The organism is Pseudomonas sp. BW16M2 (genome assembly GCF_014268865.1).
Classification (GTDB): Bacteria; Pseudomonadota; Gammaproteobacteria; order Pseudomonadales; family Pseudomonadaceae; genus Aquipseudomonas; species Aquipseudomonas peradeniyensis.
In genome coordinates this window covers 1-47,919 of the sequence record NZ_JABWRI010000040.1, presented here as the reverse complement: position 1 = coordinate 47,919, position 47,919 = coordinate 1, and the positions used below count along the sequence as shown (strand labels likewise).

At 64.4% G+C, this 47,919-nt stretch carries 43 protein-coding genes and 1 pseudogene; 10 read left to right on the top strand and 34 right to left on the bottom strand.

What is annotated here, in order from left to right:
• Positions 1 to 57: 57 nt before the first annotated feature.
• The 12 genes from HU735_RS24815 to HU735_RS24760 form a co-directional block, all read right to left on the bottom strand.
• The gene (locus HU735_RS24815; RefSeq protein WP_186716048.1) at positions 58 to 1,026 is read right to left on the bottom strand and encodes a type II secretion system F family protein; all 969 of its coding nucleotides are present in this window, start codon (positions 1,024 to 1,026) and stop codon (positions 58 to 60) included.
• 27 nt (positions 1,027 to 1,053) lie between these two features.
• The gene (locus HU735_RS24810) at positions 1,054 to 2,040 is read right to left on the bottom strand and encodes a type II secretion system F family protein (RefSeq protein WP_186716047.1); all 987 of its coding nucleotides are present in this window, start codon (positions 2,038 to 2,040) and stop codon (positions 1,054 to 1,056) included.
• Between the two features lie 2 nt (positions 2,041 to 2,042).
• Positions 2,043 to 3,476: a CpaF family protein gene (locus tag HU735_RS24805; protein WP_186716042.1), complete on the bottom strand. Its 1,434-nt coding sequence runs from the start codon at positions 3,474 to 3,476 to the stop codon at positions 2,043 to 2,045.
• A 3-nt stretch (positions 3,477 to 3,479) separates the two neighbouring features.
• Positions 3,480 to 4,697 carry an AAA family ATPase gene (locus HU735_RS24800; RefSeq protein ID WP_186716040.1) on the bottom strand — a complete coding sequence of 406 codons (1,218 nt, stop codon included), beginning with the start codon at positions 4,695 to 4,697 and terminating at the stop codon, positions 3,480 to 3,482.
• Complete coding sequence (locus HU735_RS24795) at positions 4,691 to 5,194, bottom strand: TadE/TadG family type IV pilus assembly protein (RefSeq protein ID WP_186716038.1); 504 nt, start codon at positions 5,192 to 5,194, stop codon at positions 4,691 to 4,693. The genes HU735_RS24800 and HU735_RS24795 overlap by 7 nt, the downstream gene beginning before the upstream one ends.
• On the bottom strand, positions 5,194 to 5,664 hold the full coding sequence (locus tag HU735_RS24790; protein ID WP_186716036.1) for a TadE family protein: 471 nt from the start codon (positions 5,662 to 5,664) through the stop codon (positions 5,194 to 5,196). Before HU735_RS24790 ends, HU735_RS24795 begins: the two co-directional genes overlap by 1 nt.
• Before the next feature lie 8 nt (positions 5,665 to 5,672).
• Complete coding sequence (locus HU735_RS24785) at positions 5,673 to 7,013, bottom strand: TadE/TadG family type IV pilus assembly protein (RefSeq protein ID WP_186716034.1); 1,341 nt, start codon at positions 7,011 to 7,013, stop codon at positions 5,673 to 5,675.
• A gap of 92 nt (positions 7,014 to 7,105) precedes the next feature.
• On the bottom strand, positions 7,106 to 7,921 hold the full coding sequence (cpaB, locus tag HU735_RS24780) for a Flp pilus assembly protein CpaB (RefSeq protein ID WP_186716032.1): 816 nt from the start codon (positions 7,919 to 7,921) through the stop codon (positions 7,106 to 7,108).
• Between the two features lie 16 nt (positions 7,922 to 7,937).
• Positions 7,938 to 9,260, bottom strand: a complete 1,323-nt coding sequence (locus tag HU735_RS24775; protein ID WP_186716031.1) for an AAA family ATPase — start codon at positions 9,258 to 9,260, stop codon at positions 7,938 to 7,940.
• Positions 9,261 to 9,274: 14 nt separating this feature from the next.
• Positions 9,275 to 9,793: a prepilin peptidase gene (locus HU735_RS24770; protein WP_186716030.1), complete on the bottom strand. Its 519-nt coding sequence runs from the start codon at positions 9,791 to 9,793 to the stop codon at positions 9,275 to 9,277.
• 29 nt (positions 9,794 to 9,822) lie between these two features.
• Positions 9,823 to 10,014, bottom strand: a complete 192-nt coding sequence (locus HU735_RS24765) for a Flp family type IVb pilin (RefSeq protein WP_186716029.1) — start codon at positions 10,012 to 10,014, stop codon at positions 9,823 to 9,825.
• A 607-nt stretch (positions 10,015 to 10,621) separates the two neighbouring features.
• A complete protein-coding gene (locus HU735_RS24760; RefSeq protein ID WP_186716028.1) occupies positions 10,622 to 10,813 on the bottom strand; it encodes a Flp family type IVb pilin in 192 nt (63 codons plus the stop codon).
• A 333-nt stretch (positions 10,814 to 11,146) separates the two neighbouring features.
• Between HU735_RS24760 and HU735_RS24755 the strand changes: the two genes are divergently transcribed.
• Positions 11,147 to 12,025, top strand: coding sequence for a response regulator transcription factor (locus HU735_RS24755; protein WP_186716027.1), 879 nt, complete (start codon positions 11,147 to 11,149; stop codon positions 12,023 to 12,025).
• Between the two features lie 65 nt (positions 12,026 to 12,090).
• Here the strand turns inward: HU735_RS24755 and HU735_RS24750 are convergent, their stop codons facing one another.
• The 4 genes from HU735_RS24750 to trxA all read right to left on the bottom strand — a co-directional run bounded on the left by HU735_RS24750 (position 12,091) and on the right by trxA (position 16,618).
• Positions 12,091 to 13,059: a CDP-6-deoxy-delta-3,4-glucoseen reductase gene (locus HU735_RS24750; RefSeq protein ID WP_050707468.1), complete on the bottom strand. Its 969-nt coding sequence runs from the start codon at positions 13,057 to 13,059 to the stop codon at positions 12,091 to 12,093.
• Positions 13,059 to 14,525, bottom strand: coding sequence for a 4-hydroxy-3-polyprenylbenzoate decarboxylase (gene ubiD / locus HU735_RS24745; RefSeq protein WP_186660587.1), 1,467 nt, complete (start codon positions 14,523 to 14,525; stop codon positions 13,059 to 13,061). The genes HU735_RS24750 and ubiD overlap by 1 nt, the downstream gene beginning before the upstream one ends.
• Before the next feature lie 194 nt (positions 14,526 to 14,719).
• Positions 14,720 to 15,979, bottom strand: coding sequence for a transcription termination factor Rho (rho, locus tag HU735_RS24740; RefSeq protein ID WP_011536308.1), 1,260 nt, complete (start codon positions 15,977 to 15,979; stop codon positions 14,720 to 14,722).
• Between the two features lie 309 nt (positions 15,980 to 16,288).
• On the bottom strand, positions 16,289 to 16,618 hold the full coding sequence (gene trxA / locus HU735_RS24735) for a thioredoxin TrxA (RefSeq protein ID WP_062575557.1): 330 nt from the start codon (positions 16,616 to 16,618) through the stop codon (positions 16,289 to 16,291).
• Positions 16,619 to 16,862: 244 nt separating this feature from the next.
• Between trxA and ppx the strand changes: the two genes are divergently transcribed.
• Positions 16,863 to 18,365 carry an exopolyphosphatase gene (ppx, locus tag HU735_RS24730; protein ID WP_186716026.1) on the top strand — a complete coding sequence of 501 codons (1,503 nt, stop codon included), beginning with the start codon at positions 16,863 to 16,865 and terminating at the stop codon, positions 18,363 to 18,365.
• A 108-nt stretch (positions 18,366 to 18,473) separates the two neighbouring features.
• On the opposite strand, the gene ppk1 is transcribed toward ppx, so the two are convergent.
• On the bottom strand, positions 18,474 to 20,654 hold the full coding sequence (gene ppk1 / locus HU735_RS24725; RefSeq protein WP_186716049.1) for a polyphosphate kinase 1: 2,181 nt from the start codon (positions 20,652 to 20,654) through the stop codon (positions 18,474 to 18,476).
• Between the two features lie 79 nt (positions 20,655 to 20,733).
• Positions 20,734 to 21,744 carry a porphobilinogen synthase gene (gene hemB / locus HU735_RS24720; protein ID WP_186716025.1) on the bottom strand — a complete coding sequence of 337 codons (1,011 nt, stop codon included), beginning with the start codon at positions 21,742 to 21,744 and terminating at the stop codon, positions 20,734 to 20,736.
• 207 nt (positions 21,745 to 21,951) lie between these two features.
• On the opposite strand from hemB, the gene HU735_RS24715 reads away from it, so the two are divergent.
• Positions 21,952 to 22,596: a DedA family protein gene (locus HU735_RS24715; protein ID WP_082337832.1), complete on the top strand. Its 645-nt coding sequence runs from the start codon at positions 21,952 to 21,954 to the stop codon at positions 22,594 to 22,596.
• 501 nt (positions 22,597 to 23,097) lie between these two features.
• Here HU735_RS24715 and HU735_RS27200 read toward each other — a convergent pair.
• Positions 23,098 to 23,724 (bottom strand): annotated as a pseudogene (locus HU735_RS27200) (sterol desaturase family protein); the annotation flags it as partial.
• 113 nt (positions 23,725 to 23,837) lie between these two features.
• On the opposite strand from HU735_RS27200, the gene elbB reads away from it, so the two are divergent.
• A complete protein-coding gene (elbB, locus tag HU735_RS24705; RefSeq protein WP_186716023.1) occupies positions 23,838 to 24,506 on the top strand; it encodes an isoprenoid biosynthesis glyoxalase ElbB in 669 nt (222 codons plus the stop codon).
• 116 nt (positions 24,507 to 24,622) lie between these two features.
• On the opposite strand, the gene HU735_RS24700 is transcribed toward elbB, so the two are convergent.
• Positions 24,623 to 25,075, bottom strand: a complete 453-nt coding sequence (locus HU735_RS24700) for a YaiI/YqxD family protein (RefSeq protein WP_186716021.1) — start codon at positions 25,073 to 25,075, stop codon at positions 24,623 to 24,625.
• 133 nt (positions 25,076 to 25,208) lie between these two features.
• Positions 25,209 to 27,152 (bottom strand): cytochrome c/FTR1 family iron permease, encoded by a 1,944-nt coding sequence (locus tag HU735_RS24695; RefSeq protein ID WP_186716019.1) that lies wholly within the window; start codon positions 27,150 to 27,152, stop codon positions 25,209 to 25,211.
• A 288-nt stretch (positions 27,153 to 27,440) separates the two neighbouring features.
• Here HU735_RS24695 and HU735_RS24690 point away from each other — a divergent pair, with 288 nt between their 5' ends.
• Genes HU735_RS24690 through HU735_RS24675 form a run of 4 tightly spaced genes read left to right on the top strand, consistent with a single transcriptional unit; the run spans position 27,441 to position 30,571 of the window.
• Positions 27,441 to 28,832, top strand: a complete 1,392-nt coding sequence (locus HU735_RS24690) for a hypothetical protein (RefSeq protein ID WP_186716017.1) — start codon at positions 27,441 to 27,443, stop codon at positions 28,830 to 28,832.
• 14 nt (positions 28,833 to 28,846) lie between these two features.
• The gene (locus tag HU735_RS24685) at positions 28,847 to 29,215 is read left to right on the top strand and encodes a YcfL family protein (protein WP_186716015.1); all 369 of its coding nucleotides are present in this window, start codon (positions 28,847 to 28,849) and stop codon (positions 29,213 to 29,215) included.
• Positions 29,216 to 29,236: 21 nt separating this feature from the next.
• A complete protein-coding gene (lpoB, locus tag HU735_RS24680) occupies positions 29,237 to 29,824 on the top strand; it encodes a penicillin-binding protein activator LpoB (RefSeq protein WP_186716013.1) in 588 nt (195 codons plus the stop codon).
• A 3-nt stretch (positions 29,825 to 29,827) separates the two neighbouring features.
• Positions 29,828 to 30,571 carry a hypothetical protein gene (locus HU735_RS24675; protein ID WP_050707480.1) on the top strand — a complete coding sequence of 248 codons (744 nt, stop codon included), beginning with the start codon at positions 29,828 to 29,830 and terminating at the stop codon, positions 30,569 to 30,571.
• A gap of 147 nt (positions 30,572 to 30,718) precedes the next feature.
• Here HU735_RS24675 and HU735_RS24670 read toward each other — a convergent pair whose 3' ends face one another.
• The 6 genes from HU735_RS24670 to HU735_RS24645 all read right to left on the bottom strand — a co-directional run bounded on the left by HU735_RS24670 (position 30,719) and on the right by HU735_RS24645 (position 36,824).
• Positions 30,719 to 32,137 carry a TolC family protein gene (locus HU735_RS24670; RefSeq protein WP_186716012.1) on the bottom strand — a complete coding sequence of 473 codons (1,419 nt, stop codon included), beginning with the start codon at positions 32,135 to 32,137 and terminating at the stop codon, positions 30,719 to 30,721.
• Positions 32,134 to 33,009 (bottom strand): HlyD family secretion protein, encoded by an 876-nt coding sequence (locus HU735_RS24665; RefSeq protein WP_028689246.1) that lies wholly within the window; start codon positions 33,007 to 33,009, stop codon positions 32,134 to 32,136. The genes HU735_RS24670 and HU735_RS24665 overlap by 4 nt, the downstream gene beginning before the upstream one ends.
• On the bottom strand, positions 33,006 to 33,218 hold the full coding sequence (locus tag HU735_RS24660; RefSeq protein ID WP_016392395.1) for a DUF1656 domain-containing protein: 213 nt from the start codon (positions 33,216 to 33,218) through the stop codon (positions 33,006 to 33,008). Before HU735_RS24660 ends, HU735_RS24665 begins: the two co-directional genes overlap by 4 nt.
• A complete protein-coding gene (locus tag HU735_RS24655; protein WP_050707483.1) occupies positions 33,215 to 35,302 on the bottom strand; it encodes an FUSC family protein in 2,088 nt (695 codons plus the stop codon). Before HU735_RS24655 ends, HU735_RS24660 begins: the two co-directional genes overlap by 4 nt.
• The gene (locus HU735_RS24650) at positions 35,299 to 35,736 is read right to left on the bottom strand and encodes a MarR family transcriptional regulator (RefSeq protein WP_028689248.1); all 438 of its coding nucleotides are present in this window, start codon (positions 35,734 to 35,736) and stop codon (positions 35,299 to 35,301) included. Before HU735_RS24650 ends, HU735_RS24655 begins: the two co-directional genes overlap by 4 nt.
• A gap of 275 nt (positions 35,737 to 36,011) precedes the next feature.
• Positions 36,012 to 36,824 carry a tetratricopeptide repeat protein gene (locus HU735_RS24645; RefSeq protein ID WP_186716011.1) on the bottom strand — a complete coding sequence of 271 codons (813 nt, stop codon included), beginning with the start codon at positions 36,822 to 36,824 and terminating at the stop codon, positions 36,012 to 36,014.
• 206 nt (positions 36,825 to 37,030) lie between these two features.
• Here HU735_RS24645 and HU735_RS24640 point away from each other — a divergent pair, with 206 nt between their 5' ends.
• The gene (locus HU735_RS24640; RefSeq protein ID WP_186716010.1) at positions 37,031 to 37,588 is read left to right on the top strand and encodes a WYL domain-containing protein; all 558 of its coding nucleotides are present in this window, start codon (positions 37,031 to 37,033) and stop codon (positions 37,586 to 37,588) included.
• 91 nt (positions 37,589 to 37,679) lie between these two features.
• Here HU735_RS24640 and HU735_RS24635 read toward each other — a convergent pair whose 3' ends face one another.
• From HU735_RS24635 to HU735_RS24605, 7 genes are all read right to left on the bottom strand, one after another.
• The gene (locus HU735_RS24635; protein ID WP_186716009.1) at positions 37,680 to 38,543 is read right to left on the bottom strand and encodes an ABC transporter permease; all 864 of its coding nucleotides are present in this window, start codon (positions 38,541 to 38,543) and stop codon (positions 37,680 to 37,682) included.
• Between the two features lie 13 nt (positions 38,544 to 38,556).
• Positions 38,557 to 39,420: an ABC transporter ATP-binding protein gene (locus tag HU735_RS24630; RefSeq protein ID WP_186716008.1), complete on the bottom strand. Its 864-nt coding sequence runs from the start codon at positions 39,418 to 39,420 to the stop codon at positions 38,557 to 38,559.
• A 6-nt stretch (positions 39,421 to 39,426) separates the two neighbouring features.
• Entirely contained in the window at positions 39,427 to 40,446 is a 1,020-nt protein-coding gene (locus HU735_RS24625) for an ABC transporter substrate-binding protein (RefSeq protein WP_186716007.1), read from the bottom strand.
• An 18-nt stretch (positions 40,447 to 40,464) separates the two neighbouring features.
• Positions 40,465 to 41,364, bottom strand: coding sequence for a TauD/TfdA family dioxygenase (locus HU735_RS24620; protein WP_186716006.1), 900 nt, complete (start codon positions 41,362 to 41,364; stop codon positions 40,465 to 40,467).
• 321 nt (positions 41,365 to 41,685) lie between these two features.
• Entirely contained in the window at positions 41,686 to 43,062 is a 1,377-nt protein-coding gene (locus HU735_RS24615; RefSeq protein ID WP_028689255.1) for an HlyD family type I secretion periplasmic adaptor subunit, read from the bottom strand.
• Positions 43,052 to 45,208 carry a type I secretion system permease/ATPase gene (locus HU735_RS24610; protein ID WP_186716004.1) on the bottom strand — a complete coding sequence of 719 codons (2,157 nt, stop codon included), beginning with the start codon at positions 45,206 to 45,208 and terminating at the stop codon, positions 43,052 to 43,054. The genes HU735_RS24615 and HU735_RS24610 overlap by 11 nt, the downstream gene beginning before the upstream one ends.
• A 45-nt stretch (positions 45,209 to 45,253) precedes the next feature.
• A complete protein-coding gene (locus tag HU735_RS24605; protein WP_110735609.1) occupies positions 45,254 to 46,591 on the bottom strand; it encodes a TolC family outer membrane protein in 1,338 nt (445 codons plus the stop codon).
• A 349-nt stretch (positions 46,592 to 46,940) separates the two neighbouring features.
• On the opposite strand from HU735_RS24605, the gene HU735_RS24600 reads away from it, so the two are divergent.
• On the top strand, positions 46,941 to 47,919 hold a 979-nt coding region (locus HU735_RS24600; protein WP_186716003.1), incomplete at its 3' end, for a retention module-containing protein.

Below are 47,919 nucleotides of genomic sequence, written 5' to 3'. Positions count from 1 at the left end.
GGCCTCCAGCGTTTTCTTGCGCTGGAGGCCCGGGCCCGGTTTGCATGCGGCGTTTGCTCAGAGCTTGCCGAACACCTTGAACACACCGACGATCGCAGGCCCGATGGCCACCAGGAAGAAGCTTGGCCACAGGCAGAAGATCAGCGGGAACACCAGTTTGGTACCGATCTTTGCCGCCCTCTCCTCGGCCATTTGCGTGCGCCGGTCACGAAACTCCTCGGCATAGATGCGCAAGGTGGCACCGACGCTGGTGCCAAAACGGATGCTCTGTGCGAGCAGGCTGACCAATCCGCGAATGTCCTCCAACCCCGTCCGATCAGCCAAGTGCTTGAGCGCCTCGGTGCTGGGAATCCCCGCGCGAATCTCGGCGTTGACCAGCGCCAGCTCAATGGCCAGGTCCGGTTGGCTGACCGCCATTTCCTCGGACACCCGCTCGATCGCCTGGGGCAATGCCAGGCCCGATTCCACACATACAACCATCAGGTCCAGGGCATCGGGAAAGGCCACCATCAGCCGGGTCATCCGCGCCTGTTTACGCGCATTGACATAAACCGCCGGTGCCAACCATCCCACGCCCAGCGCCGTGACCAGGATGACAATACCCAATGGCAGCGAAAGTGTCGGAACCAACGGCAGGGCCAGCAACGCCAGGCCCACCGTCAGCAACGGCGACAACAGGCGAGTCGCCCAGTACATCTGTACCGCCGCCTGCGAGCGATAGCCAGCATGGGTCAGCAGCGTGTGGGTCGCCGAACTGGCTGCCGGCTCCGTCGGCGAGAAGCGCTGGCCGACCTGTTCCAGCAGCAGTTGCAGGCTGCTGGTGGTGTGTTGCTCGTAACCGGCCCCAGCATGACCGCGCTTGAGCAACAGCAGGCGCCGCTGTACCGGATCTTGCAACCCTTGCACCAGCAACACCAACGTGACCACCGCCAGTACCACGCTCAAGCCGATGGCCGCGGCGAACAGCAGGCGAGCCAACTCCTCGTCCCCCACCGCGCTGTTGATCAGACTCAGCAGATAGTTCATGACCCCCTCCTTGACACCTGGCGGTGTTCAAACCTGAATCCGGATGATTTTGCGTATCCAGAAAATCCCGATCAGCATCGCCACGAACGCCCCGATCACCAGCTTCTGGCCCAGGGGCTCACTGAGCAGCATGGGCAGATAACTCGGGCTCGACAGCACAATCGCCGCCGCCAACACGAAAGGTACGGCAACCAGTATCCAGCCCGACATGCGCCCCTCGGCCGACAGCGTCTTGACCTTGCGCTGGAAGCGGAAGCGCCCACGAATCAGGCTGCTCAGGCGCTCCAGCACCTCGGTCAGGTTGCCCCCGGTCTCACGGTGGATCAGCACCGTGGTCACCAGCATCATCACGGTCATGCTCGGCATGCGCTCGAGCAGGCCGAGCATGGCCCGGCGTACATCGTTGCCATAGTTGATGTCGGCGAAGGTCAGGCCGAACTCGTGAGCGACTGGACCTTTATGCTCCTCGGCGACCAACTGCAGGGTCTCGTTGAATGGATGGCCGGCGCGCAGCGCGCGGCATACCGCATCCAGCGCATCGGGCAGGCCTTCTTCGAACTGGGCGAAACGCTTGCTGCGGTCACGGGAGATCTTCAGCACCGGCAGCCAGAACGTGGCCAGGCCACCGGCAAGGGCCAGCCACCACAGCTGAGTGAACAGCCACAGCACCACCGCAGCGGTCACGGCCAGGATCAGGCCGAGCAGCAGCACCCGGTAGGCACGGTACTCATGCCCGGCTTGCTCGATCATCTGCGCCAGACCCTCCATGCCCGGCAACTGCTCCAGGCGCGCCTCCAGCGGCGACAGTCGGCGCAGGTATTTCTGCCGCAGTACCGACTGCATGTTCGCCAGGTTACTGCTGCTCTCCAGCACGTTCAGACGGCTACGGATACGCCTGCGGACCTTCTTGGCCTCACCGAACACCGGGATTGCCAAGCCTTGACTGAGCAGGAACATGGCGGTGAACACCATGCCGAGGAACGCCAGAATATATTCACTGGGAATCTGGCTCATGTTCATCCCTCCATCCAATCGGGCCGGAACAGGCTCAGTGGCAGTTCGATGCCGCGCTTGGCCAGGACCTCGCGGAACGCGGGAACCATGCCCGTGGGGCGGAACTCGCCGAGGACTTCACCACGCTCACCGATACCGTTACGCACAAATGAAAAAATCTCGGTCATGGTGATGATCTCGCCTTCCATGCCATTGATTTCCTGAACGCTGACCAAGCGCCGCGTGCCATCCTCCTGGCGCTCCAACTGGATGACCACACTCAGGGCAGAAGCGATCTGTTGGCGCAGGGCCTTGATCGGGAAGGTCGCACCGGTCATCGAGACCATGTTCTCGATCCGCCCCAGGGCATCGCGCGCGGTGTTGGCGTGGATGGTGGTGAGCGAGCCGTCGTGGCCGGTGTTCATCGCCGTCAGCATGTCCAGCGCCTCGGCGCCACGCACCTCGCCGATGACGATACGGTCGGGGCGCATGCGCAAACTGTTGCGCACCAGGTCGCGCTGGCTGACCTCGCCCTTGCCCTCGATGTTCGACGGACGGGTTTCGAGGCGTACCACATGAGGTTGTTGCAGTTGCAGTTCGGCCGAGTCCTCGATCGTGACGATCCGCTCATTGTGGGGGATGAAGCTCGACAACACGTTGAGCATGGTGGTCTTGCCGCTACCGGTCCCGCCGGAGATCAGCACGTTCATGCGCCCGCGCACGATAGCCTTGAGCATCAGGGCGATCGACGGCGTAAGGGTGCCCATCTTCACCAGGCTTTCGGTGTTGAGCAGGTCCACGGCAAAGCGCCGGATCGACATGCTCGGCCCGTCGATGGCCAAGGGCGGAATGATGGCGTTGACCCGCGAGCCATCCTTGAGCCGTGCGTCCACCAGTGGTGACGACTCATCGATGCGCCGACCCAGACTGGAAACAATACGGTCGATGATGTTCAACAGGTGGTGATTGTCGCGAAAATGCACATCGGTTCGTTGCAGCTTGCCAAAGCGCTCGACGTACACCGAGTCGGCACCGTTGACCAGAATGTCCGATACACTGTGATCGGCCAGCAACGGCTCCAGTGGGCCGAGACCGAGCACTTCGTCGGTGATCTGCTTGATGATCAACTGCCGGCTGCTGGCGCTGACCGGCGCCGAGTGCTCGTCGAGCAGGCGCTGGCAGATGTCGCGGATCTGCCGCGAGGCGTCGCCCGGTTCCAGGGAGTCGAGCAACGACAGGTCCATGACCTTGAGCAGCAACTGATAGATCTTCTCCCGCCACTCGGTCTCCACCTGGTTGAGCTTGGTCCGGGTCTCGTAAGGCACATCCGGTATGGCGGCCTCCCAGGCCATGAGTACGCTGTCGCAGCTGGCACTGTCCGGCTGCGCCCCCTGCCCGTCTGCCGGGGCGCTATTGCCGGCCTGCTGGCGCAGACGATTACGAAAGTCGCTGAGCATGGTTCACCCTCCGAACAAACGGCCAAAGGTACGTTTAAACAGGCCCCGCTCGCTGGCCACGACCCCGATCAGGTCCTGGCTCAACTCATGCAGGCTGACAGTCAGCGCAGCACGTGGCGCATGCACCTCCAGGGGCACGCCGGTGTTCTGGCTTTCGTTGACAGCCGAATAGTCATTGGGCAGCTTGTGCACATTGCTGCAGCGCATGGCATCGCTGATGTCCTTGAGACTGACGGGAGAGGCTTTGTTGTAGCGGTTGACCACCACCTTCAGGCGATTGCCTTGCACGCCTAGGTCGTTGCGCAGGATGTGGGTCAGCCGCGTGCCGTCCTTGAGGTGGCTGAGGCTTTGTTGCACCACGATGTAGATCCGATCGGCCTGCTCCAGCGTGACCCCTGTGAGGTGGTCGATCTGCCGCGGCAGGTCAACCACCACCCAGTCATAGGTGCTGCGCGCCAGGCGCAGCAGGCTTTCCAGCTGCTCCAGGCGAACGTCCTGGGCCAGGCACAGCTCGCCCGCGCGGCCACTGAGCACATGCAGGGTCGGGCTGAAGTGACTGCAAAAGCCGCGCAAGGCTATGCTGTCCAGCTCTTCGATCTGCTTGAGCACCTCCATGTGGCAGTGCTGCGGCAACACATCCAGGCTGTGGGCCACCGTCCCGAACTGCAGATCCAGGTCCAGCAGCAACGTACGCCCGCCTCGCACGCTGAGTTGATGCGCCAGGTTGCAGGCCAGCATGGTCGCGCCGGAGCCACCCTTGGCGTTCATCACGGCGACCAGCTTGCCCCCGGTGCCTTGCTCGGCATGGGCTTCCATCACCATACGGTTGATCGCCGCCGTCAGTTCGTCGGCGGCCACCGGCTCGGTCAGAAAATCCCGGGCTCCAGCCTGCATTGCCAGGCGCATACCCTCGCGCTCGTCCAAGGGGCCGCACACCAGCAACGGTGGGCGCTCCTTGAGCGGGTGCTGCAGCAATGCGGCCAGTTCCTCGCGCCACAGGTGGCTGACACGCAGCAACAGCAGGTCAGGCATCTGCTCCAGCCCGAACAAGGGGTCGGTGTGGCCATTGCTAACCAAGCGGGTGGTGACATTCAGGTTGGGCAGGCACTGGCTCAGCGCTTTGAGCTGGTTCAACGCGGCCCCGTCACGGCCACTGATCAACAGGTGCATGCCGGGATTCTCAGTCACACTGGTGGTGGGTGCTTCTTTGGTCGTTAGCATGGCGTAATCTCCGGGGTGACGCCCGCCTCGGGTTGCCGACCGAGGCTTTCACGCGGCACGGTCGACCTGTACACCGGCAGGGTGAAACCCCCACCGAACCCTGGAATCAGCAGGTTGAAAGTGAAGTTGCTCAGTTGCAGCTGGATGTAGCGAATAGCGCGAAAGCCGCTGGCGCTGCCGAGGTCGTCCGGGTTGGCGACCACCGCGCCATTGGCGTCCAGATACACCAGACTGAGGTTGGCGGTGGCCAGGTTGCCGATCAGGCTGCTTTTGCCGCTGTTGTCGGCAGCATTGAAAATCGCCCGGCGCAAGATCACCGGATCACGGATATCGCACACCGCCGCCAGGCGCGCACCACGACGTACGCTCTCGTTGAGCGCGTTGACGGTGAAATACAACCGGCCCACCTCCAACACGCCGAACAGCAGCGTGAACAGCACCAGGCCGGTAATGGCGAATTCAACGACATACATCCCGCGCATACGCTGCTTATTCATCACAAGGCCCTCATCACCACAGTCGAGGTCAAGGTCAGGCCGAGCGGCACGCTCTGGCCGTACAACGCTGGTATTGCGCTACCGATTACCGGCACGAAGGTGTAGCTGATGCTGACCTGGACATGGTCGGTACCCACGGCCTGCACCGTGACCTTGTCGGTGGTCAGTCCCGGGACCACCGGCGGGTAGCCGCTCGGGTTGGCCGGCACGCCGTAGACCGCGACGCTTCGCGTCTTGGACACGAGGTCGGCACTCAGCGAGAGCTTGCCCAGGGTCGGGTTCCAGGCTTGACCGGAGACGAAGCGTCCGGCATCGCGGCTCGCCTGCATCAGGCTGTTGTACTGGAACAACATGCGACCGAACTCGCCGAAGGCGAACAACAACAGCAACAGCAGCGGCAGCGTGATCACCATTTCCACCATCGCCAGCCCTCGCTGGGCCTGCGCGGGCCTGCATCCACGGTGTCCCATGAGACCTCCTAGGAGTCGGTGCTCGGCGTCTGGTTGTTATCGATGTAGGTCTTGTACAGCTGGATGATCTGCGGACCGGTGTCGCTGGCTGGATGAGGGCCGGGCACATTGTCGCCATCACACTGCTTGACGAACTGGCCGAAGATTTGCGCCGAGCCGCCCTGCTGCGACTCCGGTTGCAGCACGAAGTAACAGCCAAAGCCCATTACCGGGATCGAACTGGCCCCATCGTTCTTGCCGGAGCAATCACCGACCACCACCTTGAGAATCCGCCGCTCGAATGCGCCATTGCCCTGGCAACCACCCGCCGAGCCGGACGCACAATCGGCGGAGGCCTGCGCCCAGTCGTTGTAGTCGTACAACGCACCACTGGCGGTGGCGAGGTTGCCGTTGGTCGAGGTCACCGACTGGTTGTTGTACTGGATCTGCGCTGGTGAACCGTTGTAGGTGAACGACTTGCTGTTGACCGTAATCACCAGGTCTGGCGGATAGTCGGCCGAGCTGAGGTTGCCGGTATACTGGTTGAAGCGAGTATTGAGGCCTTGGGCCGAAGGGCCGACGGTGTTACCCGGTTTGGTCTGCACGTTGTCGCCAACACGGTTGCACTGCTTGATCCCCCCCGCCAGTCCGTCCCGGACCGTGTTGCCCCCGGAACCGAAGTCAAGCAACTGAAAATTACCCGGGCCAATGCTCGAACTGTTGTTCGCCGCCGTTTTCAACACCTGCAGGTCACCGAAGCGAAACCCCCAGAACAGCCCATTGCCGGGGTCGTTCTTGGTTGGGTCGCCACACACCAGCAGCGGGGTCAAGTCGCAGGGACTGGCGGGGCTGGGACCGGCAGTGGCCACGGCCGCCACGGCCTTGGACGGGGCAGCGCCATTACCGACCGCCTGCAACATGCCCCAGAAGAACCCGCTGAGCGGGTAATTGGGCACCGACACCCGCACATACCGTGCATTGGCCGGGCCAGGGAAAGAGAACGGTCCGTAGACACTGGCAGACAGCTCCACCGTGGCGAAACCGCTCATGTCGTTGCCAATGGCCTTGGCCAGTTCCTGGTTGCCATCGGCGTTGGCATTGCGCGCCAGCGTGTCCCTGGCAGCGGCTTGGGTAGTGCTGGCGGAGCCGGAAGCACCGTACACCTCGCTCAGCTTCTTGGCCCCGCTCAGGGCAGCGGCATCGACGGCATTCTGCAGCCGGGCCTTGTTCACCAGCATGTGACTGCCGTCCAGCGCCAGGGCCCCCATCAACAGGATGGCGGCCAGGGCGATCACCACCAGCACGAGAGCCGTGCCCCGCTGATGCCGCGGGCATCTGTGCAGCGGCTGTCGAATATGCGCGTTCATCATTCAGACCCTCCAGTGCTACCGACCTTGACCTGCAGGGTGCCGGTACACGACGCCGGTAACTCGGCGTGGCTGTCAGCGACTGCGTCCGGCGGCTACATCTGGGTGTTGACGACATTCACCTCGATACCGCGAATCACCGTGATACCGCTGGGGCCAGACGCACTCTTGCGACGGACGATGGGCTTGACCATCGGCACCGGCGCCACTGGCTCAGCCTGGGCCAGCGCCACCGGCTCGGCGGGAACCGGCACCTTGTTGTTGTCGAGCGGGTTACGCAGGGCCAGTTGCAGTTTGCCGTCGGTCATGCCCTTGACCAGCAGTTCCGCCTGGGCAGGGGTCATTTCCAAGGTCACCGCACGCACCACCACTGGCTGGGTTTTGTCGGTGCTGGCCGTCTGGTCCACGGCCAGGACGCGCAGATCCTCCAGAATGGTGCGCGACTCAGCATTACCGGTACCGCCGACCTGCCTGGTCGCCAGGACATCGACCCGGTTGCCCGGCAAGAGGAACCCACCGACGCCGACCACGTCGTCAACCCGCACCGAGATCGCCCGTTTACTCGGTTCGATCAGCGAGGACAGCGTGCTGCCGCCCAAGTGCTCGGCCAGGCGCGCACCACGCAGGATGTCGCCGCCGAGCATGGCGAAGGTGGCGATCTTGCCCACGACCTTTTCGGTGGCATCGAAGGCGTCATCCGGTATCGCGTCCTTGGGCATGCGTACCAGCGTCACCTGCTGCGCCTCGACCATCTGCCCGAACGGAATCTCTACCGTGGCGACCACCACATTGCGCTGACTGTCATCGGCGCTGGCGTTGAGCCGGGCACTGAGCCAGGTGTTGGCCATCCACGCAGCGCCCAATCCCAGGATCAAGGACAAGGCAATCAAGATGAAAGTACGAGAGCTCATGCCGGTATCTCCTCATCTATCCAAGAAAGTCGAACTGTACGAAGTAGTTGGTCCAGGCCCACTTCACCTCATGCGCCGACAGCGGCCCGGAGCCCCCCTGATAGCGTTGGCGGTCAAGGGCCATGCTCAGCAAGTCACGGGGATGGCACGGCACCAGTGGCATGTTCTCGGCGCCGTACAACGCCTCCAGCGCGAAATGCAGCAGTCGCGGATCGAAGGCCAGACTCAGCCGCTCGCACTCCTGGCGCCAGATACGCTCGTATTCCTCGGGTTTCAGGTAGCCGAACTGCAGCTTGTAGCCAATGCGCCGCAAAAACGCTTCATCGGCCAACTCCAGCGGATTGAGGTTGGTCGAGAACACCAGGACCAAGTCGAACGGCAGCTCGCAGTGCCGCCCGCCGCCGAGGTTGAGAAAGTCGCGCTTCTCTTCCATCGGCACGATCCAGCGGTTGAGCAGCTCGGCCGGCGACATGCGCTGCCGGCCCATGTCGTCGATGATGAACAAGCCATTGCTGGCCTTGAGCTGCAACGGCGCCTGGTACTGACGGGTGAATGGGTCGTAGCGCACATCCAACTGCTCCATGCTCAGCTCACCGCCGGTGATCACCAGCGGGCGCATGCAGCGAAGCAGTCGCCGGTCGATCCCTTCGTCAAGCAGCAGGGTGTTCTGCTGATCATCCTGATCATCCAGGCAGCGATGTACCTGAGGGTCGTAGATTTCGATCACCGACTCGTTGACCGCAATGGCATACGGAACCCAGATCGCTTCATCGAACAGGCGCGCCAGACGGCTGCTGACATAGGTCTTGCCCGTGCCCGCAGGCCCGTAAATCATGATGGCACGACCAGAATTGAGCGCCACGCCCAGTTGATCGAGCATGCCTTGCGCCAGAACCACCCCCTTGAAAGCCTGCTGCATGTCCTGTGCATTGATCTGGCCGTGATGGATGGTCTGCACCTTGAGCAGCGCCCGGTACTGACTGACCGGAAACGGCGCCGCACCGATATAGCCGCTGCGTGCCAAGGCGTCGCGGGCGGCGCTGCGACCGCGCTCGGTCAACCCATAGCGCAATGCCTGGCCACCGTTGTGCCCGAGTATTTCGATGCGACCGTCCTTGCGCAGCGAGGTCAAGACCTCTTCAAGCACCGCCCCCGTCAGTGCCAGACGTTCCACCAGTCGGGGCATGTCCAGCACGCCTGCATCGTGCAAATGCTTGCAGACCAGGTCACCGAGCAGGTTTTCCGCCAACCCGGTTTCGCGCACGGTACGCGGCTGCGGGGCCAAGCGCTGCACAAGTTCGCGCTCGTCGTGAATGGTGTCATTGTCGGCGGCGTCCATGGTGTTCTCCTGACTTACTGGCCGAAGGGCAGCCAGAAGACGCTGGTCAAGGTGCCAAGCAAGACCGCAACTGAGTAAGGAAAGGGCTTGCCTGCCACCTCATCGACTGCTGGCGCCATATAGGCCCTGGCTCTGAACATCAACCAGTAGCGCCCCACGGTCTGCTGCACCTGCCCCCGCGCAAGGACGATCAAGAGTCCGCAAAGCGCACCGGCAATCAGGCTGAAAAGCGCGGCCCAGAGGGCGTCGTGCGGGGTGAGAAAGGCGCCGACCATGGCCATGAGCTTGACGTCACCGGCGGCCATCCCGCCAAAGGCATACATCGGCAGGAATACGGCAAAGCCGATTGTCATGCCCAAGGCCCAGTGGCCCAAGCCAAGGGCGCCCAGAATGGAGACCTGGCTGGTCAAGCCCAGGGCAAGGCCAAGCAGTACCAAAAAGTTAGGGATACGGTGCCAGCGCAGATCGCTCAGCACCGCAGTACCCAGCAGCCCCAGCAACGTTGCAATGACGATCGACTGCTCGATGCCCATGACTGCGACCCTCGTTGGATGCTATGGCCTCAGCAAGTCTTGCCCTGGACAGCGCAGCCCAGGCTGGTGATGGCGGTTTTCACGTTGCCGCCCAGGGTGATGAACGCCGCAACGGCACCCAGCGTGATCAGCCCACCGGCGACGGCATACTCCACGATGGTCAGACCATCTTCGTCTTTGATGAACTTCGCAACAGAAGTTTTAATTGATTGCAGTTTCATTTCGCTCACCTCACACAATGTTTGTTATCGGGCAACACTTGCCGTGTTGTTGAGTTGAACAGTAGTCAGAAGTGCACCCTTGGGGTTAGGAGTTTTTTGCTGATCGCTAGGAGTTTTTTGCCCCTGTCATCACACGCTACGAACGATGCGACTTGCGGCCTGGACACTTGCAGCGCGTTCGTCAATGACTCATCCCCGTTACCCTGCCCCCACCCAGCGGATGAAAACACCACGCCAAGCCATCCTGTCGAGCAATAGGCCGCGAAATGGCCAGAATGGTCATGTGTCTATCGTGATTCGATCTATTGGGAAGTGGTACAGCGACGATACTGGTCAGCGAGAAGAAACCATTCAGGAGCGCAATCGCGACAGTGCAGTCCGACTTGCCAGGAGGTGGGGTTATTTGAATGCTCGGCACGCGCATGCCTCTGGCCTGCAGAGACACACTGTTGCGTTGTCCGAACCGGATCGTGGTTGGAAAATCAGGCAGAGTCTATCCATGATGCGCTTTTGTCCCCACGACGCATCCCTCGGGTGCCCCGTGGTTCCTCCTCATCAGGCCCCGCTGCGAATGCTCACGACGGGGCCGAAAACACACGTGTACTGGCTAGCACGTGGTGCCTTTAACGGCACAACCGAGACTGGTGATGGCGGTACTCACATTGCCGCCCAGTGTGATGAAAGCCGCGACGGCACCCAGGGTGATCAGACCACCCGCTACCGCATACTCCACAATCGTCAGGCCTTCTTCGTCCTTGATGAATTTCAGCACCGACAGTTTCATCGATTGAATATTCATTCTGTGCACCTCATATAACGGCTATCTACCGAGGCGGTTAGTTAGTGTGCCGCCTGAGTGAATCCTAGTCAGCTAGAATCACGGAGGGTTAGGAGTTTTTTGTCGATGGGTAGGACTATTTTGCAGCATGCCCTGAACACGCCAAGCAACTCACTACCAGAAATAGTTCTTTGACATTATTTAGTTAGTAGTAACAAACGCTCTGCCAGCCCTTCACCTGCGAGGACTGTAATGGATGAACGGCATCGTCAAAATGGCAACTCGCAATGAGCAAGCACACGGAGTGCGACGCGCGTCGTACGAGGACGCAGGGAACGCTACAGGAATACCAGGATGAAGTCCGCATCGGCCAGCCCGCCCCACCTGCTGTGGTTTGATCTCACCCGAGACCGATCGGCCGAGCTGTTGGTTGCGCAGTTCCGTCCAACCTGCGACTGCCGTATCGCCAAGGTCGCCGCGTTGTCCGAACTTGATGTCGATGGCACGCGTCAACCGAACATGATCTGCATCCACTATGATCGCCCCGACATGCCCGGGCTCAACCTGCTGCTGGAGATCAAGCGCAAGGCGTCGTCCATACCAATCGCCATGTTCACCGTGCAGCACTCCGAGGAGCTTGCCGTGTGGGCCATGCGCTCCCGGGTCTGGGAGTACATCGTGCTGCCACTGTCCAACAAAGAGAAGCAACGTTTTCTACATGCGCTGGAACAGCTCTGCGAGCTGCGCCGCAGCATACAGCCCAGCGGCAACAAGACGCAGGTCGAGCATGGTCCCGCGCTGCCGGACAGCATCCGCCTGACGAACGAGCACCACAAACACCAGGCGCTCAATGACGTACTGCTCTACATCGACCAGCACTTTCGCAGCGAAATCGACCAAAAAGCACTGGCAAAACGTTGCGGCATGACCGCCTTCCGCTTCAGCCGGCTATTCAAGGAAGTCAACGGACTGGGCTTCATGGAATACCTGCTGAGCAAACGCATGGACTGCGCCAAGGAGCTGCTCATCAACAGTCAGATGCCTATCACCAGCATCGGCTACGGCGTCGGGTTCAAGGACCCGTCATACTTCGCCCGCGCCTTCAAGCAATTAGTCGGTTGTACCCCTAGCGAATACCGCCAGGCGCAACACGCCGACGCTGCGACGGCATCACCATTTACCGAAGACTTGTCAGAGGTCGTCGAAAGCCTTCAGCAGCTTGCCAATCGCTGAATGAACCGCTCGCCGAAACGACGGCGTGCAAGCCCCGCGCTGATTTGCTCAAAGATAAGTGGCCATCACCCCCGCGGCGCGTAGGCAAACACGTCGGCACGCATGCGGTGGGCATCCATGCCGGCCTCGACCAACGCATCGAGGGTGGCATAGACCATGTTCGGCGAGCCGCTGGCATAGACGTGGACCTGGTTCAGGTCGCCGATGTCCTCGCACACCGCCTCGTGCAACAGGCCGCAGCGCCCCTCCCAGCCGCACAGGTCGCTGACCACCTTGTGCAGGAACAGGTTGGGCAGGCGCTGCCACTCGTCCCAGTGCTCGATCTCGTAGAAGTCCTCGGGCCGGCGCACGCCCCAGTACAAATGCACCGGATGCTTGAAGCCCTGGGCGCGGCAGTGCTCGACCAGGCTATGCATCTGGCCCATGCCGGTACCGGCGGCGATCAGCACCAGCGGGCCGTCGGGCAGCTCCGCCAGGTGGGCATCACCGAACGGCAGTTCGATACGCGCCAGGCCACTGCGCCGCAGCTGCTCGATCAACTGCACGGCGCTGCTTTCCCGGGCCAGCACATGCAGCTCCAGGTCACGGCCACCGTGGGGCGCCGAGGCGAGGGAGAAGGCCGCCTTGTCCATACCCTCGCGCTCGATCATCAGGTACTGCCCCGCGTGATAGCGCGGCGGCTTGCCGGCTGGCGCGCGCAGGCGCACGCGCCAGACGTCGCCACCGACCTCGACGCATTCGCTCACGGTACAGGCCAGCTTGCGCACCGGCAGCTCGCCCAGGGCCAGCACACCATCCCACAGCAACACGCAGTCCTCCAGCGGCTCGGCGATGCAGGTGAACAGTTCACCGTGATCGCGGACTTGGCCTTCCTGGCGAACACTGCCTTCCACCAGCAGCGCGGCACATACATGGCAGTTGCCATTACGGCAGCTGCTTGGGCAGTCATAGCCCAGGCGCCGCGCGGCATCCAGAATCCTTTCACCCGGTTCGACCGCCAGTACCGCCCCGGAAGGCTGCAAGGTTACCTGCATCAATCTATTCCCAACTGGTCCCACAGCTCATCGATACGGCGGGTGACGGCCTCGTCCTTGACGATGACCCGGCCCCATTCGCGTGTAGTCTCGCCCGGCCATTTGTGCGTGGCGTCCAGGCCCATCTTCGACCCCAGCCCCGACACCGGCGACGCGAAGTCGAGGTAGTCGATCGGGGTGTTGTCGATCATCACCGTATCACGCTTGGGGTCCATGCGCGTGGTGATGGCCCAGATCACATCGTTCCAGTCGCGGGCGTTGATATCGTCGTCGGTGACAATAACGAACTTGGTGTACATGAACTGTCGCAGGAACGACCACACACCCAGCATGACGCGCTTGGCGTGGCCTGGATACTGCTTCTTCATGGTCACCACCGCCATGCGGTACGAGCAGCCTTCCGGCGGCAGGTAGAAGTCGGTGATCTCGGGGAACTGCTTCTGCAGGATCGGCACGAACACTTCGTTCAGCGCCACGCCGAGGATCGCCGGCTCATCCGGCGGTCGGCCGGTGTAGGTGCTGTGGTAGATCGGTTTCTGCCGGTGGGTGATGCGCTCGACGGTGAACACCGGGAAACTGTCCACCTCGTTGTAGTAGCCGGTGTGGTCGCCATACGGGCCTTCCGGGGCCATCTCGCCGGGGTGGATCACGCCTTCGAGGATGATCTCGGCGGTGGCCGGCACCTGCAGGTCGTTGCCACGGCACTTGACCAGTTCGGTACGGTTGCCGCGCAACAGACCGGCGAAGGCGTATTCGGAAAGGGTGTCCGGAACCGGCGTCACGGCGCCGAGGATGGTCGCCGGGTCCGCGCCCAGGGCCACGGCCACCGGGAACGGCTGACCCGGATGCTTCTCGCACCATTCACGGTAGTCCAGCGCTCCGCCGCGGTGGCTCAGCCAGCGCATGATCACCTTGTTGCGGCCAATCACCTGCTGGCGATAGATACCGAGGTTCTGGCGGTCCTTGTTCGGCCCGCGGGTGACAGTCAGGCCCCAGGTGATCAGCGGCGCCACGTCGCCCGGCCAGCAGTGCTGGATCGGCAACTGGCCCAGGTCGACGTCGTCGCCTTCGACCACGATTTCCTGGCATACCGCGTCCTTGACCACCTTCGGCGCCATGGACACGACCTTCTTGAAGATCGGCAGTTTCGACCAGGCGTCCTTCAGGCCCTTCGGCGGCTCGGGCTCCTTGAGGAATGCCAGCAGCTTGCCAATCTCGCGCAGTTCCTCGGTCGATTCGGCGCCCATGCCCATGGCCACCCGCTCGGGGGTGCCGAACAGGTTGCCCAGCACCGGGATGTCGAAGCCGGTGGGCTTTTCGAACAGCAACGCCGGGCCCTTGGCGCGCAGGGTGCGGTCGCAGACTTCGGTCATTTCCAGTACAGGGGAGATGGGAACCTGGATGCGCTTGAGTTCACCGCGCTGTTCCAGGCCACGGATGAAGTCGCGCAGATCGCGATACTGCATGCAAGGGCCTCGTGTTGGGCGTATCGGTCGGGGGGCAGAGTGTAGCGTTGTTCACGCCTTGTTTGGGGGCAAAAATGAAAAGGGGCCGCTTCGCGACCCATCGCGGGGCAAGCCCGCTCCCAAGGAATCAGTGGGAGCGGGCTTGCCCCGCGATGGGCTGCAAGGCAGCCCCAATCAATGCCGGTCTGAAACGCTTACTTGCGCTTCATCGACAGGAAGAACTCATCGTTGGTCTTGGTCTGCTTGAGCTTGTCGACCAGGAACTCGATGGCGGCGATCTCGTCCATCGGGTGCAGCAGCTTGCGCAGGATCCACATGCGCTGCAGTTCGTCGTCGGCGGTCAGCAGCTCTTCGCGACGGGTACCGGACTTGTTGATGTTGATGGCCGGGAACACGCGCTTCTCGGCAATACGACGGTCCAGGGGCAGTTCCATGTTGCCGGTACCCTTGAACTCTTCGTAGATCACTTCGTCCATCTTCGAGCCGGTCTCGACCAGCGCGGTGGCGATGATGGTCAGCGAACCGCCTTCCTCGATGTTACGCGCGGCACCGAAGAAGCGCTTCGGCTTCTCCAGGGCGTGGGCGTCGACACCACCGGTCAGCACCTTGCCGGAGCTCGGGATCACGGTGTTGTAGGCACGGGCCAGACGGGTGATCGAGTCGAGCAGGATGACCACGTCCTTCTTGTGCTCGACCAGGCGCTTGGCCTTCTCGATGACCATCTCGGCGACCTGCACGTGGCGGGTCGGCGGCTCGTCGAAGGTCGAGGCGACCACTTCGCCGCGCACGGTGCGCTGCATTTCGGTCACTTCTTCCGGGCGCTCGTCGATCAGCAGGACGATCAGGTGGCACTCGGGGTTGTTACGGGTGATGTTGGCCGCGATGTTCTGCAGCATGATGGTCTTGCCCGCTTTCGGCGGGGCGACGATCAGGCCGCGCTGGCCTTTGCCGATCGGGGCGCACAGGTCGATGACGCGACCGGTGAGGTCTTCGGTGGAACCGTTGCCGGCTTCCATCTTCAGGCGCTTGTTGGGGAACAGCGGCGTCAGGTTTTCGAAGAGAATCTTGTTCTTCGCGTTTTCCGGACGGTCGAAGTTGATGGTGTCGACCTTCAGCAGCGCGAAGTAACGCTCGCCTTCCTTCGGTGGACGGATCTTGCCGACGATGGTGTCGCCGGTGCGCAGGTTGAAGCGACGGATCTGGCTGGGCGAAACGTAGATGTCGTCAGGGCCGGCCAGGTAAGAGGCATCCGCCGAACGCAGGAAACCGAAACCATCCTGGAGAATCTCCAGCACGCCGTCACCGGAGATCTCTTCGCCGCTTTTCGCATGCTTTTTCAGCAGGGCGAAAATCACGTCCTGTTTGCGCGAACGGGCCATGTTTTCGATGCCCATCTGTTCGGCCATTTCCAAAAGATCGGTAATCGGCTTTTGCTTGAGTTCTGTCAGGTTCATAAGGGGAGTGACGTAATCATGTAAGGAAGGGAGAAATTAAGCGTTGGCTTAATGAGGCCGCGCCGCTAGATGGCGACAGGATCGCGTACTGATTCGAATTAGGGATGCTTCGGCGACGGCGTGCAGAGGGCACTGGAGAAGCAGTGCGAGGCCGAATGTAACACTTGCTTTTTTCGACGTCTAGTGGTTTTGGCCACCGTTTTCCGGGGCTATCCGTCTGGATGGCCACGATAGCGGGGCTCGCCGGCCCTCACGGAAATTGCCTACAACAGATAAAGAAAAGCCCCGCATTTGCGGGGCTTCATCACATCACAGGCTGGCGTCGAGGAACGCCTTGAGCTGCGATTTGGACAGCGCGCCGACCTTGGTGGCCTCGACGTTGCCGTTCTTGAACAGCATCAGCGTCGGGATGCCACGCACGCCGTGCTTGGCCGGGGTCTCGGCGTTTTCGTCGATGTTCAGCTTGGCGATGGTCACCTTGCCCTGGTATTCAGCGGCGATGTCGTCCAGTACCGGAGCGATCATCTTGCATGGGCCGCACCATTCAGCCCAGTAGTCGACCAGCACCGCGCCTTCAGCCTTGAGTACGTCGGCTTCGAAGCTGGCGTCGGTGACATGTTTGATAAGATCGCTGCTCATGGATATCTCCAGGTCGTAAGCATAAAAAAACGTTGCCCATCATAGCCGCACCCTGGCGCGACAGGAAGCCACAGCTGATTGAGTGTAACTATAGTTGTGCAAGACGCCACGAATCGAAACCGTCATGTCACGGTCATAACATTGCTATGACATTGCCATGCATCAAGCCTTGCCGTGCCGCTCGTTGGCGTATGCCCGCGATCGTGGCACGATTGCCGGGTTAACGACCGAGAACCCCCAGACCATGCCGCACACCACCGCGAAGAACCTGTCTCTGATCGCCGCCATCGACCTGGGCTCCAACAGCTTCCACATGGTCGTGGCCAAGGCCCATCACACGGAAATCCGCATCCTCGAAAGGCTTGGAGAAAAGGTTCAGCTCGCCGCCGGCATCGACGATGAGCGCAAGCTCAGCGAAGAAGCCATGCAACGCGGCCTGGAATGCCTCAAGCGCTTCGCCCAGCTGATCAACGGCATGCCCCAGGGCTCGGTGCGCATCGTCGGCACCAACGCCCTGCGCGAAGCGCGCAACCGCAACGAATTCATCCTGCGCGCCGAAGCCATCCTCGGCCACCCGGTCGAGGTCATCTCCGGCCGCGAAGAAGCGCGCCTAATCTACCTGGGCGTGTCCCACACCCTGGCCGACACCCCCGGCAAACGCCTGGTCGCCGACATCGGCGGCGGCAGCACCGAGTTCATCATCGGCCAGCGTTTCGAGCCGCTGCTGCGCGAAAGCCTGCAGATGGGCTGCGTGAGCTTCACCCAGCGCTACTTCCGCGACGGCAAGATCACTCCGGCGCGCTACGCCCAGGCCTACACCGCCGCGCGTCTGGAACTGATGAGCATCGAGAATGCCCTGCACCGCCTGACCTGGGATGAAGCCATCGGCTCGTCCGGGACCATCCGCGCCATCGCCGCGGCGATCAAGGCCATCGGCCAAGGCAGCGGCGAGGTCAACGCCGAGGGGCTGGCGGCGGTCAAGCGCAAGCTGTTCAAACTCGGCGAGACCGACAAGATCGACTTCGAAGGGGTCAAGCCGGATCGGCGGACCATCTTCCCGGCGGGCCTGGCCATCCTCGAGGCGATCTTCGACGCCCTGGAGCTGCAGCGCATGGACCACTGCGACGGCGCCCTGCGCGAAGGCGTGCTGTTCGACCTGCTGGGCCGCCATCACCACGAGGACGTGCGCGAACGCACCCTGAACTCGCTGATGGAGCGCTACCACGTCGACCAGGGCCAGGCCGCGCGCGTGGAACGCAAGGCGCTGCATGCCTTCGACCAGGTGGCCGCAGCGTGGGATCTGGAGGAGGGAAACTGGCGCGATCTGCTGGGTTGGGCGGCGAAAATCCATGAAATAGGACTGGATATTGCCCACTACCACTACCACAAGCACGGCGCCTACCTGATCGAGCACTCCGACCTGTCCGGTTTCTCTCGCGAAGACCAGCAGATGATGGCCCTGCTGGTGCGTGGCCACCGTCGCAACATTCCCAAGGACAAGTTTGCCGAGTTCGGCGACGAAGGCGTCAAGCTGATCCGCCTGTGCGTGCTGCTGCGCTTCGCCATCCTGTTCCACCATATCCGCGGCACCCAGCAGATGCCCAAGGTGGAGCTGCAGGCCGGCGACAACAGCCTGGAGGTGGTCTTCCCGAGCGGCTGGCTGGAGCAGAACCAGCTGACCCAGGCCGACTTCGCCAACGAGGCGGAATGGCTGGCGCGGGTTGGGTTTGTGCTCAGCGTGCGGTAGTAACACCCAGCCCTCTCGGGCAGAGAACAACGTGGGAGCGGGCTTGCCCCGCGATATGGCACCGGCGATGCCGGTGATCGCGGGGCAAGCCCGCTCCCACGTGTTGAGTTACCGGACGTTGAGCACCGGATTGCTCAGCCGCTCCAGTAGCGTCGCCTGGGCACTGCGCGGGTTCTGGTTGCCGGTCGGCGTGCTGCGCACGTAGCGCCCGTCCGGCTGCAGGGTCCAGGCCTGGGTGTTGTCGGTCAGGTACCCCTCCAGCTCCTTTTTCACCCGCAGCAGCAGCTTCTTGCCCTCCACCGGGAAGCAGGTCTCGACGCGCTTGTCGAGGTTGCGCTCCATCCAGTCGGCGCTGGACAGGTAGATCTGCTCCTCGCCGCCGTTGAGGAAGTAGAACACCCGGGTGTGCTCGAGGAAGCGGCCGATGATCGAGCGCACGTGGATGTTGTGCGACACCCCCGGAATGCCCGGACGCAGGCAGCACATGCCGCGCACTACCAGGTCGATGCGCACGCCCGACTGGCTGGCCTTGTACAGCGCCTTGATGATCTTCGCGTCGGTCAACGAGTTGAACTTGGCGATGATGTGCGCCGGCTTGCCTTCCAGGGCGAACTGGGTCTCCCGGGCGATCATGTCGAGCATGCCCTTCTTCAGGGTGAAGGGCGCGTGCAGCAGCTTCTTCATGCGCAGGGTCTTGCCCATGCCGATCAGCTGGCTGAACAGCTTGCCGACGTCCTCGGTAAGGGCGTCGTCGGAAGTCAGCAAACTGTAGTCGGTGTACAGGCGGGCGTTGCCGGCGTGGTAGTTGCCGGTGCCCAGGTGCGCGTAACGGACGATCTCGCCCTGCTCGCGGCGCAGGATCAGCATCATCTTGGCGTGGGTCTTGAAACCGACCACGCCGTAGATCACCACCGCGCCTGCGGCCTGCAAGCGGCTGGCCATCTGCAGGTTGGACTCTTCGTCGAAGCGCGCGCGCAGCTCGATCACCGCGGTGACCTCCTTGCCGTTACGCGCCGCGTCCACCAGGGCGTCGACGATCTCCGAGTTGGCGCCCGAGCGGTACAGGGTCTGGCGCACGGCGAGTACGTGCGGGTCCTTGGCGGCCTGGCGCAGCAGGTCGATCACCGGGGTGAACGACTCGAACGGGTGCATCAGCAGCACGTCCTGCTTGCCGATCACGCTGAAGATGTTGTCGGCGTTCTGCAGCAGCTTGGGGATCGCCGGGGTGAACGGCGTGTACTGCAGCTCCGGGTGGCTGTCGAGGCCGGTGATGCTGAACAGGCGAGTCAGGTTGACCGGGCCGTTGACCTGGTACAGCTCGCTCTCGCTCAGGCTGAACTGCTTGAGCAGATAGTCGGAGAGGTGTTTCGGGCAGGTGTCGGCCACCTCGAGGCGCACGGCATCGCCGTAGCGGCGCGAGAACAGCTCGCCGCGCAGGGCGCGGGCCAGGTCGTCGACCTCCTCGGAGTCCAGTGCCAGGTCGGCGTTGCGGGTCAGGCGGAACTGGTAGCAGCCCTTGACCTTCATGCCCTGGAACAGGTCGTCGGCGTGGGCGTGGATCATCGACGACAGGAACACATAGTTGTCGCCCGGGCCACCGACCTCTTCCGGCACGCGGATGACCCGCGGCAGCAGGCGCGGCGCCGGGATGATCGCCAGGCCCGAGTCGCGACCGAAGGCGTCGACACCCTCGAGTTCGACGATGAAGTTCAGGCTCTTGTTCACCAGCAGCGGGAACGGGTGGGTCGGGTCGAGGCCGATCGGGGTGATGATCGGCGCGATCTCGTCGCGGAAGAAGCGGCGCACCCAGGTCTTGAGCTTGGGCGTCCAGTAACGGCGGCGGATGAAACGGATGGCGTGCTTTTCCAGCTCCGGCAGCAGCACATCGTTGAGGATCGCGTACTGACGGTCCACCTCCAGGTGTACCAGCTCGCTAATGCGCGCCAGCGCCTGGTGCGGCTGCAGTCCGTCGGCGCCGGCCTGTTCGCGGGCGAAGTTGATCTGCTTCTTCAGGCCCGCCACGCGGATCTCGAAGAACTCGTCGAGGTTGCTGGAGAAGATCAGCAGGAACTTCAGGCGCTCGAGCAGCGGGTACGATTCGTCCAGCGCCTGCTCCAGCACGCGGATGTTGAACTGCAGCTGCGAGAGCTCGCGATGAATGTACAGGCTGCTGTCGTCCAGGCTCGGCACGGCGATCGCCGGGGCCGGCGCAGGCGCGGGCGCCGGGGCGGCTTCGACGACCGCTTCCGGCTCCACTACCGCCGGCAGGTCGGGCGGGGTCTGCACCATCTCTTCGGGCACGGCCTGGGCATCCTTGATCTCGACAGGGGTTAGCACTTCGTTATTCATCTGACGTTCCTGGAGGGCGTTACTGCCCTCTCATCAATTGAGCGGCACGCACGGCGAAATAGGTCAGGATGCCATCAGCGCCTGCCCGTTTGAAAGCGGTGAGGGATTCGAGGATCACGGCCTCGCTCAGCCAGCCGTTCTGGATAGCGGCCATGTGCATGGCGTACTCGCCGCTGACCTGGTAGACAAAGGTCGGCACCTTGAACTCGGTCTTCACGCGGTGGACGATATCCAGGTACGGCATGCCCGGCTTGACCATGACCATGTCGGCGCCTTCGGCGAGGTCGGTGGCCACTTCGTGCAGGGCCTCGTCGCTGTTGGCCGGGTCCATCTGGTAGGAGGCCTTGTTGGCCTTGCCCAGGTTCAGCGCCGAGCCGACCGCGTCGCGGAACGGACCGTAGTAGGCGCTGGCGTACTTGGCCGAGTAGGCCATGATGCGCACGTTGACGTAGCCGGCCTCTTCCAGGGCTTGGCGGATCGCGCCGAGGCGACCGTCCATCATGTCCGACGGGGCCACCACCTGGGCGCCGGCCTCGGCGTGGGACAGCGCCTGGCGGACCAGTGCCTCGACGGTGATGTCGTTCTGCACGTAACCCTCTTCATCGAGGATGCCGTCCTGACCGTGGGTGGTGAACGGGTCCAGGGCCACGTCGGTGATCACCCCCAGCTCCGGGAAGCGGGCACGCAGGGCGCGGGTGGCCCGCTGGGCGATACCGTCCGGGTTCCAGGCTTCGGCGCCGTCGAGGGACTTCTTCTCGGTCGGGGTCACCGGAAACAGTGCCAGCGCCGGAATGCCCAATTCCACCCAGCCCTGTGCGGCTTCCAGCAGCAGGTCGATCGACAGGCGCTCGACGCCCGGCATGGACGGCACTTCTTCGCGACGGCCCTCGCCGTCCAGTACGAATACCGGAAGAATCAGGTCATCGACGGTCAGGGTGTTTTCGCGAACCAGGCGACGGGAAAATTCGTCCCGGCGGTTGCGACGCAGGCGGGTGGCAGGAAACAGACGGTTGGCGGGGGTAAAGCTCACGGCAGACTCCTGAGCCCGCGCGGGCGGGCAGCGCGACAGTTATAAGCGGCCATTATGACGCCTGTGTTACATCCTTAGGCAACCCTGCGACTTGTGGCCGCAGCCATTGTCGTTGCAGGGAATCTTCACGTCGAGACACATTTGGACACTTTCCCCAACGCGCCCGAAGGGGTAGGCTGCGCGTTCATTTCGCCAGCACGCCAGAAAATGCTTCAACAATTCCTGAACGATTTCGGCTACTTTGCCCTTTTTCTCGGCACGTTCTTCGAGGGCGAGACCATCCTGGTGCTCGCGGGCTTTCTTGCGTTCCGCGAATACATGGACATCAAGCTGGTGGTCCTGGTGGCCTTCTGCGGCAGCTACGCCGGTGACCAGCTGTGGTACTTCATGGGCCGCCGCCACGGGCGCAAGATCCTTGCCCGCAAGCCGCGCTGGCAGGCCATGGGCGACCGGGCGCTGGAGCACATCCGCCGCCATCCGGATATCTGGGTACTGAGTTTCCGTTTCGTCTACGGCCTGCGCACGGTGATGCCGGTGGCCATCGGCCTGTCCGGCTACCCGCCACGCCGCTACCTGCTGCTCAACGGCATCGGTGCCGCGGTGTGGGCCCTGGCCCTGGGCCTGGCCGCCTATCACTTCGGCGCCATCCTCGAAGGCATGCTCGGCAGCATCAAGAAATACGAGCTATGGGTGCTCGGCGGCCTGCTGGTGCTGGGCCTGCTGCTCTGGCTGCGCCGGCGTTTTCGCAACATCCGCGCCGAGCGCCGCGCGGCGGCAGAGGGCCAGGCCGCCGAGGCTGAGCAGGCTGTAGCCCAGCAGCAGCCACCAGAACACGGGCGTGACCAGCACTAAGCCAAGCGCGCCGGCCAGATACAGCGCCGGCGCATTCGACAGCAGTCGCACGGTCTCCAGGCGCCCCGCCCAGTGCCGGTCCTCCAGCGCCGCGCCCAGCACGAACAGCCCGAACGCCATCACCGTCCAGCCCAGCACCAGGGCTGCGGGCGCCACCTGCTCCGCCACCTCCATCAGATAACTGCCCAGCGCCACGTAGACCGCGAACTGCACGGTGACGTACAGCTGCTGCGCGCTGCCCAGGGGAATCGCGAACTTGCGAAACGCCGCCAGGTCCTGCTTGGGCTGTGGATAAGCCGCGGCCACATCCGCCGGGCGCCAGCCGGTGGGCATGAACCAGATGCGCAACTTGTCCCACCAGCTGGCAGTGCGGCGGGCGTCATGCCAGAGCTGGGCGTAGAACTGCACGTTGGCCCACAGCGGGTTCCAGCTGGCCAGCGGCGTGGTCACGCCGAAGATCACCGGCTCGCGCTCGTCCTCCTCCTGGAAGGTGCCGAATAGTCGGTCCCAGATTATGAACACACCGCCATAGTTGCGATCCAAGTACAGAGGATTCTGCGCATGGTGGACGCGATGGTTGGACGGCGTGATGAAGATCCACTCCAGCCAGCCCAGCTTGGGCACATGGCGGGTGTGCACCCAGAACTGGTACAGCAGGTTCAGCGACGCCACGGTGATGAACACCAGCGGCGGCACGCCCAGCAGCGCCAACGGCAGGTAGAAGATCCAGGAAAACAGGAAACCACTGCTGGTCTGGCGCAAGGCGGTGGTGAGGTTGTACTCCTCGCTCTGGTGATGCACCGAGTGCGCGGCCCACAGCACGTTGCGCTCGTGGCCCAGGCGGTGCAGCCAGTAGTAGCAGAGGTCGTAGAGCACGAAGGCGACCACCCACACCCACCAGGCATCGGCCGGCAGCCGCAGCCAGGCCAGGTGCTCCCAGGCCACGGCATAGGTGACCAGCCCCACACCTTTGGTCAGCAACCCGGTGCTGGTGGACAGCGCGCCGGTGCTCAGGCTGTTGATCGAGTCGGCGAGCTCGTAGTTGCGCCGCCCGCGCACGCGGTCGGCGATCAGCTCCACCGCGATCAGCACGAAGAAGAACGGCACGGCCAGCAGAATCAGGTCCATGAACGGCCACCTCCAAGGTTGTCCACGAAGATTAGGCCGCCTACGGGGCAAATCCCATGGCTACATCTGCCAAACTAGAGGACATTTAGCGCCTCGACACTGGAGTATTGAGCATGACGAAAAAAGTTGCGGTGATTCTGTCCGGTTGCGGCGTGTACGACGGCGCCGAGATCCACGAGAGCGTGATCACCCTGCTGCGCCTGGACCAGCGTGGCGCCCAGGTGCAGTGCTTCGCGCCGAACATCGCGCAGATGCATGTGATCGACCACCTGACCGGGGAAGAGATGCCGGAATCGCGCAATGTGCTGGTGGAGTCGGCGCGCATTGCCCGTGGCGAGGTGAAGGACATTCGCGAAGCCAATGCCTCGGACTTCGACGCCCTGATCGTGCCTGGCGGCTTCGGCGCGGCGAAGAACCTGTCCAACTTCGCCGTCGAAGGCGCCAACTGCACCGTGAACCCGGATGTACTGGCCCTGGCCGAAGCCTTTGCCGATGCCTGCAAGCCGGTCGGCCTGATCTGCATCTCGCCGGCCCTGGCGGCGAAGATCTACGGGCCGGGCGTGGTCTGCACCATCGGCAACGACGCCGGCACCAGCGCGGCGGTGGTGAAGATGGGCGGCACCCATGAGGAATGCGATGTGCACGACATCGTCGAGGATACCCAGCGCAAGCTGGTAACCACCCCGGCGTACATGCTGGCCAAGTCGATCAGCGAGGCAGCGGGCGGTATCTACAAGCTGGTGGACCGGGTGCTGGAGCTGACCCACGAGAACGACCAGTAGATCCACGGGGGCGCTTTGCGCCCCTTTCGCGGCGCAAGGCCGCTCCTATCAGGGGATCGTGTCTCCTTGTAGGCACGGCCTTGTGCCGCGATGGCCTGCGCAGCAGGCCCTGTCAGCTAGCGCTTCGACAAGCGGCTCAGGATCCGGTCCAGCGCATTGGCGAACGCCTGCTTCTCGCGCTCACCATAAGGCGCCTGGCCACCGCCGACCTGGCCCTGCTCGCGCAGTTCGGTAAACAGGTTGCGTACCGCCAGGCGCTCGCCCATGTTGCGCTCGTCGAACTCGCGACCGCGCGGATCCAGCGCCGCCACGCCCTTCTTGACCAGGCGATCGGCCAGCGGCACGTCGCTGCAGATCACCAGCTCGCCGGGCTCGGCGTTCTCCACCAGGTAGTCATCGGCCGCATCCATGCCGCTGGGCACCACGATCAGCCGCACGCAGGCGAAGGCCGGCTTGATCTGCGGCTGGCCGGCCACCATCACCACTTCGAGCTTGCGCTTGAGGGCGAACTTGACGATCAGGTCCTTGGCCGCCTTGGGGCAGGCGTCGGCATCGATCCATACACGCATGGGATTATTCCTGTACTCCGGGCAATGACGTCGTGGGAGCGGGCTTGCGCCGCGATAGCGCCTGAACAGGCTGACATTATGCCAGCCCCGACGTCATCGCGGGGCAAGCCCGTCCACGCGCCCCTGTATAGGTTCAGCTGGCCGCCGCCCGGCGCTTCTCGGCCAACCGGCTGCGCCCATAGAGGAACACGATGGCCAGCAACGCCAGCGCCTGCGCGCCTAGCGAATAGGCGTCAGCGTGGATACCCAGCCAGTCGAACTCGAAGAACGCCACCGGCCGCGTACCCAGCACGCCGGCCTCCTGCAGCGCCTTGACGCCATGTCCGGCGAACACCACCGACAGTGCGCACAACAGCGCCGCGTTGATGCTGAAGAACAACGACAGCGGCAGTTTGGCCGAGCCGCGCAGGATCACCCAGGCCAGGCCCACCAGCAGCACCAGCGCCGTGGCGCCACCCGCCAGCACCGCCTGATGACCGGCCGGGCCGGCCTGCAGCCACAGGGTCTCGTAGAACAGGATCACCTCGAACAGCTCGCGGTACACCGAGAAGAACGCCAGCAAGGCAAAACCGAAGCGCCCGCCGCCACTGACCAGGCTGCGCTTGATGTAGTCCTGCCAGGCGGCGGCGTGGCGGCGATCGTGCATCCACACGCCAAGCCACAGTACCATCACTGCGGCGAACAGCGCCGTGCAGCCTTCGAGCAGCTCACGCTGCGCACCGCCGACGTCGATCACGTAGGCCGCCAGGGCCCAGGTGGCGAAACCGGCGACCAGCGCCAGGCCCCAGCCGATATTGACGCTGCGCACCGCCGACTGCTGCCCGGTGTTGCGCAGGAAGGCCAGGATCGCCGCCAGCACCAGGATCGCCTCCAGGCCCTCGCGCAGCAGGATCAGCAGGCCGGAGACGTAGCTCAGCGACCAGCTCAGGCCATCGCTGCCCAGCAGCTTGGCCGCTTGCTCCAGCTTGGCCTTGGCTTCGGCCAGGCGCTGTTCGGCCTGGGCTACCGGCAGGCCGTCCTGCAACGACTGACGGTAGGCCATCAGCGACTTTTCCGTGTCCTTGCGGGCCTGTGCGTCGATGTTGTCGAGCGAGCTTTCCACCAGCTCGAAGCCTTCCAGGTAGGCCGCCACCGACAGGTCGTAGGCCTGGTCGTGGTCGCCAGCGCGGTAGGCCGCCAGGCTCTTGTCCAGGGTGCTGGAGGTGTATTCGAGCAACTGCGCCGGGCCACGCTTGACCTGCGGCGGCTGCGCCCGCTGGGCGCGGAACGCGGCCACGGCATCCGCGCCTTCGCTGGCGGCGACTTCGGCCGGGGTCTGCCGGGCCAGGTCGGCGATGTTCCAGGTCTTGTCGCCCTTGGCCGCCTGCGGATCGGCGGTGAAGCTGGCGATGTAGGCCGCCACGTCCCAGCGCTGGCGCTCGTCGAGCTGGTCGGCGAACGACGGCATCTCGGTGCCTTCGATGCCCAGCCCAAGGGTGTTGTACAGGTCGAACAGGCTCAACTGGTCGAGGCGCCCGGCATCGCGCAGGTTGGCTGGCGCAGGCTCCAGGCCGACCCCGGCCGGGCCGTCGCCGAGGCCCGTGTCACCATGACAGATCGAGCAGTTCTGCGCATACAGCGAGGCGCCGCGAGCAGGGTCGGGGGTGATCACCGGGGCCTGGCTGACCTCGTAGGCCACTGCCAGGCGCGCCCCCAGTTGCCGGGCCTGGCGGGCGACGGCGGCACCGTCCTGACGCTGGTCGATGGCCTGACGCAGGCTCTGCACGCCCTGCTCGAGGGCGCCGCGCTCGGCATGCGCGGGCAGGCCCTTGACCAGTTCGGCCAGCACGCCGCTGAACTCCTGCTGCTCGCGGTATTCCCCGTCGTCCACCACCTTGCCGTCGCGCACGGTCGGCGGGTAGTCGGCACCGATGTAGTCCAGCAGGTGCAGTGCCTTGGTCGCCTCGGCAGGAGCCTCGGCCAGCGTCGGGGTGCTGCACAGCGCCAGCACCGGGCCAAGCAACAGGGCAGGCAGCCAGGCAAGCAGACGGGAACGGGAAATCATGGCCAATCTCGACGGAAATACGAAAGAGAACATTGTTCACTTCCACTCTCCCCCGCTCAAGGCTCAGGGGCAGATTTCATGAAAAATCTTGAGACAAATTGGCGGAACAGTCCGTGGGAACGGCTTTTTCCGACTGATGGCATCAACGTAAAAATGCGAAGCAATTCGCCATCACAGCGCTACTACTTTGGGTATAATCCCGCGCCGCCGTAATAGCCATTAGCAATCAAGGCGCCTCCATCGAGAGGTTCTGGCGATAAAACAGAGGGATCTGCCGCCCCCGCCCACGCGGCCAACCGTTTCAGGGAAAGAAGAAGTCCGATGGTATCCCGTGCCCTCACCCTGGCGACCCTGGTCGCCGCCGTGCAGCTCACCGGCTGCTCGGTGTTCCGCAGCTACGACAGCGAACTGCAGGAGACCAACAAGCAGTTGGCCGCCGGCAACGTCGACGCCGCCCTCGCCCTGCTCGAGAGCAACAACAAGGGCGAGCAGAAAGACCTGCTCTACTATTTCGAAAAAGGCGAGCTGCTGCGCTCCAAGGGTGACCTCAAGGGCAGCCAGGACGCCTGGCGCTCGGCCGACAGCGTGGTGTTCCAGTGGGAAGAGTCGGTCAAGCTCGACACCGACAAGTACCTGAGCCAGTTCGGCAGCTACCTGGTCAACGACAAGGTCCGTCGCTACGAAGGCTATGACTACGAAAAAGTCATGCTGACCACGCAGATGGCCCTGAACCTGCTGGCGCAGAACGATTTCTACGGTGCCCGCACCGAGATCAAGAAGACCCACGAGCGCGAGGCAATCATCGCCGAGCTGCGCGACAAGGAATACCTCAAGCGCGAGGAACAGGCCGAGAAGGAAGGCATCAAGACCGAGTACAAGGACCTGCAGGGTTACCCGGTCGCCAGCCTCGACGCCCCTGAGGTGGTCGGCCTGAAGAACAGCTACCAGAGCGCCTTCAGCCATTACCTGTCCGGCTATGTCTACGAGGCCCTCGGCGAGAAAGGCCTGGCCGCACCTGGCTATCGCAAGGCCGCCGAGCTGCGCCCGAACACGCCGTTGCTCGACCAGGCGCTGCTCGAACTGGACAAGAACAGCGCCAAGGCCGGTGAAAGCGATGTGCTGATCGTGGTGCAGACCGGCCTGGCCCCGGCCCGCGATTCGATCCGCATCCCACTGCCGCTGCCGATCCAGGACAACCTGGTGATCACCCCGCTGTCGTTCCCGATCATCAAGGAAGACACCTCGACCGCGCACCTGGGCGAGATCCAGCTCAACGACAAGGCCCTGGCCCTGACCGCGCTCAACAGCACCACGGCCATGTCGCGCCGCGCCCTGCGCGACGACATGCCGGGCATCATCCTGCGCACCAGCGTGCGCGCCATCAGCCGCGGCGTGGCACAGAAGAACCTGAACAAGGCCAACCCGATGGCCGGGCTGGTGGTGGGCATCGCCTCCACCGTGCTGGAAGGTGCCGATACCCGCACCTGGCGCACCCTGCCCGACGAGACCCAGGTGGCCCGGGTACGCCTCAAGCAGGGTGAGCACCACCTGAGCCTGCCGTCGAGCCTCGGTGGCACCCAGGTCACGGTGAAGATCGATCGCCCGTATCAGGTGGTCAGCCTGCGCGTGGTCGGCAACCGCGTATTCGCTGGCGGCCCGGCCGTCATCGTCGCCCCGCAGGCCGCAGCCACCGCTGTCGCCAGCCTCAAGTAACCCAAGGATCGAACATGCGCAGAACATGCCTCGCCCTGGCCGCCGTCGCCCTCCTGGCCGGCTGCGCCACCCCGCCCCCTGCCCCCGGCAGCGCCGCCAGCAAGGTGGTGACCATGGGCCAGCTGGATGACATCGAAGTCGGCCAGATGCGCGTCGCCCGCGAAAACGGCTACCTCACCGTCAACGTGGCGCTGACCAACACCAGCCGTAGCAATCGCACGCTCTACTACCGCTTCGCCTGGCTGGGCAACGACGGCTTCCCGGTGGCCGACGAGGAGAGCTGGAAGGCCCTGCCGCTGTACGGCAAGCAGGCCAAGTTCCTCCCCGCCATCGCACCGACCCCCGCTGCCCGCGACTTCCGCCTCGAAGTCCACACCCGGTAACCCCTTTCAGGAGCACGTTCCATGTTTGCACGCCTTTCCCTCGCCGCCATCGTCATCGCCCTGGTCAGCGGCTGCAGCACCCCGTCGCCGGTTCTCGGCGGCAAGAACATCAGCTACGGCGACAGCAAGGCCGTCGAGCTGGTGACCAACGAGTTCGGCTCCACCGACCTGCAGATGATCGCCGAGAGCATGACCCGTTCCCTGGCCCAGTCCGGCGTGCTGCACGGCCGCCCGGTGGTGCAGGTGTACGACGTGAAGAACAAGACCAGCGAGTACATCGATACCCGCGAGATCACTACCTCGATCAAGACCCAGCTGATGAAGTCCGGCGCCGCCCGCTTCGCCAGCGACAACACCGACATGCAGAGCCAGGTCGACCAGCTCAAGCTGCAGAACCAGAGTGGCCTGTACAAGAAGAAGACCGTGGCCAAGACCGGCAACATGATCGCCGCCAAGTACCGCCTGGAAGGTTCGATCAGCTCGATCGTCAAGCGCAGCAGCGACTACAAGGACGTGTTCTACAAGTTCAGCCTGCAGCTGATCGACGTGGAAAGCGGCCTGGCCGAGTGGATGGACGAAAAAGAAATCCGCAAGACCACGGAGCGCTGATCGATGCGTGCATGGATGGCAATCATCGGCCTGGCCTGCGCCTTCGGCGCGCAGGCGGCCCCCAAGGTGGCGGTGACCGACCTGGCCTACCAGGCGCAGGTGGAGGAATACATCCACACCATCAACGCCCAGAGCAGCGGCCAGGCCGGCATGTACCACGCCAGCGGCCAGTCGAGCTACAGCGAGTACGAGAGCCTCAACAGCTACATCGAGCAGACCGAGCTGCGCAAGTTCGGTGGCGACATCAAGGGTGAGATCCTCAAGACCGGCATGTTCCAGCTGGTCCAGGGCCGCCCTTATACCGCCGACTCGAAGGAAGACGTGTACGACGTGATCCGCCGCATCAAGAACGGCGCGTTCAAGGGCGCCGACTATGTGCTGTTCGGTACCCTGTCGGACATCGACTTCCAGCAGGACATCAACTCGCTGGACCACACCGACAGCTACTCGGCGGTGCTGGGCCTGACGGTGGTCGCCGACTTCAGCCTGATCAACACCCGCACCTACGAGATCACCTCGGCGTTCACCGCCATGGGTGAGGGGCAGGACACCAAGCTGGTGAAGGGCCAGGACCGCCGCGTGACGCTGAACCGTCCGCGGGTGGTGCGGGATGTATCGAAGGCGCTGGGCGAGGATGTGGCACAGCAGCTGGCCGAGCAGTTGGGCGGCTCGGTGCCTGGGCAGCCGAAACAGCCGCGTGGCCGGGACAACCTGCCACCGGATGAGCCGGCGCGGGTGCTGAACTGAGCCACACGCAATCCCTGTAGGACCGGCCGGAAAGGGCCGCATAGCGGCCCCAGGGTTTGAGCCGTGATGCATAAATCGCTGGGGCTGCTTTGCAGCCCTTTCCGGCCGGTCCGACGCCTCGGCAAGGCCGCTCCTACAGGGGAATCATCAAGGCCTGGCACTGTCCTTCCAGCCGCCACCCAAGGCCAGGAACACCCCTATCTGCCCCATCGCCACCTGGCTGTTGGCCGCCGCCAGCTGCGCCCTTACGTCTGTATAGGTCCGCGTCGCCTGCAGGTCCGCCAGGAACGACTCACGCCCAACCTGGTAACGCAGATGCGTCTGGTCCGCCGACTCCTTGGCGGAACGCTCCGCCTCGGCCAGTGCGTCGCGCCGGTCCAGCAGTGCGCTGTACTGCGCCAGGCGGGTCTGGGTTTCGCGAATGGCGTTGAGCACCACCCCGTCGAAATGCGCCAGCGCCGCCTGGGTCGAGGCCTCGGCCATGCGGATGCGCGCGCGGGTGCCGTTGGTGGGGATGTTCCAGCTGATCTGCGGGCCGAAGCCCCAGCGGTTGGAGGCCGGCTCGCCGAGGTTCTCGAGAATGCCGATGGTGCCCACCTGGGCGCCGATGCTGATATCCGGGTACAGCGCGCCGGTGGCCACGCCGATGCTGGCGGTGGCCGCCGCCAGCTGGCGCTCGGCCTGACGCACGTCCGGGCGGCGCTTGAGCAGCGCGGCGCCGTCACCGACCGGCACCAGCTGCGACAGATGGGGCAGTTCGGCGCAATCGGCGGTGCCGGCGGGCAACTGCTCGACCGGCTTGGCCAGTAACGCAGCAAGGGTGTAGAGGCCCGCCTCACGCTCGGCCTTGAAGCGCGGCAGTTCGGCGCGCAAGGATTTGAACTGGGTCTGCGAACGGGTGACCTGGGTCTCGTCGCCACGCCCGGCGTCGCGCAGGCGCTGGGTCAGCTGCACGCTCTGCTGCTGCAGGTCCAGCGATTCGCGGGCGATGTGGTATTCCTCGTTGGCCGAGCACACTTGGGTATAGGCCTTGACCACATCGGCCACCAGGGTGATGCGCGCGGTGTCGGCGGCGGCCTGCACCGCGTCGGCGTTGGCCTTGGCGGCCTCGGTGCCGCGCTTGAAGGTACCCCACAGGTCGAACTGGTAGCTGGCGCTGATGATCGCTTCGCCGATATTGGCCACCGGCACTTTCTCCGGCTGCAGGAAGGCCTCGCCGGACTCCTGCAGGCGCTGGGCGCCCAGCTTGACGCCTCCGTTGAAGCCGCCCTGGGACTCGGCCACCTCTACCTGGGCACGAGCCTTGGCGATGTTGGCGGCGGCCACGCGCAGTTCGGTGTTGGCGCTCAGGGCCTGGCGCACCAGCTCGTTGAGCCGTTGATCCTGGTACAGCTGCCACCAATCCTCGGGCACTGGCGCCGAGACCACGCTGTCGGCGTCCTGGCGCAGCGGGCCATTGAGGTCGCCGCGCTGCACGGCGGCGTCCTTGGGCAGCTCGTAGTCAGGCCCGACCATCATGCAGGCCCCCAAGGACAGGCACAGCCCCGCCAGGATCAGCTGTTTCATGGATGCTGACCCTCGATGATCGACACCGTGGCGGTACGTCCGGCGATCATGCGGAAGTCTTCCGGCACTTCATCGAAGGCGATGCGCACCGGAATCCGCTGGGCCAGGCGCACCCAACTGAACGCCGGATTGACGTTGGGCAACAGGTTGGCGCCGCTGCTGCGGTCGCGGTCCTCGATGCCGGCGGCCAGGCTCTGCACCCGGCCACGCAGACGGGTGTTGTCGCCCATCACGCGGATCTCCACGGCGTCGCCGATATGGATACCGCCCAGCTTGGTCTCTTCGAAGTAGCCATCGACGTGGTACGAGGCGCTGTCGACCACCGACAGCACCGGGCGTCCGGCGCTGACGAACTCGTGGGCACGCGGGGCGCGGTCGTTGAGGTAGCCGTCCACCGGGCTGCGCACCACCGAGCGGTCGAGGTTGAGCTGGGCCACATCCACCTGCACCTGGGCCTCGTTCACCGCCGAGCGGGCGCGGGCTTCGCGGGACTGGCTCTCTTCAAGCTGCTCGGCCGCCACCAGGTTGCCCAGCTTGCGGTTGCGCTGGGCCTCGCGAGAGGCCTGGGCCAGGGTCTCCTGACGCTCGGCCAGGGTCGCCTTGGCCTGGCGCAGGGCCAGGGTGAAACGGTCCTGGTCGATGGTGAACAGCACGTCACCGCGCTTGATGGTCTGGTTGTCACGCACCTCGACCTTCTGGATCAGCCCGGACACATCCGGGGCGATCTGGATCACGTCGGCGCGGATATGACCGTCGCGGGTCCAGGGGGCGAACATGTAGTACACCACCATCTGCCACACGAGCACGGCGGCGAAGGTCACTACCAGCAAGGTCAGGACCACGCGGCCCAGGGTCAGCAAAGGTTTTTTCATGGCAGCATCAGGCTTCGGCAAAAGTGGTCCACCGCACCAAGCAGCACGGCATACAGGGCAACGTTGAACAGCGCCCGGTGCCAGACCAGGCGGTAGAAATGCAGGCGCACCAGCACTGCGTGCACCCCGAGGAACAGCAGGTAGGTGCCAAACATCATCACCAGCAGCGTGGGCAGGAACACCCCGCTGATATCCAGTTCACCGATCACAGGGGCGCTCCGTCGAGCCCGGGGGGCAGTTGCGTTTGCTCGGCAGGCTCGAGCATCACTTCCACGCCCGGCAGCAGCGCCAGGCGCAAGCCGCTCAGGGCGTGCAGCAGGTGGGTGCGGGCGTCGCCGCGTTCGTACAATTCATCCAGGTTCAGCGCCAGGCGCGCACGCTCCATGTTGCGCAACAGCGCCGCCGGGGCATGCAGGCGCTCGCCGGCGCGCAGGCAGGCGGCGTAGTGACTGCCGACCTCCTCGATTACCGTGCGCAGGCGCTCGCGGGCCTCGGCGCCGGCACGCGGCAGGTAGGCCAGCAGGTCTAGCAGGTTCAGGCCCACGCGCAAGTCACGCAGGGCCACGCCGCTGTCCTGGCCGGTCTGCGACAGCCGCGGCAGGTGCTGCATCAGGCGGTCGAGCATCTGCACGCCGACCTGGCGGTGCTCGGCCAGGGTGGCCGGCGCGGTCATTTCGACGATGTCGCGCCAGGTGAAGCGGGTCATGCGCTTGGCCGCCAGCTCCACGCCGAACGGGCGTACCACCAGGGTCCAGATGAAGGCGAACAGCAGGCCCACGGGGCCGGCCAGGTTGGCGTTGATGAAGGTGAAGAAGTCGGCGTCGTAGGCGCCCTGGATGCTGATGAAGGTCGAGGTGTTGACGATGGTCAGCAGGGTACCGAGGTAAAAACGCGGCTGCACGGTCAGGGTGCCGACGCAGATGAACGGCACGGCGAAGGCCAGCACCAGCATCGGGAAGTCGTGCAGGTTGGGCAGCACCAGGAACAGGTACAGGCTGGAGAAGATCACCGACATCAGGGTCCAGAAGAAGAACCGGTAGATCTGTGGCGCCGGGTCGTCCATGGCGGCGAAGAAACTGCACGACACGGCGGCGAGGATCACCGCGCTGGCGCCGTCGTTCCAGCCCAGGCCGATCCACAGGCCGCAAGCGACGATGATGGCGGTGACGGTGGAGAACACCGAATAGAGCATCAGGCCACGGTCGAAGAACGGCGTCAGCCGGCCCAGGCGCCAGTGACGGTAGACCGCGCGCCACGGCGTGGCGTCGTCCTTGCGCAGGGCGTGCTGCAGGGTGCAGCAGTCCTGCCAGAGGTCGGCCCATTCGGTCAGGCGGTAGAGGGCGTTGGACAACAGTAGTTCGGCGCGCTGGTCGATGGCGGCGGCGCCGGGCTGCAGGCGGTCGATCTGCTCGTGCAGGGCGGTCCAGCGCGCCACCGAGGCGCTGTCGGCAGTGCCCTTGAGCCATTCACGGGCAGCATCGAGGACCGGCTTCAACTGGGCGAACTGGGCCGGGGCGCGCCCCTCGAGGGCGATCAGGGCATCGTCCAGGGCATCGATCACCGGCAACAGGTGGATCATCCGGCCACGCAGCTCACGGGCATTTTTCAGGGTGTGCGGGCCGGCGCCTTCGTGGCCGAGCTGGCCGATCATCAGTTCCAGCGAGTTGAAGGTGGCGACCATCGCGCCACGCATGCCGCCGACCTTGTCGGCGCTGGCCTCGCGGGCCAGGTAGGTATCGCTGTAGCGGATCGCCTCGGCGAACCAGTTGCCGGTCGCGCCCACCACCACCGGTGCCAGCCGGCGCGGCCAGAAGATCGCGCCGACCACCGCCGCGCAGACGATGCCCAGGCAGATTTCCTGTGCGCGGGAGGAAGCCACGTCGAACACTGCCAGCGGATTGTCGACCACCGCCAGGGCGATCATCGGCAGGGTGTAGCCGGCCAGCATCAGCACGTAGTTGTTGGCCGTGCGCAGGTTCAGCGAAAGGAACAGCAGGGTGCCGGTCCACAGGGCGATGGCAATGCTCAGCAACAGCGGCGACTGCACCAGTGGCGGCACCAGGAGGATCGCCCCGCCGGCGCCCAGCAACGTACCCAGGGCCCGGTACAGCGCCTTGGAGGTGGTCGGGCCGAGGAACGGGCTGGAGACGATGTACACCGTGGCCATCGCCCAGTACGGGCGCGGCAGCTGCATCAGCAAGGCGATGTACAGGGCGATCATCGACGCGGCGAAGGTGCGCACGCCGTAGAACCAGTCGCGGGCCGGGGGCACCGAGCTGAAGAAGCCGCTCATGGCATCACGCCCGCGGCTTCGAACGCCTGGATCACCCGCAAGGTGGCGTCCAGGTCGGCCTGGTCGATACCGCCGAGCACCTCACGGCGCAGGCGCACCAGCTCGCCCTCGATGGACTCCGCCAGGGCGCGCCCCTCGACGGTCAGGCTCAGGGCCTTGGCGCGGCGGTCCAGCGGGTCCTCGCTGCGGCAGACCAGGCCGGCCTTGCACAGCTGGTCGAGCAGGCGCACCAGCGACGGGCTTTCCAGCCCGGCCGCCTGCGCCACCGCCACCTGGTGCACGCCGTCGCCCAGGCGCACGATCATCAGCAGCGGCACGGCGCAGGCTTCGGAAATGCCGTAGCCGGTCAGGGCGCCCTGGCACAGGCGACGCCAGTGACGGGCGGCCACGACCATTCCGCTGCTGATTTTCAGGTGCAGTGCGTCAAGGGACATGTGGGAACCGAGGATATTCATAGTTTGCTAACTATCAATATACGCCCTGCCCTACCCCTGTCGTCAACCGGGGGTGACGGAGGGAGTAGATGAAAGGTTGTTCATCTACCCGCGATCTGGCCGGATAACGCGATCCCTGTAGGAGCGGCCTTGTGTCGCGAAAGGGCTGCGTAGCAGCCCCAGGATTTCAGCGTTGGTGCGAAGATCGCTGGGGCCGCTTTGCGGCCCTTTCGCGACACAAGGCCGCTCCTACAGTGGCCGCGATGTCCCTTGCCTCACGGCTGAATCTGATCTTCCAGCTTCATGGTCAGCGCCAGCGTGCTGCCCATCTGGATCGCCTGGTCGCGCCAGCCCAGGTAGCGCACCGCGTCACGGCTGCTGAAGTGCACCGCCAGCTCCTCGGCCGCCTGCATCACGCCGGTCGCCGCCGCCAGCTCCAGCCAATACAGCCCGGCCTTGGTGTCCGCCTCGACATACAGCCCATGCAACAACCGGTAGCCTACCTCGAAGCGGCAGCGCGTCTCGCCGCGCTGGGCGCCGCGCAGGAACCACTGGTAGGCCTCGAGTGGGTCGACCTGCCAGACCTGGTCGCCCTCGCACACCTCTTCCTCGTACAGGTCGCCCAGCGCGGCGGCGGCATGCACCATGCCTCGCTCGAAGGCATGGCGGTAATATTCGGCCGCGTTGGCGTAGGAGACATCGACACCCTTGCCGAAGTAATGCTGCTGACCAAGGTTGAACCAGGCCGCGGCATTGCCCTGCAGCGCGGCCATGCGCAGCAGGTGGCCGGCCAGCACGGTGTCGCCGCGCCAGTACTTGCCATTGAGCCAGATCCAGCCCAGGTCGTTGAGCGCCCCGACATTGCCCAGCAACGCCTGGCGGCACAGGTCGTGGTAGACCGCCTGCAGATCGACCGCTTCGTCCAGCCGACCGGTCAGGCCGAAGCGCTCGCCGCTCAAGGCCTGCTGGCTGGGCATGCCGACCCCGGCGAACAGCCTGTGGCGCTGTCCGGGGCGTGCCGGGGCCGGGACGATCCGCTCGGGGAGAAGCCGGGCGAGCAGCGAATGGATATTGCTGGCGGCAGACATGTTCATCCTCATTGAACGACCCACAGCTCCAACCTCCACTGTGGTGAGGCGTGATTCTGCGCGATGCCACGACAAAACCTGTCGCGAACGAATTGATCCCAGGCAACCAATTGCATCTTCCTTGATCTGAGCACGCTGTGGCCAATTGCCATGCCCTACCCGTGCCGCCATCCTATGCCGGCAAGCCTAGACAAGGACGTTTCCTTTTGCCGTTCGCCACCACCCGCGCCACCCTCAGCCGCCAATGGGCCTTGCTCCGCCAGTTGCCCAGCCGCTCCCCCGGGATCACCAGTGCCGAACTGGTGTGGCGGCTGCGTGACGTGGGCTTCACCGTCAGCAAGCGTACGGTCGAGCGCGATCTCAACGAGCTGTCGCTGATCTTCCCGCTGGAGCGCAACGACAAGAGCATCCCGTTCGGCTGGCACTGGTCGGCCAACGCTGGTGGCGAGCTGCGCGGGAATTTCGACCTGCAGGGCTATCTGCGCGGCGATACGCTGCAGCCCGGGCAAGGGGAAGGCGTCGAATTGCAGGCATGGATCAGCGACCTGCTGGCCCGCCGACTGCGCGAAGCGCCGTTGACCGCCGACATGCAGCTGACTGCCCTGGAACAGGGGCACCGGCTGCGGGCGACGGTGGCGGATGGCTGGCCCCTGCGCTGGTGGTTGCTGAGCCAGGGCGAGGGGCTGGTGGTGGAAGCGCCGCAGGCGCTGCGCGAGGAGATTGCGCGGACATTGGCCAGTGCGGCGGCGCAATACCTGGAGTGACTGGAGGCCCGATCGCGGGGCAAGCCCGCTCCCACGATGGCCCCGGATCTCTGTGTGGGAGCGGGCTTGCCCCGCGATCAGGCCCGAATATCTAGCGCTGCATCCCCCACCGCCGCACCGTCAGCCGCTCCAGGGTGTTGAACACCAGCCCTTCCACCAGCAGGCCGATCAGAATCACCACCGCCAGCCCGGCGAACACCTTGTCGGTGTACAGCTCGTTGCGGTTCTGGAAGATGTACCAGCCCAGCCCGCCCTTGCCGCTGCTGGCGCCGAACACCAGCTCGGCAGCGATCAGCGTGCGCCAGGCGAAGGCCCAGCCGATCTTCAGCCCCGACAGGATCGACGGCAGCGCCGCCGGCACCAGGATGTGCAGCACCAGGCGCAGGCCGCGCAGCCCATAGTTGCGACCGGCCATGCGCAGGGTCTCGGACACGCCGAGAAAGCCCGCGTAGGTGTTCAGCGCCAGCGCCCAGAGCACTGAGTGCACCAGCACGAAGATCAGGCTGTTGTCGCCCAGGCCGAACCAGAGCAAGGCCAGCGGCAGCAGGGCAATGGCCGGTAGCGGGTTGAACATCGAAGTCAGCGTGCCCAGCAGGTCGCGCCCCACTTGCGTCGAGACGGCCAGGCTGGTCAGGCCGAAGGCCAGGACGATGCCCAGCACATAGCCTTTGAGCAGCACCACCAGCGATACGCCGACCTTGGCCGGCAGCTCGCCGCTGAGCAGCCCGTCCCACAACGCGCTGGCGGTCTGCAGGAAGCCTGGCAGCAGCAGGTCGTTGCCGGTATAGCGGGCCACGGCCTCCCAGACCACCGCAAGCAGTACCAGGATCACGGCCTTGCGCAGCCAGCCCTGTTGCCACAAGCGTTGCAGCAGCGGCAGCTCGCGCTCCAGCGGCACACCCGGCAAAGGTTGCAGCTGCACTTCGTATTCCTGGCGTACAGGTGTCGTTGTCATGCCCTGGCTCCTGTCAGTAGGCGATACGGATATCGTTGAAGCCCAGATCGTCCGCTGGTGTCGAGGCATCGGCCTCGTCGAACAGCAGCCGGTGGATACGTCGGGCACTGGCCTGGAAGTCGCTGGCGCCGAGGCTGCCGAGGTCATACTGGTGGCTGTGCACCTCGGCTCGCACCCGCCCGGGATGCGGCGACAGCAGCAGGATGCGATTGCCCACCACCAGCGCCTCTTCGATGGAGTGGGTGACGAACAGCAGGGTGAAGCGCACCTCCTCCCACAGCAGCAACAGCTCTTCCTGCATCTTGCGCCGGGTCAGGGCATCGAGCGCGGCGAACGGCTCGTCCATCAGCAGGATCTTCGGCTGCGTCGCCAGTGCCCGGGCGATGGCCACGCGGGCCTTCATGCCACCGGACAGGGTGTGCGGGTAGGCGTCGGCGAAGGCGGCCAGGCCGACTTTCTCCAGGTAATGCAGCGCCCGCTCCTCAGCCTCGGCACGCTTGAGCTGGCCGGACACCAGCAGCGGGAACATCACGTTCTGCTTCACCGTCTTCCACGGCGGCAGCTGGTCGAACTCCTGGAACACCACGATGCGGTCCGGCCCCGGGCCGTGCACTGGCTGGCCCTGGAGCAGGATCCGGCCTTCCCGTGGTTCGATGAAGCCGGCCACGGCCTTGAGCAAGGTGGACTTGCCGCAGCCGGACGGGCCGAGCAAGACGAAACGGTCGGCGCGGTCGACCTCGAAACTGACCTGGTGGGTGGCCCGCACCACGCGCTGGGCGGTGCGGTATTCAAGGCTCAAGTTGTCCACCGCCAGCAGCGGTGGGGTGGCGACACGGCTCAGGTTGCTGGCCGTGTGGCCTGGCAATGGGGCGGTCATCGGCGCTCAGCTCCCCTGCAACGGGCGTTCATCCTGGAAGAAGTAGTCCTTCCACGATTCGGGCTTGTTCTTGATCGCGCCGACCCGGTAGAGGAATTCGGCCAGCTTGTAGGTGTTCTTCGGCGTGACGGTGAATTCGTACTGCGGGTTGTCGATCAGCTTGATCAGCGCCTCGCGGTCGATCTTGGCCTTGGTCACGCGGATATAGGTATCGGCGGCGGCGGCCTTGTCCTTCTGGGCGAAGTCGGCGGCTTCGGCCAGGGCATCGACGAAGGCCTTGTAGGTCTTGGGATTGTCCTTGCGGAATTTCTCGGTGGCGAACAGCAGGGTCGGTGAGTTGGGGCCGAGCAGGTCGTAGCTGTTAAGCACCACGTGCACATTCTTGTTGGCCAGCACCTGGTCCTGGAACGGCGGGTTGGAGAAGTGCCCGTTGAGCTCGGTGCCGCCGGCCAGCAAGGCCGCGGTGGCGTCCGGGTGCGGCACGGCCAGGGTGTACTTGTCGAGGCGGTTGTACTCCTTGTCGCCCCACTGGCGGGCGGCGGCGTACTGCAGGAAGCGCGACTGCACCGAAACGCCCACCGCTGGCACGGCGATACGGTCCTTGTCGGAGATATCGGCGATGGTCTTCACATTGGGGTTGCTGCTGACCAGGTAGTACGGGAAGTTGCCCAGCGAGGCGACGGCCTTGACGTTCTGCCGGCCGCGGGTTCTATCCCACACGGTGAGCAGCGGCCCGACGCCGGCGCCGGCGATGTCCACCGAACCGGACAGCAATGCATCGTTGATTGCCGCGCCACCGGACAGCTGGGCCCAGTCGACCTTGATGTCGAGGCCCTGCTCCTTGCCGTGCTTCTCGATCAGTTGCTGGTCACGCACCACATTGAGCAGCAGGTAGACGATGCCGAACTGCTCGGCGATGCGGATCTGCCCTTCGGCGTGGGCCACGGTCGGCGCTGCCAGGCTGCCTAAACCCAGGCTCGCGCCCAGGCCGATACTTGCCGCCAGGCGGCTGATGGATTTGCGCATGGTGTGTTTCCTCAGTCGTCAGAACGGGGCATCGCCCTGGATGGTGGTGCGGTACAGCTTGCGGCGCAGGTGCGCGGGGCAACCGGTGGCCAGGTGAATCAGCGAGCGGTTGTCCCAGAACACCAGGTCGTGGGGCTGCCATTGGTGGCGGTAGATGTTCTGCTCCAGCACGCTCAGGGCGTACAGCTGTTGCAGCACGTCGCGGCTTTCGTCATCCGGCAGGCCGACGATGCGGGTGGTGAAGCCTTCGCTGACGAACAGCGCCTTGCGGCCGTTTTCCGGGTGGGTACGCACCACCGGGTGGATGACCTCCTGGACCTGGGCCAGTTGCTCGGCGGTCAGCGTCGGGCGCCAGTTGCCTTCGAACTTGGTCTCGGCGTAACGGGCGGTGTAGGAGTGGGCGGCGCTGCGGCCCTCGACGACCCGGCGCAGGGCCTCGGGCACCGCGTCCCAGGCCTTGTGCATGTCGGCGAACAAGGTGTCACCGCCCTCGCTGGGCAGCTCCTGGGCGTGCAGCATCGAGCCCAGGCTCGGCAGTTCCTTGTACGACAGGTCCGAATGCCAGAACTTGCCGGCATCGCCCAGGCCGACGTTGCGGCCGTCCTCGACGATATTGGACACGATCAGGATCTCGGGATGGCCGGCGAGCAGGAACTGCTTGAGCACATGGATCTGCAGCTCGCCGAAACGGCGGCTGAAGGCGATCTGCTGTTCGGGGGTGATGCGCTGGTCGCGAAACACCAGGACATGATGGTCCAGGTGGGCGCGGTGAATACGGGTGAAATCCTCGGCGTTGACCGCACGGGACAGGTCGAGGCCGATGATCTCGGCACCGACGGCGCCGGGGAACGGACGGATGTCGAAGGTTTGCGGCAGGGCGCTGTCGATGGTCGACAAGGCGTTCGAGGCGGCTGGCATTGTTCACTCCCACGCAGTGCGCGACTTCAGGGCGCGCAACGATCGGAAACGCACGGGGATTGCCCGTGTGGGTTCGAGTCGTGCGGCGCGCCGATTGGTCGGCGGGTACGCAGTGGGGTGACTATAAAGTCATAAGAACAGGACTTTAAATACCTTTATTGCATATTCATATGAATATGCTCCGCCCTGCACCAGCCTACAAAGCGAGGGCGTGGGAGCGGGCTTGCCCCGCGATGACGTCGGCAGCAACAACCTCGTTGCCTGGGCGAACGCCATCGCGGGGCAAGCCCGCTCCCACAGGATTTCCGTCCCGTCGAGCGATCAACGCTCGCGCAAGGCTTCCGAACGGGCCTTGATGATCGGCTTGAGCAGGTAGCTCATGATGGTCTTCTTGCCGGTCATGATATCCACCGTCGCCACCATCCCCGGGATGATCAGCAGCGGCTTCTCGTCCGTGCCCAGGTGGCTCTTGTCGGTACGCAACTTGATCAGGTAGTAGGTGGTCTTCTTGTCTTCGTCGGTGATGGTGTCGGCGCCGATCTGCTCGAGCTTGGCCTTCATGCCGCCGTAGATGGTGTAGTCATAGGCGGTGAACTTGACCGTGGCTTCCTGGCCCGGGTGCAGGAAGGCGATGTCCTTGGGCAGGATCTTCGCCTCGACCACCAGGGTGTCGTCCAGCGGCACGATCTCGATGATGTCGCTGCCCGGCTGGATCACCCCGCCGATGGTGTTGACCAGCAGCTGCTTGACGATGCCGCGTACCGGCGAGGTGACCATGGTGCGGTGCACGCGGTCGTCCAGCGCCTTGCTGGTGGCGGTGGCCTTGTTCAGCTCGGTGCGGGCCTCGTTGAGCTGGGTCAGGGCCTCGCTGCGGAACTTGCCGCGGGTCTCCTCGATCTTGCTCTCGACTTCCTTGATCGCCGCTTCGGCACGGGGGATGGCCAGGGCGGTGGAGTCCATCTGGCCACGGTTCTCGACCTCGGCGCGACGCAGGCGCAGCACCTCGACCTGGGAGATCGCGCCCTGGGCCACCAGCGGCTCGGACATCGCGATTTCCTGACGCAGCAACTGCAGGCTGTTGGCGTACTGGGCGCGCTTGGAGTTGAACTCGCGCAGCTCCTGCTGCTTCTGCACCAACTGCTGCTGCAAGCCGCCAAGCTCGTCCTGCAGCTGCTGGCGACGGCTCTGGTACAGCGATTGTTCGTTGGCGGCCTGGCTCGGCGCGGCCTTGCGCAGCTCTTCGTCGATCTGCAACGGCTTGTCCTCGACCTCGGCCGTCAGGCGCTGCACGCGCAGGGCCATGGCCAGGCGCGAGGCCTCGGTCTCGTCGACGTTGGAGGCGAAGCGGGTTTCATCCAGGCGCAGCAGCGGCTGGCCGACCTCGACGATCTCCCCTTCCTTGGCGAAGATCTCGGCGACGATGCCGCCCTCGAGGTTCTGGATCTTCTGCACCTTGGACGACGGGATGGCCTTGCCCTCCCCGCGCGTCACCTCGTCGATGGGCGCGACGCTGGCCCAGATGATCAGGAACAGGAAGAACGCGATCACGCCCCAGATGGTCAGGCGCACCACCCGTGGCGCGTCCTCGATCAACGCCTTGTTGACCTCGGGCAGCGGCTGGCCGGCCAGCGACTCGGAGCCCTTGAAGTAGCGGCGCAGGTTGTCCTTGAAACGCCCGATATCCAGCTTATGCAACACTGATCTGCCCCTTCTTCAGCGCATCCATGACGGCGGCTTTCGGGCCATCCGCGACAATCTGTCCACGATCGATGACGATCAACCGGTCCACCAGCGACAGCAACGACGCCCGGTGGGTGACCAGCAACACGGTCTTGTTCTCGATCACCGCGGCCAGGCGCTGCTTGAGACGCTCCTCGCCGGTGTTGTCCATGGCGCTGGTGGGCTCGTCGAGCAGCAGGATCTGCGGGTTGAGCAGCAGCGCCCGACCCAGGGCGACGTTCTGCCGCTGGCCGCCGGAGAGGTTCTGGCCACGCTCGCCGACCTGCAGCTCATAGCCGTCGGGGTGCAGGCGGGCGAACTCATGCACGCCGGCCAGTTCCGCGGCCTGGAGGATCAGTTCATCCTCGATGTAGCGGGCGCCGCTGACCAGGTTGTCGCGCAGGGTGCCGGCCAGCAGCTGGATGTCCTGGGGCACGTAGCCGATGTTGTGGCGCAGTTCGCTGACGTCGATCTGGCGGATGTCCACGCCATCGACCAGCAGCGAGCCGTTGTCCGGTTCGTACAGGCCGACGATCAGCTTGGCCAGGGAGCTCTTGCCCGAGCCGCTGCGGCCGATGATGCCGACCTTCTCGCCCGGGCGGATGTTCAGGTTGATGCCCTTGAGCGCCTGGTTCTGCTGGTTCGGGTAGGTGAACTCGACCCCACGGAACTCGATGGCGCCCTGCAGCACCTGGCGGCTCAGTGGGCGCTCTTCGAAGTTACGCTCCTGGGGCAGTTCCATCATCTGGTCGGTGGCGACCATGGTCACCTTGGCCTGCTGGTAGCGGGCCAGCAGGCCGTTCAGCGAGCCCAGCGGGCCAAGGGCGCGACCGCTGAGCATGTAGCAGGCCACCAGGCCACCCATGCTCAGGTTGCCATCGATGATCAGGTACACGCCCACGCAGATCATCGCCACGCCGGCCAGTTGCTGGATCAGCGCGGTGATGTTCATGGCCAGGCCCGACAGCACCTTAACCCGCAGCTCCAGGCGGCTCAGGGTGCCGAGGGTCTGCTCCCACATGTACTGGCGCTCGCTCTCGGCGTTGTTGACCTTGACCGCATCAAGCCCGGCGAGGGTCTCGATCAGGCTCGACTGGCGCTCGGAGGCCAGGGCCATGGTGCGCTCCATGGTTGCCATCAACGGCTTCTGCAGGGCATAGCCGATGCCCAACGCCAACGGGAAGGCCAGGATCGGGATCCACACCAGGTGCCCGCCGATGATGGCGATGACCATGAGGATCAGGAACGTGAACGGCAGGTCGATCAGGCTGGTCAGGGTCAGCGAGGCGAGGAAGTCGCGCAGGCCCTGGAACTCATGGATGTTCTGGGCAAAGCTGCCGACCCGCGCCGGGCGGTACTTCATCGACATCCCGACGATGCGCTCGAACAGCGTCGCCGAGATGATCAGGTCGGTCTTCTTGCCGGCCAGGTCCAGGCACAGGCTGCGCAGGCCCTTGAGAATCAGGTCGAAGACATAGGCACCGGCAATGCCGATGGCCAGCACCCACAGGGTCGAGGTGGCCTGGTTGGGCACCACGCGGTCGTACACGTTCATCACGAACAGCGGCGCGGCCAGGGCGATCAGGTTGATCACCAGGCTGGCGGCGATGGCGTCGATGTACAGCCACTTGCTGCGCAGCAGGGTGTCGCGGAACCACGAGCGCGCGCGCGGGATCAGGTTGCCGTGGTTGACGTCGAACTTGTGCTGCGGCTGGGCGAAGAACACCTTGCCGCTGTAGTCGCCCTGCAACGCCTCACGGGTGACATGCACCTCACCGCCGTCGCTCTCGCTGAGCAGCAGGCGCGCGGTGTCTTCGTTCTCCCAGCCGAGCAGGACCGCGCAACGGCCTTCCTTGAGCAGCAGCATCGCCGGCATGGCGATGCTGGGGATCTGCTCGAGCTTGCGCTGCAGCAGACGCCCCTGCAGCCCGGCCCGGGCGGCTGCACGGGGCAGCAGCTCGGGGGTCAGGCGCTGCGAGGGCAAGGGCAGCCCGGTGGTCAGCATGGCCCGGCTGGCGGGCTTCTGGTGCAGGACACACAGGGTCAGCAGACTGTCCAGCAGCGGGTCGTCATGCTGACTGCGTGGATCGTGGCTGAGTTGGACTCGACTGACTTCGGATTCCACGCGGCGCTCTCTTCATCCTTGCGGGGGTGATTCAAGGTGCGCCTTTCAGTTCATGCCTGGCAGGTTCACCTTGGGTTTCAGGTCGTTCTGCACAACGGACGCCATCGGTGCTACGACACCCTGGCTCTTGAGCAGCTGACCAATGGTCGCCTTGATTCGATACTGAGTAAACATTTGTGTGTTCTTCACCTCTACCAGACGACGCTGGGCGGTGAAGGTTTCATTCTCGCTGTCGAGCAGGTCGAGCAAGGTACGCTCGCCCAGGCCGAACTGCTGCTGGTAGGCGCTGCGCACGCGGTTGCTGTGATCGACGTACTGCTGGGCGATCGGCACCTGGGCGTTGGCGTTCTCCAGAGCATTCCATGCCAAGCCTAACTCCTCATTGAGCTGGCGCAAGGCGTTGTTGCGAATGTCCAGGGCCTGGTTGGCCAGGTACGACTTCGATTCCAGGTCGGCCTTGTTGCTGCCACCGGCATACAAATTGAAGTTCATGCGCAGCATGGCCTGCCATTCGTTGTTGTGGCCGACGGCGCCGTCGAGGTTGTTGTCGGCCGTTCGTCCGAGTTCAGCATCGAATCGTGGATAGAACGTAGACTTTGCGGCTTCGTATTGCTTCTCGGCGGCGGCGATGTCCGACTCGGCCGAGCGCAGGATCGGGCTTTCCTCGACCAGCTGGTGGCGGGCCTCGTCGAGGGTGGCCGGCAGCAGGTCGACAAATGGCGCGGGCGTGCTTAACTCGTCGGGCATTTGGCCGACGACGCTTAGGTAGTTGGTGTTGGCGTCGGCCAGGTTGGTCTGCTCGGTGATCAGGTTGTTGCGGGCCTGGGCCAGGCGCGCCTCGGCTTGGTCGAGGTCGGCCAGGCGGCCGACGCCACGGCTGGTGCGCAGCTTGATCTGGTCGAGGATGCGCTCGTGGTTGCGCAGGTTGTCTTCGGCCAGGCGCACCATCTCGCGGCGCGACAGCACGTCCAGGTAGACCTGGGCGACGGTCAGGGCGGTGCGCTCGGAGGTCCCCAGCAGGGAGTAAGCGCGGGCGTTGACGGTGGCCTGTTGACGGCCGACCTCGCTGGAGGTGGCGAAGCCGTCGAAGACCATCTGCCGCAGGCGGATGGCCGACTCGCCACGGTTCAGGGTCTCCCAGCGGTTGCGGGTGCTCGGGCTGTCGGTGCCCTCACGACCATAGCCGGCGGTCACGTCGACCCGCGGCAAATAGCCGCCCTGGGCGGCGCGCAGCTGATAGTCCGCAGCCGTGCGGGCGTTCACGCCGGCCTGGATTTCCGGATGGACCTCGAGCGCCTTCTGCATGGCTTCGGGCAAGGTTTGTGCTTGAACGAATGTGGCGGCGAGAGCGAAAGGAAGAGCGGTGAACAGTGACGCACGCATTTTTACTGGTTCCCGAGAGAGCTGTTGTCCCAAATCACAGCCGAAGCCGTGCCTGCCTTGGAAAATGGCAAACCCTGATCCTGTATGTAGGAAGCTTCCGAATAGGCAGTGCGATTAATACGAAAGAAAGGGCTTTGCTGGCCAAATATCAATGTGACATTACCTTGGCGATTGTTTAGGATGGCAGCCAGAAGGTCAATAGTTTGGCATAAACTTAATAGCCAGAAATTATAGACGTAAAATTGACGCAAATCAGCGTCAAAAACATATTTGAAACATTCCATCAGTCGCCGCCCTCGAACGCCGGCCAGGCATGGAAGCCAACTGAACAGGTAGCCCGGAGAGTCCAATGAGCACTGTTGTCGCCATCGTCAAAAGCATTGTTGGCCAAGTCATCGCAGTTTCCCCAGAAGGCATCCGGCGCGTACTGATCGAAGGCGATCGCCTGCTGGCGGGTGAACAGGTAGACACCGGCGCGGGCGGCGCGGTCACCCTGGAGCTGGCCGACGGCCGCGTGCTCGACCTGGGCCGCGACACACAGTGGAGCGCCGACGCGCCCGACAGCAGCACTGACCTGAGCCAGGCCACCGCGCAAGCCGCGCCCTCGGTCGAAGAGCTGCAACAGGCCATCGCCGCCGGTGTCGACCCGACCACCGAACTCGAAGCCACCGCAGCCGGCCCGGCCGCGGCAGGCGGCGGCTCGGTTGGCGGCGGGCACAGCTTCGTCCTGCTCGAGGAGACCGCCGGGGTGGTCGACCCGAGCATCGGCTTCCCCACCGGCCCGATAGGCTTCGCCAACGGCCTGGCGGTCGAGGAGCTGGGCGGGCTGGACGGCAACGCTGCCAGCACCAACACGACCAACGTCCCACTCACGACAGGGCTGACCCTGAGCGCCACCCCCACGATCACCGAGGCGGGTGGCGTCATCGTCTATACCGCCACCGTAGGCCAGCCACCGCTGACCAACCTGACCGTGACCCTGTCCAACGGCGCCGTCATCGTGATCCCGGCCGGCCAGACCACCGGCACCGTCAACGTCAACATCCCGGCCAACGACACGCCCTACATCGATGGCGGCCAGATCTCCGCGACCATTACCGGCACGACTGGCGGTAACGGCCTGATCGTCACGCCAAGCACCACCCCGGCGGTGACCCAGGTCACCGACACCATCGACACCACCACCGCCACGCTCACCGCGACCCCGAGCGTGACCGAAGGTGGCGTGATCACCTACACCGTGACCTTGAACAACCCGGCCCAGACCCCGGTCACCGTCACCCTGTCCAATGGCCAGACCGTCACCATCGAGGCCGGCAAGTCGTCCG

Bases quoted from the DNA above. Each gene is read 5' to 3' on its own strand.
- HU735_RS24790 (WP_186716036.1), bottom strand. From the start codon at position 5,664: ATGGGACACCGTGGATGCAGGCCCGCGCAGGCCCAGCGAGGGCTGGCG.
- HU735_RS24700 (WP_186716021.1), bottom strand. From the start codon at position 25,075: ATGCGTGTATGGATCGATGCCGACGCCTGCCCCAAGGCGGCCAAGGAC.
- HU735_RS24765 (WP_186716029.1), bottom strand. From the start codon at position 10,014: ATGAAACTGCAATCAATTAAAACTTCTGTTGCGAAGTTCATCAAAGAC.
- HU735_RS24670 (WP_186716012.1), bottom strand. From the start codon at position 32,137: ATGAAACAGCTGATCCTGGCGGGGCTGTGCCTGTCCTTGGGGGCCTGC.
- HU735_RS24715 (WP_082337832.1), top strand. From the start codon at position 21,952: ATGCTTCAACAATTCCTGAACGATTTCGGCTACTTTGCCCTTTTTCTC.
- HU735_RS24805 (WP_186716042.1), bottom strand. From the start codon at position 3,476: ATGCTCAGCGACTTTCGTAATCGTCTGCGCCAGCAGGCCGGCAATAGC.
- HU735_RS24605 (WP_110735609.1), bottom strand. From the start codon at position 46,591: ATGCGTGCGTCACTGTTCACCGCTCTTCCTTTCGCTCTCGCCGCCACA.
- HU735_RS24630 (WP_186716008.1), bottom strand. From the start codon at position 39,420: ATGACCGCCCCATTGCCAGGCCACACGGCCAGCAACCTGAGCCGTGTC.
- HU735_RS24755 (WP_186716027.1), top strand. From the start codon at position 11,147: ATGAAGTCCGCATCGGCCAGCCCGCCCCACCTGCTGTGGTTTGATCTC.
- HU735_RS24665 (WP_028689246.1), bottom strand. From the start codon at position 33,009: ATGAAAAAACCTTTGCTGACCCTGGGCCGCGTGGTCCTGACCTTGCTG.
- HU735_RS24650 (WP_028689248.1), bottom strand. From the start codon at position 35,736: ATGTCCCTTGACGCACTGCACCTGAAAATCAGCAGCGGAATGGTCGTG.
- HU735_RS24810 (WP_186716047.1), bottom strand. From the start codon at position 2,040: ATGAGCCAGATTCCCAGTGAATATATTCTGGCGTTCCTCGGCATGGTG.
- HU735_RS24645 (WP_186716011.1), bottom strand. From the start codon at position 36,824: ATGTCTGCCGCCAGCAATATCCATTCGCTGCTCGCCCGGCTTCTCCCC.
- HU735_RS24690 (WP_186716017.1), top strand. From the start codon at position 27,441: ATGGTATCCCGTGCCCTCACCCTGGCGACCCTGGTCGCCGCCGTGCAG.
- HU735_RS24655 (WP_050707483.1), bottom strand. From the start codon at position 35,302: ATGAGCGGCTTCTTCAGCTCGGTGCCCCCGGCCCGCGACTGGTTCTAC.
- HU735_RS24675 (WP_050707480.1), top strand. From the start codon at position 29,828: ATGCGTGCATGGATGGCAATCATCGGCCTGGCCTGCGCCTTCGGCGCG.
- HU735_RS24685 (WP_186716015.1), top strand. From the start codon at position 28,847: ATGCGCAGAACATGCCTCGCCCTGGCCGCCGTCGCCCTCCTGGCCGGC.
- HU735_RS24770 (WP_186716030.1), bottom strand. From the start codon at position 9,793: ATGGGCATCGAGCAGTCGATCGTCATTGCAACGTTGCTGGGGCTGCTG.
- ppx (WP_186716026.1), top strand. From the start codon at position 16,863: ATGCCGCACACCACCGCGAAGAACCTGTCTCTGATCGCCGCCATCGAC.
- rho (WP_011536308.1), bottom strand. From the start codon at position 15,979: ATGAACCTGACAGAACTCAAGCAAAAGCCGATTACCGATCTTTTGGAA.
- elbB (WP_186716023.1), top strand. From the start codon at position 23,838: ATGACGAAAAAAGTTGCGGTGATTCTGTCCGGTTGCGGCGTGTACGAC.
- HU735_RS24815 (WP_186716048.1), bottom strand. From the start codon at position 1,026: ATGAACTATCTGCTGAGTCTGATCAACAGCGCGGTGGGGGACGAGGAG.
- HU735_RS24785 (WP_186716034.1), bottom strand. From the start codon at position 7,013: ATGATGAACGCGCATATTCGACAGCCGCTGCACAGATGCCCGCGGCAT.
- HU735_RS24695 (WP_186716019.1), bottom strand. From the start codon at position 27,152: ATGTTCTCTTTCGTATTTCCGTCGAGATTGGCCATGATTTCCCGTTCC.
- HU735_RS24750 (WP_050707468.1), bottom strand. From the start codon at position 13,059: ATGCAGGTAACCTTGCAGCCTTCCGGGGCGGTACTGGCGGTCGAACCG.
- ubiD (WP_186660587.1), bottom strand. From the start codon at position 14,525: ATGCAGTATCGCGATCTGCGCGACTTCATCCGTGGCCTGGAACAGCGC.
- trxA (WP_062575557.1), bottom strand. From the start codon at position 16,618: ATGAGCAGCGATCTTATCAAACATGTCACCGACGCCAGCTTCGAAGCC.
- lpoB (WP_186716013.1), top strand. From the start codon at position 29,237: ATGTTTGCACGCCTTTCCCTCGCCGCCATCGTCATCGCCCTGGTCAGC.
- HU735_RS24760 (WP_186716028.1), bottom strand. From the start codon at position 10,813: ATGAATATTCAATCGATGAAACTGTCGGTGCTGAAATTCATCAAGGAC.
- HU735_RS24635 (WP_186716009.1), bottom strand. From the start codon at position 38,543: ATGACAACGACACCTGTACGCCAGGAATACGAAGTGCAGCTGCAACCT.
- HU735_RS24775 (WP_186716031.1), bottom strand. From the start codon at position 9,260: ATGGACGCCGCCGACAATGACACCATTCACGACGAGCGCGAACTTGTG.
- HU735_RS24625 (WP_186716007.1), bottom strand. From the start codon at position 40,446: ATGCGCAAATCCATCAGCCGCCTGGCGGCAAGTATCGGCCTGGGCGCG.
- cpaB (WP_186716032.1), bottom strand. From the start codon at position 7,921: ATGAGCTCTCGTACTTTCATCTTGATTGCCTTGTCCTTGATCCTGGGA.
- HU735_RS24795 (WP_186716038.1), bottom strand. From the start codon at position 5,194: ATGAATAAGCAGCGTATGCGCGGGATGTATGTCGTTGAATTCGCCATT.
- HU735_RS24620 (WP_186716006.1), bottom strand. From the start codon at position 41,364: ATGCCAGCCGCCTCGAACGCCTTGTCGACCATCGACAGCGCCCTGCCG.
- HU735_RS24800 (WP_186716040.1), bottom strand. From the start codon at position 4,697: ATGCTAACGACCAAAGAAGCACCCACCACCAGTGTGACTGAGAATCCC.
- ppk1 (WP_186716049.1), bottom strand. From the start codon at position 20,654: ATGGTGCAGACCCCGCCCGACCTGCCGGCGGTAGTGGAGCCGGAAGCG.